The sequence below is a fragment of the Streptomyces resistomycificus genome (assembly GCF_001514265.1).
In the GTDB taxonomy this organism is placed as follows: domain Bacteria; phylum Actinomycetota; class Actinomycetes; order Streptomycetales; family Streptomycetaceae; genus Streptomyces; species Streptomyces resistomycificus.
In genome coordinates this window covers 83351-141021 of record NZ_KQ949007.1, presented here as the reverse complement: position 1 = coordinate 141021, position 57671 = coordinate 83351, and the positions used below count along the sequence as shown (strand labels likewise).

General features: G+C 71.1%; 48 protein-coding genes, 1 pseudogene and 1 riboswitch (2 of these 50 running past the window's edge). Of the genes and pseudogenes, 17 read left to right on the top strand and 32 right to left on the bottom strand.

Annotated features, from left to right (window positions below; all coding sequences use genetic code 11):
* A protein-coding gene (gene dut, locus AQJ84_RS38750; protein ID WP_030038986.1) for a dUTP diphosphatase crosses the window boundary here: on the bottom strand, positions 1 to 183 show its 5' portion. Its footprint begins 378 nt before the window's first position; the window shows 183 of its 561 coding nt (coding positions 1–183); the start codon lies at positions 181 to 183; the stop codon falls past the left edge of the window.
* The gene (locus tag AQJ84_RS38745) at positions 180 to 764 is read right to left on the bottom strand and encodes a PaaI family thioesterase (protein ID WP_051869660.1); all 585 of its coding nucleotides are present in this window, start codon (positions 762 to 764) and stop codon (positions 180 to 182) included. The genes dut and AQJ84_RS38745 overlap by 4 nt, the downstream gene beginning before the upstream one ends.
* 58 nt (positions 765 to 822) lie before the next feature.
* Between AQJ84_RS38745 and AQJ84_RS38740 the strand changes: the two genes are divergently transcribed.
* Positions 823 to 1284 carry a DUF3093 domain-containing protein gene (locus AQJ84_RS38740; protein WP_030038984.1) on the top strand — a complete coding sequence of 154 codons (462 nt, stop codon included), beginning with the start codon at positions 823 to 825 and terminating at the stop codon, positions 1282 to 1284.
* 88 nt (positions 1285 to 1372) lie between these two features.
* Here AQJ84_RS38740 and AQJ84_RS38735 read toward each other — a convergent pair whose 3' ends face one another.
* From AQJ84_RS38735 to AQJ84_RS38720, 4 genes are all read right to left on the bottom strand, one after another.
* Positions 1373 to 2305 (bottom strand): hypothetical protein, encoded by a 933-nt coding sequence (locus tag AQJ84_RS38735; RefSeq protein WP_030038983.1) that lies wholly within the window; start codon positions 2303 to 2305, stop codon positions 1373 to 1375.
* Positions 2306 to 2318: 13 nt separating this feature from the next.
* Entirely contained in the window at positions 2319 to 2615 is a 297-nt protein-coding gene (locus AQJ84_RS38730) for a DUF4193 domain-containing protein (RefSeq protein ID WP_005481602.1), read from the bottom strand.
* Between the two features lie 405 nt (positions 2616 to 3020).
* Positions 3021 to 4256, bottom strand: a complete 1236-nt coding sequence (locus AQJ84_RS38725) for a sensor histidine kinase (protein ID WP_030038982.1) — start codon at positions 4254 to 4256, stop codon at positions 3021 to 3023.
* 6 nt (positions 4257 to 4262) lie between these two features.
* Positions 4263 to 4916 carry a response regulator transcription factor gene (locus AQJ84_RS38720; RefSeq protein ID WP_007385219.1) on the bottom strand — a complete coding sequence of 218 codons (654 nt, stop codon included), beginning with the start codon at positions 4914 to 4916 and terminating at the stop codon, positions 4263 to 4265.
* 416 nt (positions 4917 to 5332) lie between these two features.
* Here AQJ84_RS38720 and AQJ84_RS43680 point away from each other — a divergent pair, with 416 nt between their 5' ends.
* On the top strand, positions 5333 to 5506 hold the full coding sequence (locus AQJ84_RS43680) for a hypothetical protein (RefSeq protein WP_164873016.1): 174 nt from the start codon (positions 5333 to 5335) through the stop codon (positions 5504 to 5506).
* 148 nt (positions 5507 to 5654) lie between these two features.
* Here the strand turns inward: AQJ84_RS43680 and AQJ84_RS38715 are convergent, their stop codons facing one another.
* Together AQJ84_RS38715 and AQJ84_RS38710 are read right to left on the bottom strand one after the other, a co-directional pair.
* Complete coding sequence (locus AQJ84_RS38715; protein ID WP_053190941.1) at positions 5655 to 6470, bottom strand: inositol monophosphatase family protein; 816 nt, start codon at positions 6468 to 6470, stop codon at positions 5655 to 5657.
* Positions 6471 to 6478: 8 nt separating this feature from the next.
* Entirely contained in the window at positions 6479 to 7606 is a 1128-nt protein-coding gene (locus AQJ84_RS38710; RefSeq protein WP_030038981.1) for a ferrochelatase, read from the bottom strand.
* 165 nt (positions 7607 to 7771) lie between these two features.
* On the opposite strand from AQJ84_RS38710, the gene AQJ84_RS38705 reads away from it, so the two are divergent.
* From AQJ84_RS38705 to sepH, 3 genes are all read left to right on the top strand, one after another.
* Entirely contained in the window at positions 7772 to 9010 is a 1239-nt protein-coding gene (locus tag AQJ84_RS38705) for an MFS transporter (RefSeq protein WP_030038980.1), read from the top strand.
* Positions 8970 to 10289, top strand: a complete 1320-nt coding sequence (locus AQJ84_RS38700) for a D-arabinono-1,4-lactone oxidase (RefSeq protein ID WP_030038979.1) — start codon at positions 8970 to 8972, stop codon at positions 10287 to 10289. Before AQJ84_RS38705 ends, AQJ84_RS38700 begins: the two co-directional genes overlap by 41 nt.
* Before the next feature lie 438 nt (positions 10290 to 10727).
* Complete coding sequence (gene sepH / locus AQJ84_RS38695) at positions 10728 to 11780, top strand: septation protein SepH (RefSeq protein WP_030038978.1); 1053 nt, start codon at positions 10728 to 10730, stop codon at positions 11778 to 11780.
* Between the two features lie 132 nt (positions 11781 to 11912).
* Here sepH and AQJ84_RS38690 read toward each other — a convergent pair whose 3' ends face one another.
* Positions 11913 to 12764: a sulfurtransferase gene (locus tag AQJ84_RS38690; protein ID WP_030038977.1), complete on the bottom strand. Its 852-nt coding sequence runs from the start codon at positions 12762 to 12764 to the stop codon at positions 11913 to 11915.
* A gap of 293 nt (positions 12765 to 13057) precedes the next feature.
* On the opposite strand from AQJ84_RS38690, the gene AQJ84_RS38685 reads away from it, so the two are divergent.
* A complete protein-coding gene (locus AQJ84_RS38685) occupies positions 13058 to 13861 on the top strand; it encodes a VOC family protein (RefSeq protein ID WP_030038976.1) in 804 nt (267 codons plus the stop codon).
* 43 nt (positions 13862 to 13904) lie between these two features.
* On the opposite strand, the gene AQJ84_RS38680 is transcribed toward AQJ84_RS38685, so the two are convergent.
* From AQJ84_RS38680 to AQJ84_RS38665, 4 genes are all read right to left on the bottom strand, one after another.
* Positions 13905 to 14555 (bottom strand): thymidine kinase, encoded by a 651-nt coding sequence (locus tag AQJ84_RS38680; protein WP_053190939.1) that lies wholly within the window; start codon positions 14553 to 14555, stop codon positions 13905 to 13907.
* A 49-nt stretch (positions 14556 to 14604) separates the two neighbouring features.
* Positions 14605 to 15804: an alkaline phosphatase family protein gene (locus tag AQJ84_RS38675; RefSeq protein ID WP_053190936.1), complete on the bottom strand. Its 1200-nt coding sequence runs from the start codon at positions 15802 to 15804 to the stop codon at positions 14605 to 14607.
* Positions 15804 to 16400 (bottom strand): DUF5998 family protein, encoded by a 597-nt coding sequence (locus AQJ84_RS38670; protein ID WP_030038975.1) that lies wholly within the window; start codon positions 16398 to 16400, stop codon positions 15804 to 15806. Before AQJ84_RS38670 ends, AQJ84_RS38675 begins: the two co-directional genes overlap by 1 nt.
* Positions 16401 to 16501: 101 nt before the next feature.
* A complete protein-coding gene (locus AQJ84_RS38665) occupies positions 16502 to 19357 on the bottom strand; it encodes a bifunctional acetate--CoA ligase family protein/GNAT family N-acetyltransferase (RefSeq protein ID WP_030038974.1) in 2856 nt (951 codons plus the stop codon).
* 179 nt (positions 19358 to 19536) lie between these two features.
* Between AQJ84_RS38665 and AQJ84_RS38660 the strand changes: the two genes are divergently transcribed.
* Positions 19537 to 19818, top strand: coding sequence for an HPr family phosphocarrier protein (locus tag AQJ84_RS38660; RefSeq protein ID WP_030038973.1), 282 nt, complete (start codon positions 19537 to 19539; stop codon positions 19816 to 19818).
* A gap of 124 nt (positions 19819 to 19942) precedes the next feature.
* Here the strand turns inward: AQJ84_RS38660 and AQJ84_RS38655 are convergent, their stop codons facing one another.
* The 4 genes from AQJ84_RS38655 to AQJ84_RS38640 form a co-directional block, all read right to left on the bottom strand.
* A complete protein-coding gene (locus AQJ84_RS38655) occupies positions 19943 to 20635 on the bottom strand; it encodes a GntR family transcriptional regulator (protein ID WP_030038972.1) in 693 nt (230 codons plus the stop codon).
* Positions 20636 to 20860: 225 nt separating this feature from the next.
* Positions 20861 to 21628 carry a M23 family metallopeptidase gene (locus tag AQJ84_RS38650; RefSeq protein WP_030038971.1) on the bottom strand — a complete coding sequence of 256 codons (768 nt, stop codon included), beginning with the start codon at positions 21626 to 21628 and terminating at the stop codon, positions 20861 to 20863.
* A 13-nt stretch (positions 21629 to 21641) separates the two neighbouring features.
* Positions 21642 to 21808, bottom strand: a riboswitch (cyclic di-AMP (ydaO/yuaA leader).
* A gap of 190 nt (positions 21809 to 21998) precedes the next feature.
* Positions 21999 to 23387: a M16 family metallopeptidase gene (locus AQJ84_RS38645; protein WP_030038970.1), complete on the bottom strand. Its 1389-nt coding sequence runs from the start codon at positions 23385 to 23387 to the stop codon at positions 21999 to 22001.
* Complete coding sequence (locus AQJ84_RS38640) at positions 23384 to 24733, bottom strand: M16 family metallopeptidase (RefSeq protein ID WP_053190931.1); 1350 nt, start codon at positions 24731 to 24733, stop codon at positions 23384 to 23386. Before AQJ84_RS38640 ends, AQJ84_RS38645 begins: the two co-directional genes overlap by 4 nt.
* Positions 24734 to 25002: 269 nt before the next feature.
* On the opposite strand from AQJ84_RS38640, the gene AQJ84_RS38635 reads away from it, so the two are divergent.
* Positions 25003 to 27459: a DNA gyrase/topoisomerase IV subunit A gene (locus AQJ84_RS38635; RefSeq protein ID WP_053190928.1), complete on the top strand. Its 2457-nt coding sequence runs from the start codon at positions 25003 to 25005 to the stop codon at positions 27457 to 27459.
* Here AQJ84_RS38635 and AQJ84_RS38630 read toward each other — a convergent pair.
* Positions 27456 to 28529, bottom strand: a complete 1074-nt coding sequence (locus AQJ84_RS38630; protein ID WP_030038969.1) for a CobW family GTP-binding protein — start codon at positions 28527 to 28529, stop codon at positions 27456 to 27458. The genes AQJ84_RS38635 and AQJ84_RS38630 overlap by 4 nt on opposite strands.
* Before the next feature lie 318 nt (positions 28530 to 28847).
* Here AQJ84_RS38630 and AQJ84_RS38625 point away from each other — a divergent pair, with 318 nt between their 5' ends.
* Together AQJ84_RS38625 and AQJ84_RS38620 are read left to right on the top strand one after the other, a co-directional pair.
* A complete protein-coding gene (locus AQJ84_RS38625; RefSeq protein WP_030038968.1) occupies positions 28848 to 29408 on the top strand; it encodes a DUF6082 family protein in 561 nt (186 codons plus the stop codon).
* Positions 29409 to 29625: 217 nt separating this feature from the next.
* Entirely contained in the window at positions 29626 to 29865 is a 240-nt protein-coding gene (locus AQJ84_RS38620; protein ID WP_030038967.1) for a hypothetical protein, read from the top strand.
* Positions 29866 to 29983: 118 nt separating this feature from the next.
* Here AQJ84_RS38620 and AQJ84_RS38615 read toward each other — a convergent pair whose 3' ends face one another.
* Positions 29984 to 31150, bottom strand: a complete 1167-nt coding sequence (locus tag AQJ84_RS38615) for a citrate synthase/methylcitrate synthase (protein WP_053190924.1) — start codon at positions 31148 to 31150, stop codon at positions 29984 to 29986.
* Between the two features lie 122 nt (positions 31151 to 31272).
* On the opposite strand from AQJ84_RS38615, the gene AQJ84_RS38610 reads away from it, so the two are divergent.
* The 4 genes from AQJ84_RS38610 to AQJ84_RS38595 all read left to right on the top strand — a co-directional run bounded on the left by AQJ84_RS38610 (position 31273) and on the right by AQJ84_RS38595 (position 36038).
* Positions 31273 to 32532 (top strand): citrate synthase, encoded by a 1260-nt coding sequence (locus AQJ84_RS38610; protein WP_053190921.1) that lies wholly within the window; start codon positions 31273 to 31275, stop codon positions 32530 to 32532.
* A 53-nt stretch (positions 32533 to 32585) separates the two neighbouring features.
* Complete coding sequence (locus AQJ84_RS38605) at positions 32586 to 33530, top strand: sucrase ferredoxin (protein ID WP_053190918.1); 945 nt, start codon at positions 32586 to 32588, stop codon at positions 33528 to 33530.
* 154 nt (positions 33531 to 33684) lie between these two features.
* Entirely contained in the window at positions 33685 to 35361 is a 1677-nt protein-coding gene (locus AQJ84_RS38600) for an ATP-binding protein (RefSeq protein WP_030038962.1), read from the top strand.
* Positions 35358 to 36038 carry a response regulator gene (locus AQJ84_RS38595; protein ID WP_030038961.1) on the top strand — a complete coding sequence of 227 codons (681 nt, stop codon included), beginning with the start codon at positions 35358 to 35360 and terminating at the stop codon, positions 36036 to 36038. Before AQJ84_RS38600 ends, AQJ84_RS38595 begins: the two co-directional genes overlap by 4 nt.
* Before the next feature lie 138 nt (positions 36039 to 36176).
* On the opposite strand, the gene AQJ84_RS38590 is transcribed toward AQJ84_RS38595, so the two are convergent.
* The 4 genes and pseudogenes from AQJ84_RS38590 to AQJ84_RS38580 form a co-directional block, all read right to left on the bottom strand.
* Positions 36177 to 37769, bottom strand: coding sequence for a solute symporter family protein (locus tag AQJ84_RS38590; protein WP_030038960.1), 1593 nt, complete (start codon positions 37767 to 37769; stop codon positions 36177 to 36179).
* On the bottom strand, positions 37766 to 38326 hold the full coding sequence (locus AQJ84_RS38585; RefSeq protein WP_030038959.1) for a DUF485 domain-containing protein: 561 nt from the start codon (positions 38324 to 38326) through the stop codon (positions 37766 to 37768). The genes AQJ84_RS38590 and AQJ84_RS38585 overlap by 4 nt, the downstream gene beginning before the upstream one ends.
* Positions 38327 to 38386: 60 nt before the next feature.
* Positions 38387 to 38503 (bottom strand): annotated as a pseudogene (locus AQJ84_RS44560) (DNA-binding response regulator); the annotation flags it as partial.
* Between the two features lie 185 nt (positions 38504 to 38688).
* Positions 38689 to 40809: a DNA gyrase/topoisomerase IV subunit B gene (locus AQJ84_RS38580; RefSeq protein ID WP_030038958.1), complete on the bottom strand. Its 2121-nt coding sequence runs from the start codon at positions 40807 to 40809 to the stop codon at positions 38689 to 38691.
* A gap of 438 nt (positions 40810 to 41247) precedes the next feature.
* Here AQJ84_RS38580 and AQJ84_RS38575 point away from each other — a divergent pair, with 438 nt between their 5' ends.
* A complete protein-coding gene (locus tag AQJ84_RS38575; protein WP_030038957.1) occupies positions 41248 to 41478 on the top strand; it encodes a DUF7455 domain-containing protein in 231 nt (76 codons plus the stop codon).
* Between the two features lie 148 nt (positions 41479 to 41626).
* Here AQJ84_RS38575 and AQJ84_RS38570 read toward each other — a convergent pair whose 3' ends face one another.
* The 7 genes from AQJ84_RS38570 to AQJ84_RS38540 form a co-directional block, all read right to left on the bottom strand.
* Entirely contained in the window at positions 41627 to 42463 is an 837-nt protein-coding gene (locus tag AQJ84_RS38570) for a S1 family peptidase (RefSeq protein ID WP_053190916.1), read from the bottom strand.
* Between the two features lie 123 nt (positions 42464 to 42586).
* A complete protein-coding gene (locus tag AQJ84_RS38565; protein ID WP_030038956.1) occupies positions 42587 to 44122 on the bottom strand; it encodes an RNA polymerase sigma factor in 1536 nt (511 codons plus the stop codon).
* Between the two features lie 426 nt (positions 44123 to 44548).
* Positions 44549 to 45439: a FadR/GntR family transcriptional regulator gene (locus AQJ84_RS38560; RefSeq protein ID WP_078631680.1), complete on the bottom strand. Its 891-nt coding sequence runs from the start codon at positions 45437 to 45439 to the stop codon at positions 44549 to 44551.
* Positions 45440 to 45601: 162 nt separating this feature from the next.
* Positions 45602 to 47473 (bottom strand): ABC transporter ATP-binding protein, encoded by a 1872-nt coding sequence (locus AQJ84_RS38555; protein WP_053190913.1) that lies wholly within the window; start codon positions 47471 to 47473, stop codon positions 45602 to 45604.
* A gap of 98 nt (positions 47474 to 47571) precedes the next feature.
* Positions 47572 to 48330, bottom strand: coding sequence for an NUDIX hydrolase (locus AQJ84_RS38550; protein ID WP_030038954.1), 759 nt, complete (start codon positions 48328 to 48330; stop codon positions 47572 to 47574).
* Positions 48331 to 48458: 128 nt separating this feature from the next.
* Positions 48459 to 50375, bottom strand: coding sequence for a glycogen debranching N-terminal domain-containing protein (locus AQJ84_RS38545; protein ID WP_310591760.1), 1917 nt, complete (start codon positions 50373 to 50375; stop codon positions 48459 to 48461).
* A 1106-nt stretch (positions 50376 to 51481) separates the two neighbouring features.
* Entirely contained in the window at positions 51482 to 53269 is a 1788-nt protein-coding gene (locus AQJ84_RS38540; RefSeq protein WP_053190911.1) for a DUF4192 domain-containing protein, read from the bottom strand.
* A 164-nt stretch (positions 53270 to 53433) separates the two neighbouring features.
* Between AQJ84_RS38540 and AQJ84_RS38535 the strand changes: the two genes are divergently transcribed.
* On the top strand, positions 53434 to 55605 hold the full coding sequence (locus AQJ84_RS38535) for a RecQ family ATP-dependent DNA helicase (protein WP_030038951.1): 2172 nt from the start codon (positions 53434 to 53436) through the stop codon (positions 55603 to 55605).
* A 282-nt stretch (positions 55606 to 55887) separates the two neighbouring features.
* On the top strand, positions 55888 to 56523 hold the full coding sequence (locus tag AQJ84_RS38530) for a hypothetical protein (RefSeq protein ID WP_030038950.1): 636 nt from the start codon (positions 55888 to 55890) through the stop codon (positions 56521 to 56523).
* 368 nt (positions 56524 to 56891) lie between these two features.
* Here the strand turns inward: AQJ84_RS38530 and AQJ84_RS38525 are convergent, their stop codons facing one another.
* Together AQJ84_RS38525 and AQJ84_RS38520 are read right to left on the bottom strand one after the other, a co-directional pair.
* Positions 56892 to 57527 (bottom strand): hypothetical protein, encoded by a 636-nt coding sequence (locus tag AQJ84_RS38525; RefSeq protein ID WP_078631678.1) that lies wholly within the window; start codon positions 57525 to 57527, stop codon positions 56892 to 56894.
* 68 nt (positions 57528 to 57595) lie between these two features.
* A protein-coding gene (locus AQJ84_RS38520; protein ID WP_030038948.1) for a ribonuclease HII crosses the window boundary here: on the bottom strand, positions 57596 to 57671 show its final stretch. 626 nt of this gene lie beyond the right edge of the window; 76 of the gene's 702 nt are visible here — the last part of the coding sequence; the start codon falls outside the window, past its right edge — the gene reads right to left on this strand; its stop codon occupies positions 57596 to 57598.

The window sequence follows — 57671 nt, the reverse complement described above, 5'->3', positions numbered from 1 at the left end:
CGCGTACCCCTCAGGGAGCGCCACAGACACCCCCGTGGGCAGCACGGCCCGTTCGCCCGGCTTCAGTTCACGGCTCTCGGTGGTGCGCAGATCGGCTCCCGCGTCACCGGGCTGTGCGTACGTCGGAAGCGGTACGTCGGGGTCCACGCGCCGGATCAGCACGCTCAGGGGGTCACGGCTCACGGGTTCACCTCGAAGGCGCGGGCCCGCCGCACCTGGTCCGGGTCGTCCATGGCCGCCCGGATCTCCTCCTGGCGGCCGTTCTCGATGAAGTGGTCGACCTTCACCTCGATGAAGAGCGCGTCGGCGCGGACGGCAACCGGCCCCTCGGGGCCGCCGATGCGTCCGGTGGCGGTCGAGTAGATCTTCCGCCGGGCCACCGCCGTCACCTCGGCCTCCAGGTACAGCGTGGTGCCGACCGGCACGGGGCGTACGAAGTCGGTCTCCAGCCGCCCGGTCACCGCGATCGTCCGCAGCAGCCAGTTCAGCGAGCCGAGGGTCTCGTCCAGGGCGGAGGCGAGCACACCGCCGTGCGCGAGGCCCGGGGCGCCCTGGTGAGCGGCCTGCACGGTGAACTCGGCCGTGATCGTGACACCCTCGCCGGCCCGCGCCTGGAGGTGCAGCCCGTGCTGCTGCCCGTCCCCGCAGCCGAAACACTGCTCGTAGTGCGCGCCGAGGAGCTCGCCGGGCGCGGGAGCGTCAGGGTGACGCACCGGTTTCACGGCGTCGGCGGGGGGCTCAACAGCGGCGGAAGTACGACTCACAGCCGCAGACCTTACCCGCGCGTCGGGCGGTTCCGGACACCGTGCCAAGCTTGGCTTCATGCAGCTCTCCGCGACCCCGTACGAAGAACGTCTCACCGCCCCCCGCTCCTGGTGGCTGATCTCCTTCATGGTGGGCGTCTCGATGGCGTTGATCCTGCTGCCCTTCGGCACCCTGCCGCTGCTCGGCGGCCTGGTCGGCGGCACGGCTGTGGCGGCGGTGGTCGCCAGTTCCTACGGCTCGCCGCGGATCCGGGTCGTGGGCGGCTTCCTGATCGCGGGCGAGGCGAAGATCCCGGTGTCGGCACTGGGTGACGCGGAGATCCTGGACCCGGAGGAGGCCCGGGCCTGGCGCACCTACAAGGCCGACACCCGCGCCTTCCTGCTGCTGCGCGCCTACATCCCCACCGCGCTGCGCGTGGAGGTCACCGACCCGGCGGACCCGACGCCGTACCTGTACCTGTCGACGCGTGAACCGGAGCGGCTCGCGCAGGCGCTGGAGTCGGCCCGCACGGCGGCGTAGAGCCGGTCCACCTCCGGGCGTAGAACACTCGGACGGGGCTTCACCCGAGGTGGCCCAAAATATTTATCGCCGCCGCGCAAAAACTTCGTCAGGGCTCGATTTCCTTGTGTCCGCGCCCGAGCCCCTTCGGAATGTCCCCGATTTTGAGCGGATTCTCGGGGATCGCCAGCGGGGGCAGTTCGACCAGCGCGTCCCACGGCACCTGGACCTTGCGCAGATCCGTCCGGATCCGCTCCGCGAGTTTTCTCGTGTCCCGGCGGTTCATGACCGCTCCGACGGCAGCGCCGACCATGAACGGCATCAGGTTCGGCAGGTTACGCACCATGCGCTTCATGATCTGCTGGCGCATTTGCTGTTTCATTCGACTGTTGAGCGCGGAACTCATCGTCGACGGCTTGGTCACGACGATGCCGCGCTCTCCCGACCAGGAGTCGAGATACGCGGTGCTGCGCTGCTTGAGATTGCCCGGCGGCCGCACGCCGTAGACCTCGTGGAGCTCGGCGATCAGCTTCAGCTCGATCGCGGCGACTCCGGTGATCTCCGCGGCCAGCTCCGTCGGCATGGCGGGCGGCACGGGAAGCATCGCCGCCGCCCCGATGCCCGCTCCGACGGTGGCGGTGGCGCTGGAGGCGCCCACCACGAGCTTGTCCGCGAGCTCCTCGGGTCCGAGCCCGGGGAACTGCTTGCGAAGCGTCGCGAGGTCCCGTACGGGGATCCGCGGGGCGTTGTCGATGATCCGGTCGGCGAGATACGCCAGGCCCGCCCTGGCCCGGCTGCCGCCCCTGTGGACGCCTTCCACGGCCTTGTCCCGGATCACCGCCACCCGTCGCTTGGCGACGGGCGCGGGGCTCTCGGCCGGCGCCGGGAGATCAGCCCGGCCGGCCGCCGGTTCGAGCGAGGCCGATCCCTTGTCGGATGAGCCCCGCTCGTCGTCACGCGCGCCGAGCCGTCCTTCGGACGGCTCCTGGTCCGCTCCCGACAGGCGAAAGCGGCGCTTCCGGGGAGGGGTCGAGCCAGTCACGGCCGACCCGCCCTCAGTCGCAGTCGCGGCAGATCGGCTGACCGTTCTTCTCGCGGGCCAGCTGGCTGCGGTGGTGCACCAGGAAGCAGCTCATACACGTGAACTCGTCCTGCTGCTTGGGCAGGACCCGGACGGCCAGCTCCTCGTTGGACAGGTCGGCGCCGGGCAGTTCGAGGCCCTCGGCGGCCTCGAACTCGTCGACGTCCACTGCGGAGGTCGACTTGTCGTTCCGGCGGGCCTTCAGTTCTTCAAGGCTGTCCGAGTCGACGTCGTCGTCGGTCTTGCGTGGGGTGTCGTAGTCGGTTGCCATGTCGCTCTCCCCCTCTGGGTGTCTGCGGTGTCTCCAGCGCACGTAACGCGTGAGAGGCCGGACTTGTGCCCGACCCGAGGCGGAGATTTTGCCTCACATCAAGGTCTGTTACTCAATCGACACCCAACCGGACTCCTCTTGAGTGATCGGGTTGGATGGCGATCGGGACCGTACACGGTCCGAATCCCGCACTTCAAAGGCGTCTCACCGTGTACTTCCCGTGATCAAGACCTTCGAAAACCCGGATTTTCCCGGCTTTCCGACAGGGTGCATGATCACTGAGAGTAGATGGCCGGAAATTCGTCCTTGTGATCGATCACACACGGAGCTGCTCGGAAGTCGCCCAGAAAATTCCGCGCAAAGCGAACATCCCCGTGTGTCGGATCGTGTGCGGGGGCCATGATCTCAGACGGGAAGGGTCACCCGCATCACGAGCCCACCTCCTTCACGCGGCTGGGCCGAAATGTGGCCGCCGTGCGCCCGGGCCACGGACCGCACGATGGACAGCCCCAGGCCGACGCCCTTGTCGCTGCCCGTCCGCTCCGTGCGCAGCCGCCGGAACGGCTCGAAGAGGTTGTCGATCTCGTACGCCGGCACGACGGGGCCCGTGTTGGACACCAGGAGCACCGCCTGGCCGTGCTGGACCTCCGTCGTCACCTCGACCCAGCCGTCCTCGGGCACGTTGTACCGCACCGCGTTCTGTACGAGGTTCAGGGCGATCCGCTCCAGCAGCACGCCGTTGCCCTGGACCACCGCGGGCTTCTGCTCCCCGCGGATCACCACGCCCTTGGCCTCGGCCTCACCGTGCACCTGGTCGACGGCCTGCTCGGCCACCTCCGCCAGGTCCACCGGCTTGCGCTCGACGATCTGGTTGTCGCTGCGGGCGAGCAGCAGAAGCCCCTCGACGAGCTGCTCGCTGCGCTCGTTGGTAGCCAGCAGCGTCTTGCCGAGCTGCTGCAGTTCCACCGGCGCGCCCGGATCCGACAGATGCACCTCGAGGAGCGTGCGGTTGATCGCCAGCGGGGTTCTCAGCTCGTGCGAGGCGTTGCCGACGAACCGCTGCTGGGCCGTGAAGGCCCGCTGCAGCCGCTCCAGCATCTCGTCGAAGGTGTCCGCCAGCTCCTTGAGCTCGTCGTCCGGGCCGTCCAGCTCGATCCGGCGGGACAGGTCCGAGCCCGCCACCGCGCGCGCGGTGCGGGTGATCCGGCCCAGCGGCGACAGCACGCGGCCGGCCATCGCGTAACCGAAGGCGAAGGCGATGATGGCGAGGCCGAGCAGTGCCAGCAGGGAGCGGCTGAGCAGGTTGTCCAGGGCGTTCTGACGCTGTTCGTTCACGCACTCGTTGAGCACCTGGTTGAGCTCTGGCGCCGGCAGCGTGGTGGAACCGGTGTTGCAGGTCTTGCTGGACACCGAGCCGGTGACGACCTTGAAGGGCAGGTCGCTTCCGACGGTCAGCGCGTTGGCGGCCAGCAGGTAGATGATCGACAGCAGCAGGATGCCGGCGATCAGGAACATGCCGCCGTACAGCAGGGTGAGCCTTATCCGGATGGTCGGGCGCAGCCACGGAAAGGGCGGCTCCGGCCTCCGGGGGTCCCAGGTGGGCTTGGGGGGCGCCTGGGGCGGCGCCGGGGTGGCGGCCACGGCCGGTCAGATCCGGTAGCCGGAGCCGGGGACGGTCACGATGACGGGCGGCTCGCCGAGCTTGCGGCGCAGCGTCATGACGGTCACCCGCACGACGTTGGTGAACGGGTCCGTGTTCTCGTCCCACGCCTTCTCCAGGAGCTGCTCGGCCGAGACGACCGCGCCCTCGCTGCGCATCAGCACCTCCAGGACCGCGAACTCCTTTGGTGCCAGCTGGACTTCCTTGCCGTCGCGGAAGACCTCGCGGCGGTTGGGGTCGAGCTTGATCCCGGCGCGCTCCAGGACCGGCGGCAGCGGCACACTGGTGCGCCGGCCGAGGGCACGCACGCGTGCCGTCAGCTCGCTGAAGGCGAAGGGCTTGGGGAGATAGTCGTCGGCGCCGATCTCCAGGCCCTCGACACGGTCGCTGACGTCACCGGACGCCGTGAGCATCAGCACGCGGGTGGGCATGCCGAGTTCGACGATCTTGCGGCAGACGTCGTCGCCGTGCACGAGGGGCAGGTCGCGGTCGAGGACGACCACGTCGTAGTCGTTGACGCCGATGCGTTCCAGGGCGGCCGCACCGTCGTACACGACGTCGACGGCCATGGCCTCCCGGCGCAGTCCGGTGGCCACCGCATCGGCGAGCAGTTGCTCGTCCTCGACGACGAGTACGCGCACGTCGCTTGTCCTTCCATGTGTCCACCCGCGTAGCTCTTCTCGGGCACGCGGGCAGGGGTCCGGGTGGAGAGTGTGACCTCCATCCTGCCCTTTTCGGCCATAAGTCGGCTGTAAGGCGGGTGAGCGCGGGCTGAAGGACAGGTGTGAGGCGGGGGAATGCGGGATTTTCTCGTCGCGTTGAGGTTTCCACGGAAGAGAGCGGGGGGAGGACGGCTTTACACCCCGCGATCACGCTCTGCTTGTGCCGCACCACCATGTGGCACGTCGGTCCGCTTTCCGCAGAGCGGGCGTGGGTGTCCGGCACCGTCGCCGCCCAGCACCGGGCAGCGCTGGGCACCTGTCGCAGACGTGATCGCCCCTTCCGAACGGCACACCCCCGTGCCATCGACCCACGACCCAGGACGAGGGGGCGCAGCATGGACGCATTCACCGCAGGACTTCTGCAGCGCATAAGGGCGACCGAGACCGACCTGACGCGGGCTCGCGACGAGGGCGACGACTTCCTCGCCGAGGTGGAACAGGGCGAGCTCGACGACCTGCGCCGCCTCGCCGCCGAACACGGTGTGGAGGTCGGCGCGCTGAGCGTCTGATCAGCGCTTGCAGCACAAAGGCGGGCCCCGGCGAATCCAGCGCCGGGGCCCGTCGGTCGTCCGGGCCCGCGGTCGTCCGGGCCCGTCGCGTCCTCCGGGGCGCGGGGCCTCGTATCGCGTACGAGACTGCTGCCGCGTCCGGTGCGGATCAGTCGTGCCAGGCGCCGAAGTCCTCCAGGAGGCGCTGGAGGGGCTCGAAGACGCCCGGGGTGGCGGCAACCGTCAGATGGTGTGCGGGGCGCTCTCCGGGGCGGCCACCGGTCAGGGCGCCCGCCTCCCGGGCGATCAGGTCGCCCGCGGCGAGGTCCCAGGGGTGGAGGCCTCGCTCGAAGTAGCCGTCGAGGCGGCCGGCCGCGACGTCGCACAGGTCGACGGCCGCCGAGCCGCCGCGCCGGATGTCCCGCAGGAGCGGGATCAGCTTGCGGGCCACCTCGGCCTGGTGGACGCGGACCTCGGTGACGTAGTTGAAGCCCGTCGAGACCAGGGCCTGCTCCAGCGGCGGCGCGGGCCGGCAGACGAGCTTGCGTTCGCCGTCCCAGGCGCCCCTCGCCCAGGCTCCCTTGCCGCGCACCGCGTGGTACGTCTCGCCGCGCATCGGGGCCGCGACGACGCCGACCACGGTCTCGCCGTCCTGCTCCGCGGCGATGGAGACGGCCCAGGTGGGCAGTCCGTACAGGTAGTTGACCGTGCCGTCGAGCGGGTCGATCACCCATCGGACACCGCTCGTGCCCTCGGTGGAGGCGCCCTCCTCGCCGAGGAAGCCGTCGTCGGGGCGGTGTTCGGAGATCAGGTCGGTGATCAGCTTCTCCGCCGCGATGTCCATCTCGGTGACCACGTCGATGGGGCTGGACTTGGTGGCGGCGACCGCGAGGTCGGCCGGGCGACCGTCCCGCAGCAGCGCGCCGGCGCGGCGGGCGGCCTCCTGGGCCAGCTTCAGCAGTTCCGCGTGCAGGGGGTCGCTCACGGGGCTCCTCACGCGTGGGGGCTGTCGGCGCCCGCGGCGGCGGGGCGCGGGGCACGGGCCGGGCAGCAGCCCACCGGGCAGAGGTGGTGGCTCGCGCCCAGACCGCCCAGGAAGCAGGGCGTGACCTCTTCGGAGCGCTCGACGGCGGACCGCTCCAGGACGAGGTCGCGGATCGCGGCCGCGAACCGCGGGTCGGCGCCGACGGTCGCCGAGCGGCGCACCGGCAGGCCCAGCTCCTCTCCCCTGGCCTTGGCCTCCGTGTCGAGGTCGTACAGGACCTCCATGTGGTCGGAGACGAAGCCGATGGGGGCGATGACGACCGCCGGGACCCCGGCCGCGTGCCGCTCCTCGAGGTGGTCGCAGATGTCGGGCTCCAGCCAAGGGATGTGCGGGGCGCCGGAACGCGACTGGTAGACGAGCTGCCAGGGGTGGTCGACGCCGGTGCGCTCGCGGACCGCGTCGGCGATCAGCTGGGCCACGTCCAGGTGCTGCCTCACGTACGCGCCGCCGTCGCCCTGCTCCTCGACCGGGCCCGAGGTGTCGGCGGAGGCGGTCGGGATGGAGTGGGTCGAGAAGGCGAGGTGGGCGCCGTCCCGGACGTCCTCGGGGAGGTCGGCGAGGGACCGCAGCACACCGTCGATCATGGGCTCCAGGAAGCCCGGGTGGTTGAAGTAGTGCCGCAGCTTGTCGATCTTCGGAAGCTCCAGGCCCTCGGCCTGGAGGGCGGCGAGCGAGTCGGCGAGGTTCTCGCGGTACTGACGGCAGCCGGAGTAGGAGGCGTAGGCGCTGGTGGCGAGGACCAGGACGCGGCGGCGGCCGTCGGCCACGATCTCGCGCAGGGTGTCCGTCAGGTAGGGCGCCCAGTTGCGGTTGCCCCAGTAGACCGGCAGGTCCAGGCCGTGGTCCGCGAAGTCCTTGCGCAGAGCGTCCAGGAGTGCGCGGTTCTGGTCGTTGATGGGGCTGACCCCGCCGAACAGGAAGTAGTGCTGACCGACTTCCTTCAGGCGTTCCTTGGGGATGCCGCGGCCCCGCGTCACGTTCTCCAGGAACGGGACCACGTCGTCGGGTCCCTCGGGGCCGCCGAACGAGAGCAGGAGCAGGGCGTCGTAGGGGGTGGCATCGAGCGCGTCTGGCATGAGTAGATCCTGCCACCCGCCTCTGACAGCCGGGAAACGGCGGGTGACGTGCGCGGTCCTCCGTCCCGGCGCACCAGGTGCGTTAGGGTCACCTAACTCGTAAGCTGTATCAGCACTCTTCACGCCTTACTGAACAGCTTTTTCATCTGCTTGACCGGAGACCCCGTGCCCAGCCCCTACCGCGCCCTGTTCGCCGCCCCCGGCTCCAAGCGCTTCTCCGCCGCGGGATTCCTCGGCCGGATGCCGCTGTCGATGATGGGCATCGGCGTGGTGACGATGGTCTCGCAGCTGACCGGGCGCTACGGCCTGGCCGGCGCGCTGTCGGCCACCATCGCCCTCGCCGCCGCGGTGGCCGGCCCGCAGGTGTCGCGGCTGGTGGACCAGTACGGGCAGCGACGGGTGCTGCGTCCGGCGACGCTGATCTCGCTCGTCGCGGCGGCCGGTCTGCTGTTCGCCGCGCACTACCGGTGGCCGGACTGGACGCTGTACGTGTTCAGCGCGGGGGTCGGCTGCGTGCCGAGCATCGGGGCGATGATCCGGGCGCGGTGGGCGGCTCTCTACCGGGACACCCCGCAGCTGCACACCGCGTACTCCTTCGAGTCCGTGATCGACGAGGTGTGCTTCATCTTCGGGCCGATCATCTCCATCGGCCTGTCCACGGTCTGGTTCCCGGAGGCCGGGCCGCTGCTGGCCGCCTGCTTCCTGGCCGTCGGCGTGTTCTGGCTGACCGCGCAGCGCGCCACCGAGCCCGCTCCGCACCCGCGTGCGCACCACGGCGGCGGGACGGCCATGCGCGCCCCCGGCCTCCAGGTCCTGGTGGCCACCTTCGTGGCGACCGGCGCGATCTTCGGAGGGGTCGACGTGGTCACCGTGGCCTTCGCCGACGAGCGGGGCCACAAGGGCGCCGCCAGCGTCGTCCTCGCGCTGTACGCGGCGGGCTCCTGCGTCGCGGGACTCGTGTTCGGGCTGCTGCGCTTCAAAGGGGCGCCCGAACCTCGCTGGGTGCTGGGCGTATGTGCGATGGCCGTGAGTATGATCCCCCTCCTACTGGTCGGAAACTTGCCGCTTCTGGCCGTGGCGTTGTTCGTAGCGGGTCTGTCCATCGCTCCCACGATGATCACGACGATGTCCCTGATCGAGCAGCACGTACCACGCGCGCAACTGACCGAGGGCATGACCTGGGTGAGCACCGGGCTCGCGGTCGGGGTCGCGCTCGGCTCCTCCGCGGCCGGCTGGGTGATCGACGCCGCCGGCGCGGAGGCCGGGTACGGGGTTCCGGTGGTGTCCGGAGCCGTCGCGGTCGCGGTCGGTTTCCTCGGGTACCGCCGGCTCAGCAGGCCGGTTCCGCGTCGGGGAGGCACCGTTGAGCAGCACAGCGAGCGGGAAGAACGGCACGTGGCGTAACTGGGGCGGCAATGTCGCCGCCCGTCCCGCGCGGGAGGTCACTCCCGCCTCGGTGGACGAGCTGGCGGACGCGGTCCGGGAAGCCGCCGAGGACGGTCTGAAGGTGAAGGCCGTCGGCTCGGGGCACTCCTTCACGTCCATCGCCGCCACCGACGGTGTGCTGATCCGCCCTCAACTCCTGACGGGCATCCGCGACATCGACCGGAACGCCATGACGGTCACGGTCGAGGCCGGCACTCCGCTGAAGAGGCTCAACGTGGCCCTGGCACGCGAGGGCCTGTCGCTCACCAACATGGGCGACATCATGGAGCAGACGGTCTCCGGGGCCACCAGCACCGGCACCCACGGCACCGGCCGCGAGTCGGCCTCGATCGCCGCCCAGATCAGGGCACTTGAGCTGGTCACCGCGGACGGCTCGGTCCTCACCTGCTCCGAGAAGGAGAACCCCGAGGTCTTCGCCGCCGCCCGAATAGGGCTGGGCGCACTCGGCATCGTCACCGCCATCACCTTCGCCGTGGAGCCGATCTTCCTGCTGACGGCCCGCGAGGAACCGATGCCCTTCGACCGGGTCCTCGCCGAGTTCGACCAACTGTGGGCGGAGAACGAGCACTTCGAGTTCTACTGGTTCCCGCACACCCACAGCACCAACACCAAGCGCAACAACCGCAGCGCGGGCCCGGAGAAGCCGGTGGGGCAGCTGGCGGGCTGGTTCGAGGACGAGTTCCTCTCCAACGGCGTCTTCCAGGCCGCCCAGTGGGTGGGCCGCGCGGTGCCCGCCACCATCCCGGCGATCGCCCAGATCTCCAGCAAGGCCCTCTCCTCGCGGACCTACACCGACATCCCCTACAAGGTCTACACCTCGCCGCGCCGGGTGCGCTTCGTCGAGATGGAGTACGCCGTCCCGCGCGCGGCGGTGACCGAAGCGCTGCGCGAGCTGCGGACGATGGTCGCCCGCTCCGGCCTGCGGGTCAGCTTCCCGGTGGAGGTGCGCACCGCCCCGGCCGACGACATCACGCTCTCCACGGCGTCGGGCCGCGACAGCGCCTACATCGCCGTCCACATGGTCAAGGGGACGCCCTACCAGGCGTACTTCACCGCCGCGGAGCGGATCTTCACCGCGCACGAGGGCCGGCCGCACTGGGGCAAGGTGCACACCCGGGACGCCGAGTACTTCTCCGGGGTCTACCCCCGCTTCGGCGAGTTCACCGCGCTGCGGGACCGGCTCGATCCCGAGCGGCGGTTCCAGAACGCCTACCTGCGGCGGGTGTTGGGGGCGTAGCCGAGGGGTGGTTCTCCCTCCCGGCCGGCGCGACGAAACCAATAGTTCCGATTCTGGTGATTACGTGAGGTACGCCACGTTCAAGATCCGGAAACCGCGACGCGGCGGCCAAGTCCCGCTTGTCGGCAGAAGTTCGGCGGCGCGCCAATCCACGCACGTGGCCCGAATGGAGTACTGTTGCGAGCCCTGGGTTCGGTCTCCCGCCAGGGCGTCCGTGGCCTTCAAGGACCGCCGGGAGGGGGCTAGTTGCACAGGGTGACGGAGTTGGTCACTTAGCGTTGCGAATAGGTAACCGTGCCATAACGGCGGCTCAGGGCCCGTGCCCGACACGCCGGGCAACTCGGCAAGGTTGTGGCAGGCTGCACCCGGGCAGGCCACACTCGACTAGCGGAAGCAGCGACGCACGTGACGTCGGCAGGCACCACCCGGGAGGTCCCCATGCCCGAACTGCGTGTCGTGGCCGTCTCCAATGACGGCACACGGCTGGTGCTGAAGGCTGCGGACAGCACGGAGTACACGCTTCCGATTGACGAGCGTCTGCGTGCCGCTGTTCGCGGCGACCGTCCCCGCCTCGGCCAGATCGAGATCGAGGTGGAGAGCCATCTCCGCCCCCGCGACATCCAGGCACGTATACGCGCTGGTGCGACCGCGGAAGAGGTCGCACAGATGGCCGGCATCCCCGTCGACCGCGTACGGCGCTTCGAGGGACCCGTGCTGGCCGAGCGCGCGTTCATGGCCGAGCGCGCCCGGAAGACTCCGGTCCGCCGCCCCGGCGAGAACGCGGGCCCGCAGCTGGGCGAGGCCGTCCAGGAGCGGCTGACCCTGCGTGGCGCCGAGAAGGACACCGTCCAGTGGGACTCGTGGCGCCGCGACGACGGCACCTGGGAGGTCCTGCTCGTCTACCTGGTCGCGGGCGAACCGCACTCGGCGAGCTGGACGTACGACCCGCCCCGGCGGCTCGTCCAGGCGGTCGACGCGGAGGCACGCTCGCTGATCGGCGAGTCCGAGGACCTCGCCGGCGCGCCGGAGCCCAGCTTTCCCTTCGTACCGCGCATCGCGCGGCTGCCGCGCGACCGTCCGCTGGACCGAGCCCTCGACCGGCCGAGCCTGCCTGCTCCGTCATCCGACCCCGTGGACGAGACCGCGACAGCGAGCGCGAGCACCAGTGAGCGGGACTCGCTGACCAGTCTGCTGGAGGCCGTGCCGAGTTTCCGGGGCGACCTGGTGGTCCCGGAGCGCCCGTCGGAGAACCCCGAGGCGGAGGAGCCCGCCCCGGAACCCGAGGCGGAGGAGCCCCCGGCCCCCGCGGCCTCGGCCGGTTCCGCATACGCGGACGTCCTCATGCCCCGTTCCGTCACCAGCCACCGCGACCGGCTCATCGGCTCCACCGACCGCCAGGCCGAGGCGGACGGCGTCCGCCCCGGACGCCGGGCGGCGGTACCGAGCTGGGACGAGATCGTGTTCGGGACGCGGCGGAAGAAGCAGGAGTAACCCGGTCGTAGGCGTGGTTCACCGTACGACCTTGTGTACGAAGTTCCGCCCTACGGCGTTCAGTACGAGGCTCACGAGGGCCCGCGCCCACCGGACGCGGGCCCTCTCGCCGTGCGCCTGCCCCGGGGATGCCTACTGAGGGTCGGGCCCCACGGCGACCGGACGCGAGGGATCCGAGGACCACTCCGACCAGGAACCGACGTACAGCGCTGCCGGGATGCCCGCGACGGCCAGCGCGAGCACCTCGTGGGCACCCGAGACGCCCGAGCCGCAGTAGACGCCGACCTGCGAGCCGTCGGACGCGCCCAGTGCCTTGAAGCGGGCGCCCAGCTCCTGGGCGGGCAGGAAGCGGCCGCCCGGCGCCACGTTGTCCGTGGTGGGCGCCGAGACCGCGCCCGGGATGTGCCCGCCGACCCGGTCGATCGGCTCCACGTCACCTCGGTAGCGCTCCCCCGCCCGCGCGTCAAGGAGTACGCCGGAGCGCGCCAGCGCGGCCGCGCCGTCCGCGTCGAGCAGGCCGGCCGAAGTCGGCGTCGGCCGGAAGTCCCCGGCGGCCGGCTGCGGCGTGTCCACCGACAGTTCGCCCTCCCACGCCGGCAACCCGCCGTCGAGGACCCGCACGTCCGGGTGACCCGTCCAGCGCAGGAGCCACCAGGCCCGGGCGGCCGCCCAGCCCTGTCCACCGTCGTAGACGACCACCGGGGCGGCGGACGAGACGCCCGCCCGGCGCATGGCGGCGCCGAACTCCGCGACGTCCGGCAGCGGGTGCCGGCCGCCGGCCCCGGGCGGCCCGGCGAGCTCCCGGTCCAGGTCGACGTAGACGGCACCGGGGATGTGCCCCGCCGCGTACTCGGCGCGGCCGTCGAACGACGGCTCCCCGGCGGCCTTGGCCAGGCTCAGCTGCCAACGGACGTCGAGCAGGACCGGCGGGTTGTCCGACGCCAGGTCGCTCGTGAGTTCGGATGCGGAGATGATGGCGTTCATGGCCACCATCCTCGCGCACGGGGTGGCCGCATCGTTCATGTCCGGCTACTCTGCTCGGCCGGACAGGCTCGATCACGAGGCGTACTGGATCGGGCACATGCTGTACAGCCGATCGCCGCCCGGCGGTCATCGCCGGGACACGCCGACGAGGCCGCAGGGCGTGGTTCTCCGGTCACGGGCCGGTACACGGCGGCGCGCCCGTGGGGCATGGCACCACCACGGGTGCGAGCATCGGCAGGGGTCCGTCAGAGCGGAAGCGACACGGCACCGCGAGGCGCCGAGGAGAGGTGACGATGACCGAGGCAAGGGGGTCGGCCGGCCCGAACGGCGGGACACACGCCCGGCACGTGCCCGGCGCGCCCTGCTGGGTGAGTCTGATGGTGCACGGGATGGCCGCGACCCAGGAGTTCTACGGCTCGCTGTTCGGCTGGGAGTTCCAGCCCGGCCCGCAGCAGCTCGGCCCCTACGTCCGGGCCCTGCTCGACGGCCAGGAGGTGGCCGGGATCGGTCAGCTGCCGCCCGACCGCCACCTGCCCATCGCCTGGACGCCCTATCTCGCCTCGGACGACGTGGACCAGACGGCCGAAACGGTACGGCTGTGTGGTGGCACGATCGGAGTGGGGCCGCTGGAGGCGGGTGACGCCGGCCGGCTGCTGATCGGGTCCGACCCGGCGGGCGCGGTCTTCGGTGTGTGGCAGGCGGCGGCCCACCTCGGCACGTCCATCGCCGGCGTCCCGGGCACGCCGGCCTGGCACGAGCTGCTGACCTTCGAGTCAGTGAGCGTCGCCAAGTTCTACGAGACGGTGTTCGGACACGAGGGGGAGCCGGTGGTGTCCGCCGAACTCGACTACGCGACCCTGCACCTCGCGGGCCGCCCCGTCGCCGGCATCCACGGCGTGGGAAGCGCCCTGCCCCGGGACCGGGGGCCGCACTGGATGACGTACTTCGAGGTCGCCGACGCGGACGGCGCGGCCGCCCTCGTGGTGGACCTCGGCGGCCACGTCCTGCAGCCACCGCATGACAGCGCCCACGGCAGGGTGGCGACGGTTGCGGACCCGGAAGGTGCCCGGTTCGCACTGATCCAGGGCCCGCGTTGAGGGAAGCCCCGGCTGCGCACGACGGCCTGACGGCCGCCGACGCTCAGGCGGGGCCGACCGGCAGGACGTCCGGCGAGAGCGCGCCGGCGTGGGCGGAGGCGCTCGTCATACGGCGACGGTGGTGGCGCCGGCACAACACCTCGTAGCCGACCTCCGCGGCGAGGCCGCTGACGTCACCGACCACGACCTGCTCGCCCTCCACCACCATCTCGCCGCCCACCGTGCGGGCGTTGTGCGTGGCCCGCGCCCCACACCAGCACATCGCCTCCACCTGGAGCGTCTCTATCCGGTCCGCCAGCTCGATCAGCCGCCGCGAGCCCGGGAAGAGCTTCGTGCGGAAGTCGGTGGTGATGCCGAAGGCGTAGACATCGAGGTTCAGGTCGTCCACGACGCGTGCCAGCTGATCGATCTGCTCCTGCGCCAGGAACTGCGCCTCGTCCACGATCAGGTAGTCGACCCTGCCGCCGTGCGACACCCGGTCGACGACATAGGCGTACAGGTCCATGCCCGGCCCTGCCTCGACCGCGTCGGTCACCAGACCGAGCCGTGAGGAGAGCTTCCCCTCGCCCGCACGGTCGTCCCGGGTGAAGATCAGGCCCTGCAGTCCCCTCGCCGAACGGTTGTGCTCGATCTGGAGAGCCAGCGTGGACTTCCCGCAGTCCATCGTTCCGGAGAAGAACACCAGCTCGGACATGGTGAGTCGAGCACCTTTCGGATCGGGGGAAGGGAGTGGTCTGACGGCGTCAGGAGCGTACTTCGAGCAGCGGGACCAGTTGCTCGACAGGAGTCATCGAGCCGTGGTTGCCGACCATCGCCGACTCCTTGGGCTCCCGCTCCGACGCGATGATGAGGACGTCGTCGCGGGCGGCTGCGATCACGTCGCCGAGCCTGCCGTACACCCGCTCGTCGATCTGGTCGGGCCGGCCGAACCAGCCCGCCGCGATCGCCTCGTCCCTGGAGGCCACCCAGAACTGCTCGCCGAGGACCTCGCGCCAGCAGGTCAGCACGTCGTTCTCGGCGCCCGGCACCGCGTAGACGTGGCGGGCGCGGCCCTCGCCGCCCAGCAGGGCGACGCCGGCGCGCAACTCCCAGTCCTCGTCGAAGTCGATGCGGTGCTGCTCGTCGAAGGGGATGTCGATCATGCCGTGGTCGGCGGTGACGTAGAGCGCGGTGCGGGGCGGCAGCTGCTCGGCGAGCCGCTGGACCAGCCGGTCGACGTACATGAGCTGGCCGCGCCAGGAGTCCGAGTCGACGCCGAAGCGGTGCCCGGCGCCGTCGAGTTCGGCGTAGTAGGTGTAGATCAGGGAGCGGTCGGCGGCGCCCAGTTGCTCGGCCGCGAGATCCATCCGGTCCTCACCGGACAGCCGCCCGTGGAACGTTCCCCCGCTGAGCGCGACCTTGGTCAGCGGGGTGTTCGCGAAGGTCGGGGAGGACACCTGGGCGGCGTGCACCCCCGCCTCGTGTGCCAGCTGGAAGACCGTGGGGTACGGCTGCCAGACCGCCGGCGCCGTCCACGGCTGCCAGCGCAGCTGGTTCATCAGCTCGCCGGTGTCCGGATTGCGCACGGTGTAGCCGGGCAGGCCATGGGCGCCGGGCGGGCGGCCGGTGCCGACGGAGGCGAGGGAGGTCGCGGTGGTGGCCGGGAAGCCGGTGGTGAGGGGCCGGCCGGTGCCACCGCGCGAGCTGCCGAGGAGCGAGGTCATGAAGGGCGCCTCGTCCGGGTGCGCCCGCAGCTGTTCCCAGCCGAGGCCGTCGATCAGGAACACGCAGTTGCGGTCGGCGGGCGCGAGTTCGGGGATGGCGGCGCTGACTCCCGGCACGGCCATGCCCGCGGCGAGCGTGGGCAGCAGGTCGGCGAGGGAGCCACTGCCGTACTCGGGGGCGGGCGCGGAGGCGGGGGCGAGCGGCTGCGGGTGGTCCCAGTCCGAGGCGGGCTGTGCCATCAGCGGGTGACGTCCGCGGTCGCCTCGGAGATGGCCTGCGCGAAGGCGAGCGCCTGGCGCACCGTCTCGGGGCCGTCACCCGCCTCGCTCACGCGCAGGCTCAGGTCGTCCGCCGTGGAGCTGCCTGTGTAGCCGTGGTCGGCCTCGCAGTTAGGGTCGCCGCAGGCCGCGGGCTCCAGGTCGATGCGGGACACCGCGCCCCAGCCGATGGTCAGCACGACCTCCCGGGGGAGGGTGCCCGGCACGTACTGCTCGGGGTTGGCGACCACGCGGCTGACCACGACCGACGAGATCCGGCCGAGCTTCACGGACTCGGTGGAGGTGGTGGTGTACGGCGTCGGCGAGGTGGTGTCCGCCGCCTGCTCGTCGGTGTGGCTGACGATGAAGCGGTTGCCGGTGAGGACGAGGACGGTCACGTGCCGCCGCACCTCGTTCTGGTCGAACGTCGTCTCCTGGTGGACCAGGTACGACCGGATGGTGTCGCCGCCCACGGCGGCCTCCACCGCCTCGGCCACGAGGGCCGGGTAGTAGCCGCTGCGTTCGATCGCCGCTCGCAGCCCCTGGGTCGTCGTACTGGTCTTGGCCATGACGTCCATCCTACGGGGACCCACTGACTGCGAGGCACGCTCACGGCGGTCCTGGTCGGTCTCCGTCCCCCTCGGTACTCCGGATCAGTACTCCGGATCAGTACGTCGGATCAGTACGCCGGAAGTGTCCTCGGGCCGAGGTCGTCGCGGGCGGGCGGAGGCGCGAGCCGCACGGTGGCGCCCAGGACGCTCAGACCGCGCGGGGCGACGACCACCGGCTCCAGGGTGACCGCGACGACCTCCGGGTGGTCGTCGACCAGCCGGGACACGCGCTGCAGCAGTTCCTCCAGGGCCGGGGTGTCGACCGGCGTCGAGCCGCGCCAGCCGAACAGGAGGGGCGCGGTGCGGATCGACCGGATCAGGGAGGTCGCGTCCCGGTCGGTGACCGGGACCAGCCGGTGCGCCATGTCGTCGAGCAGTTGTGAGGCGGCACCGGCGAGTCCGAACGACACGACGGCCCCCGCCGCGGGGTCGATGACGGCCCTGATGACGGTGTCGACTCCGCGCGGCGCCATCGACTGGACCACCGGCCGCAGCTCTTCCGGCGTCCCGAACAGCTCGGTCAACTCGGCGTAGGCCCGGCGCAGTTGCTCCTCGTCCGCGAGATCCAGGCGTACGCCGCCCAGGTCGGCGCGGTGTCGCAGGTGCGGGGCGGTGGCCTTGAGGGCGACCGGGTAGCCGAGGGTGCCGGCGGCGGCGAGGGCGTCCTGCGGGGAGCGGGCCGGCAGGGCGCGGTGCACGTGCACGCCGTACGTGCCCAGGAGCTCGCAGGTCTCCTCGGTGCCGAGGGTGAGCCCCTGTCCTCGCGCCAGCAGTCCTTCGATCAGGCCGGCGGCCCGCTTCTCGTCGATGTCGTCGTATTCGGGGACCTTGCCGGGGTCGGCCGCGTCCCGCCGCCACTGGGCGTACTTCACGGCTTCGCCCAGGGCGCGGACGGCGCGTTCGGCAGCAGGGTAGGCGGGGATGAGGCGGGAGCAGCTCTCGGGGGCGGGCGGGTCGCCGACCGTCTCCGCCTTCGCGGCCAGCCGGTCCAGCGCGCGGAAGGGGTGGTCACGTCCGACCGCGGGCGCCGGCGCACTCGCCTGCGGTGCGGTGCTGGCCGCGGCCGACAACGCCTCTCCCAGTCCGCCCAGTTCCACGTGCACCACCAGGACCGGCTTTCCCGGGACTCGCTCCGCGGCCGACCTCAGCGCCTTGGCCAGGGCCGCGTCCGCGTCGTCGGCGGTCTCCTCCCCCACCGCCGGGATCGCCGTGACGACCACCGCGTCGCACGCGTCGTCCGCCAGGGCCCGGGACAACGCCCGGTGGAAGTCCTCCGGCGCCGCCGCCGTCGTCAGGTCCAGCGGCGGCAGCGGCCTGAGCCCCTCGGCGAGGCAGGCGTCGTACGTCAGCAGCCCCAGCGACTCGGAGTTCCCGAGGATCGCCACCCGGGCCCCGGCCGGCAGCGGCTGGCGCGCGAGCAGCAGCCCCACGTCGACCAGCTCGGTGATCGTGTCGACCCGGATCACCCCGGCCTGCCGCAGCAGCGCGCTCACGGTGGCGTGCGGCAGCCGCGTCGCCCGCACGGCGTGGCCCTGCGGTGCCGCTCCCCCGTGCCGTGCGCCCTGCACCACGACCAGCGGTTTCGCGGCCGCCGTGCGCCGCGCGAGCCGGGTGAACTTGCGCGGGTTGCCGATGGATTCCAGGTACATCAGCGCGACGTCGGTGTCGGGGTCGTCGTACCAGTACTGAAGGACGTCGTTGCCGGACACGTCGGCCCGGTTGCCGGACGAGACGAAGGTGGACACCCCCGTCACCCCTGTCACCCCGCCGCCGCGCCGGTGCAGCCGGGAGAGCAGGGCGATGCCGATCGCGCCGGACTGGGCGAACAGCCCGATCCGGCCCGGCCGGGGCATCTGTGGCGCCAGCGAGGCGTTCAGCCGGACGTCTGGCGAGGTGTTGATGATCCCGAACGCGTTCGGCCCGATGATCCGCATGCCGAACGCGCGCGCGTGCCGGACCAGTTCACGCTGGCGCTCCCGGCCCTCGGGCCCGCTCTCGGCGTACCCGGCGGAGAGCACGACCAGTCCCTGCACGCCGTGCGCGCCGCAGTCGGCGACGACTTCGGGGACGCGCTCCGCGGGCACGGCGACGACCGCGAGGTCGACGGGCCCGTCGATGTCCCGCACCGACCGGTACGCGGGCACGCCGTCCACTTCCTTCTGCCCGTCGGGAAGGGCCTTGTTCACGGCGTGGAGCCGGCCGGTGAACCCGGCGTCCCTGAGGTTGTCGAGGACGCTGCGGCCCACGCCGCCGGGCGTACGGCCGACTCCGACCACGGCGACGGACCCCGGCATGAGCAGCCGCTGCACGGACCGCCCCTCGGCGCGCTGTTCCCGCGCGTACTGCACGGCGAGCGAGCGGTCCGTTGGCTCCAGGTCGAACTCGAGGCGGACGACGCCGTCCTCGAAGCTGCGCTTCTGGGTGTAGCCGGCGTCCGTGAACACCTTGATCATCTTGCTGTTGGCGGGCAGCACCTCGGCGGCGAAGCGCCGGATGCCGCGCTCGCGCGCGACGGCCCCGATGTGTTCGAGGAGCGCGGAGGCGACGCCGCGCCCCTGGTGGGCGTCCTGGACGAGGAAGGCGACCTCGGCCTCGTCGGCGGGCGCCGAGGCGGGCATACCGTCGGCCCCGATGCGGTCGTAGCGTACGGTGGCGATGAACTCGCCGCCGATGGTGGCCGCGAGTCCCACCCGGTCCACAAAGTCGTGGTGCGTGAAGCGGTGGACGTCCTTGGCGGACAGACGAGGGTAGGGCGCGAAGAAGCGGTAGTACTTCGACTCGTCCGACACCTGCTCGTAGAAGCTGACGAGGCGATCGGCGTCATCAACGGTGATGGGCCGGATGCGCGCCGTGCCACCGTCGCGCAGCACCACGTCGGCCTCCCAGTGGGCGGGGTACTCGTGCCGGTCCGACGAGGTCTGCATGGGCCCCAGAGTACGGCTCGCGTACGACAACGGCGCGAGGCAGTCTGTGGAGGACGAGAAGCCGGACCGAGGCCGCGGTCCGGCGACACGCAGGGGCGGGACGAAGGACCGCTCCGGGCATGCTTCACGATATGGGAAACTGGTCTAGACAACCCTGATACCCCGAAGGGCAGCATCACATGGCTGAGCGCCGCGTCAACGTCGGCTGGGCCGAGGGCCTTCACGCCCGCCCCGCTTCCATCTTCGTCCGGGCCGCCACGGCCGCAGGTGTCCCGGTGACGATCTCCAAGGCCGACGGCAACCCCGTCAACGCGGCCTCCATGCTGGCCGTTCTCGGCCTGGGCGCCCAGGGCGGCGAGGAGATCGTCCTCGCCTCCGACGCCGAGGGCGCCGACGCCGCCCTCGACCGGCTGGCGAAGCTGGTCGCCGAGGGTCTCGAGGAACTCCCCGAGACCGTCTGAACACCGAATTAAGGTGACGACGAGGGGCTCGCCCGAATTATCGGGCGAGCCCCTCGCATTTCCCGTGTTCGGGCAGCAGAAATAATCCCCCGCGAATTACCCCTCTTTGTATACGGCGCCCGTGTTAATGCCGCAGGCTCGACATGTTTACGGGATGTTGCGAGTTCCTCACACGGTCCGGCCGCTCCCCGCCGCCGAAGCGGAGGCGGTGCGCGACCGTCGCGCGTTCCGTGTGCAGCGCCGTGAGTGCCCGCGCCCGCTCCCCGTCGCCGCGCGCCACGGCGTCCACGATCGCGCCGTGCTCCGCCCACGACTCCGCGGGATCGGCCGGCGCCTCCACCGTGTACATCCACGCGATCTTGTGCCGCAGCTGGGTCAGCACAGCCGTCATCGCGGGGCTGCCCGAGGCCTGCGCGAGGGTCTCGTGGAACCAGCTCCCCAGGGAGCGCAGATCCTCGCTGTTGCCCCGCCTGGCCCGCTCCTGGCCCAGCCGGACCAGACCGCGCAGCACCTTGAGATGGGCCTCGGTGCGCCGCTGGGCGGCCCGGGAGGCGCCGAGCGGCTCCAGGAGCATGCGCATCTCCAGCAGGTCGGCACCCTCCTGCTCGGTGGGTTCCGCGACGCACGCGCCCGCGTGCCGCCGGGTCACCACGAAGCCCTCCGCCTCCAGCGTGCGCAGCGCCTCCCGGACGGGGACGCGGGAGACGCCATAGCGGCGGGCGAGCAGTTCCTCGGTGAGCCGGCCCCCGCGCTCGTAGACACCCGCGACGATGTCGTCCCGGATCGCCGTGCATACCGAGTGCGCCGGAATACGCATGACCGACCTCCGCTTTAATCCCCGTGAAACGTCGACGATTGACGTGTGTTCAGTGACTCTATTGCAATCAGCGGGAATTTCCGACGGGGAACCGGAATCCATGGATATTTTTTGGACACCCGGCCCCCGGAAACGCCGAAAGCCCCGGCTCGGGAGCCAGGGCTTCGGGAGGCGGGACGTCGGAAGGCGGTTCCGCCGGACGTCCGCGGGACGCGCGCGTGAGCGTCAGACGCTCACACCGTGCGAGCGGAGATAGGAGACCGGGTCGATGTCGGAGCCGTACTCCGCGGTCATACGGGCCTCGAAGTGCAGGTGCGGGCCGGTGACGTTGCCGGTGGCGCCGGACAGGCCTATCTGCCGGCCCGGAGTGACCGTCTCGCCGACGGAGACACCGATGGACGACAGGTGACCGTACTGGGTGTACGTTCCGTCGTTCATCTTGATGACGACGTTGTTGCCGTACGAGCCGCCCCAGCCGGCCTCGACGACCGTGCCCGAGCCGACCGCGTGGACGGAGGTGCCGCTCGCCGCGTGGAAGTCGACGCCGGTGTGGCTGCCGGACGACCAGACGGCGCCGCCGGCCTTGTAGCCGGTCGAGACGTACGAGCCGGGGATCGGGGAGACGTACGCGTTGAGGCGCTTGCGCTCGGCCTCGCGGGCGGCGCGCTCCTTGGCCTCGCGCTCCTTCTTGGCCTCGGCGGCGGCCTTCTTGCGCGCGGCCTCCTCGGCCTTCTTCTTCGCCTCGGCCACCTCTGCCGCCTGCTTCTGCGCGGCGGCCTGGGCGTCGATCTGGTCGGCGACCGACTCGCCGATGGTGATGACGGGGGTGAGACCGGTCTGCTCGGCGGCGGCGGGTTCGGCGGCGAGCGCCGGAGCGGCCAGGGTGCCGACGACGCCGGTGGTGGCGAGCGCCGCGACGCCCGCGGCGCGGGCAGTGGTGCGCTTGATCCGGCTGGGACGACGGTGCTTCCCGGTGGCGCAGGTGAACGCCATGTGGTGGCTGGTCCTTTCCTTCCTTCTCGCCTACCGGGTTAGCTGACGGGTTCGGAGCAGGAAGGTCTCCTACGGACCCCCTCGCGGTGCGCGCGGGCGTCCGATTCACCCCAGGGACTCTTGGTTTGGGTCCCCGGCTCCCCTGGCTCGCGCCATGTGGGGACTCGGCGATGACTGTCCGGTGCCGCGGGTGCGGCGCACTGCCTGACGAACAGCCCGCATGACGCTAAACGGGGCCACTTTCAATCCTCAAACGGATCAAGGCTTTTGTAGCGCATGCCACAGGGCAGACAGGCAACCTCTCCCTCAATTCGGACATAAAGGGGCCCTGGTGACTCTTCAGTCGCCAGGGCCCCACGCGCGCGTGGCTCTACTCGGCCGTCACGACCGTGACTTCACCGACGCCGAGCGCCTCGACGGGCTCCCTGATCTGCGCCGCGTCACCCACGAGGACGGTCACCAGCCGGTCGATGGGGAAGGCACTCACCGCAGCCGCGGTGGCCTCGACGGTGCCGGTCGCCGCGAGCTGCCGGTACAGCGTGGCCTGGAAGTCGTCCGGCAGGTGCTGCTCGACCTGGTCGGCCAGGGTGCTCGCCACGGCCGCGGCGGTCTCGTACTTCAGCGGCGCCACCCCGACGAGGTTCTGCACGGCGACATCGCGTTCGGCGTCGGTGAGACCGCCCTCGGCGAGCGTGCGCAGCACCGTCCACAGGTCCTGCAGAGCGGGGCCCGTGTTCGGCGTGTCGACGGAGCCGCTGATGGCCAGCATCGCGGCACCGGTGCCGTCCGGGGCGGAGCGCATGACCTGCCCGAACGCCCGCACGCCGTAGGTGTAGCCCTTCTCCTCGCGCAGGACGCGGTCCAGGCGGGAGGTGAGGGTGCCACCCAGGCAGTACGTGCCGAGCACCTGCGCGGGCCAGACCCGGTCGTGCCGGTCGGGGCCGATACGGCCGATCAGCAGCTGCGTCTGGACGGCACCGGGGCGGTCCACGATGACGACCCTGCCGGTGTCGTCGGCGGTCACCGGAGGCACCGGACGGGACTCCGCCGAGGAGCCGGTCCAGGAGCCGAGGGTGTCGCCCAGCAGCGCGTCGAGGTCGATGCCGGTGAGGTCGCCGACGACCACGACGGTGGCGGTCGCGGGGCGGACGTGCTTCTCGTAGAAGCCGCGTACGGCCGCGGAGTCGATGCTCTCGACCGTCTCCTCGGTGCCCTGGCGCGGGCGCGACATGCGCGAGGTGGCCGGGAACAGCTCCTTGGAGAGCTCCTTGGCGGCCCGCCGGGAGGGGTTGGCCAGCTCGTGCGGGATCTCGTCCAGACGGTTGCGCACCAGGCGCTCGACCTCGCTGTCCGCGAACGCGGGCGCCCTGAGGGCATCGGCGAGCAGGCCGAGCGCCTTGGCCAGGCGCGAGACCGGGACTTCGAGGGAGAGCCGGACACCGGGGTGGTCCGCGTGTGCGTCGAGGGTGGCGCCGCAGCGCTCCAGCTCGGCGGCGAACTCCTCGGCGGAGTGCTTGTCCGTTCCCTCGGAGAAGGCCCGGGCCATGATCGTGGCGACGCCGTCCAGACCGGCCGGCTCTGCCTCCAGGGGCGCGTCGAGGCACACCTCGACGGCGACGACCTGCTGGCCGGGGCGGTGACAGCGCAGGACCGTCAGTCCGTTGTCGAGCGTGCCCCGCTGCGGCGCCGGGAACGCCCAGGGCTTGGCCTCGCCCGCCTGGGGCTGGGGGTGGAAGTCCATCGTGGCGAGCTCGGTCACCGGGCCGCCTCCTCGTTCTCGTCCTGGTCGGCGGTGGCTTCGGGGGTGATCGGCTCGTAGACGAGCACCGCGCGGTTGTCGGGGCGCAGACGGGCCTTGGCGACCTCCTGGACCTCCTCGGCGGTCACCTCCAGCACCCGCTGCACGGCGGTCAGGGCCAGCTGCGGGTCACCGAACAGGACGGCGTACCGGCACAGTTCGTCGGCGCGGCCCGCGACCGTGCCGAGCCGGTCCAGCCACTCGCGCTCCAACTGGGCCTGGGCGCGCTCCATCTCCTCGGCCGTGGGGCCCTCCGCGGCGAACCGGGCGAGCTCCTCGTCGATGGCGGCCTCGATGACCGGTACCTCGACGTCCCCGGAGGTCTTCACGTCCAGCCAGCCCAGGGAGGGCGCCCCGGCCAGTCGCAGCAGGCCGAAGCCGGCCGCCACCGCCGTGCGGTCGCGCCGCACCAGCCGGTTGTAGAGGCGGGACGACTCGCCACCACCGAGGACGGTGAGGGCCAGGTCGACGGCGTCGCACGCGCGCGTGCCGTCCTCCGGGAGCCGGTAGGCGGCCATCAACGCGCGCGCGGGGACCTCTTCCTCCACGATCTCGCGCAGTTGCTCGCCGATGACCTCCGGCAGCGAGCCGTCGCGGGGGGCGGGCTTGCCGTCGTGGCCGGCGATCGAGCCGAAGTACTTCTCGACCCAGGCGAGCGTCTGCTCCGGGTCGATGTCGCCGACGACCGACAGGACGGCGTTGTTGGGCGCGTAGTACGTGCGGAAGAACGCGCGCGCGTCCTCCAGGGTGGCCGCGTCCAGGTCGGCCATCGAGCCGATCGGGGTGTGGTGGTAAGGGTGGCCCTCCGGGTAGGCGAGGGCGGTGAGCTTCTCGAACGCCGTGCCGTAGGGCACGTTGTCGTAGCGCTGCCGGCGCTCGTTCTTGACGACGTCCCGCTGGTTCTCCATCGACTCGTCGTCCAGGGCGGCCAGCAGCGAGCCCATGCGGTCGGCCTCCAGCCAGAGGGCGAGCTCCAGCTGGTGGGCGGGCATGGTCTCGAAGTAGTTGGTGCGCTCGAAGCTGGTGGTGCCGTTGAGCGAGCCGCCGGCGCCCTGGACCAGTTCGAAGTGGCCGTTGCCCTTCACCTGGCCGGAGCCCTGGAACATGAGGTGCTCGAAAAGGTGAGCAAGGCCCGTACGGCCCTTGACTTCGTGGCGCGAGCCGACGTCGTACCAGAGGCACACCGCCGCGACCGGGGTCAGGTGGTCCTCCGAGAGCACCACGCGCAGACCGTTGGCCAGACGGTGCTCGGTCGCTGTCAGGCCCCCTGAGCCTGCCTGGGCTGTAGCCGTGTGACCCATGGGCATGTACGTCCCTTCGATCGCGGTCGCGGTCGCTGAAACCGCGGTTTTCCTGCCGGTCCTGCCACTGTATGCAAGCGCGTGGACGGTCGGCGAAGTTCCCGGACCGCGTACGCCGTCAGCGAGATCGCGTAGCCTGCGCACATCCGTGGAGGCGGTGCCTCTCCAGGCAGGCCCGACGGCCGACGCCGGGTCCCGGCCCACGCTGTCAGTGCCACGGTCCACAATGGTCCGCGTCAGATCCCGTCACACGCCCCAGCAAGGAGCCGGCAGCGATGGCCCGCCGCAGCACGAAGACCCCGCCGCCCGACGACTCGTACGAGGAGAAGATCCTCGACATCGACGTCGTCGACGAGATGCAGGGCTCCTTCCTCGAGTACGCGTACTCGGTCATCTACTCCCGCGCCCTGCCGGACGCCCGCGACGGCCTCAAGCCGGTGCATCGCCGCATCGTGTACCAGATGAACGAGATGGGCCTGCGTCCCGAGCGCGGCTACGTGAAGTGCGCCCGTGTCGTCGGCGAGGTCATGGGCAAGCTGCACCCGCACGGCGACGCGTCGATCTACGACGCCCTGGTGCGCATGGCCCAGCCCTTCTCGATGCGCGTCCCGCTGGTCGACGGCCACGGCAACTTCGGATCGTTGGGCAACGACGACCCGCCCGCCGCCATGCGGTACACCGAGTGCCGCGCGGCCGAGGCCGCGAGTCTGATGACGGAGTCCATCGACGAGGACACGGTCGACTTCGCGCCCAACTACGACGGCCAGGAGCAGGAGCCGGCGGCGCTGCCCGCGGCCTTCCCGAACCTCCTGGTGAACGGCGCCTCGGGCATCGCGGTCGGTATGGCCACGAACATGCCGCCGCACAACCTGGCCGAGGTCATCGCGGCCGCCCGCCACCTGATCCGCCACCCGAACGCGGACCTCGAGACCCTGATGCGGCACATCCCCGGTCCCGACCTGCCGACCGGCGGCCGTATCGTCGGCCTCTCCGGCATCCGGGACGCGTACGAGACGGGCCGCGGCACCTTCAAGATCCGCGCGACGGTCTCGGTGGAGAACGTGACGGCCCGCCGCAAGGGCCTGGTCGTCACCGAGCTGCCGTTCACCGTCGGCCCCGAGAAGGTCATCGCCAAGATCAAGGACCTGGTCGGCTCGAAGAAGCTCCAGGGCATCGCCGACGTCAAGGACCTCACCGACCGCGCGCACGGCCTGCGGCTGGTCATCGAGATCAAGAACGGCTTCGTGCCGGAGGCGGTCCTGGAGCAGCTGTACAAGCTGACGCCCATGGAGGAGTCCTTCGGCGTCAACAACGTGGCGCTGGTGGACGGCCAGCCCCTCACCCTCGGTCTCAAGGAGCTCCTGGAGGTCTACCTCGACCACCGCTTCGAGGTCGTGCGCCGCCGCAGCGAGTTCCGTCGCGGCAAGAAGCGCGACCGGCTGCACCTGGTCGAGGGCCTGCTCACCGCGCTGGTGGACATCGACGAGGTCATCCGCCTCATCCGCTCCAGTGACAACTCCGCCGAGGCCAAGCAGCGCCTGATGGAGCGGTTCTCGCTGTCGGAGATCCAGACCCAGTACATCCTCGACACCCCGCTGCGCCGCCTCACCAGGTTCGACCGCATCGAGCTGGAGTCCGAGAAGGAGCGGCTGAACGCGGAGATCGCGGAGCTGACCCGGATCCTGGACTCGGACGCCGAGCTGCGCAAGCTCGTCTCCGCCGAACTGGCCGCGGTGGCGAAGAAGTTCGGCACCGAGCGGCGTACGGTCCTGCTGGAGTCGGCCGGTACCACCGTGGCCACCGTGCCGCTCCAGGTGGCCGACGACCCCTGTCGCGTCCTGCTCTCCTCGACGGGCCTGCTGGCCCGCACCGCGAACGGCGAGCCGTTCCCACAGGACCCCGACGCCCGGCGCACCAAGCACGACGTGATCATTTCGGCGGTGCCCGCGACGGCGCGCGGCGAGGTGGGCGTGGTGACGTCCTCCGGCCGTCTGCTCAGGGTGAACGTGGTGGACCTGCCCCAGCTCCCGGACACCGTGACGGCTCCGAACCTCTCGGGCGGCGCCCCGCTGGCGGAGTTCGTCTCGCTGGAGGGCGACGAGACGGTGGTCTGCCTGACCACGCTCGACGAGTCCTCTCCCGGTCTGGCGATCGGCACCGCACAGGGTGTCGTCAAGCGGGTGGTCCCCGACTATCCGGCCAACAAGGGGGAGCTGGAGGTCATCACCCTCAAGGAGGGCGACCGGATCGTCGGCGCTGTGGAGCTGCGCACCGGCGAGGAGGATCTGATCTTCATCACGGACGACGCCCAACTGCTGCGCTACCAGGCCTCCCAGGTCCGTCCGCAGGGCCGTCCGGCCGGTGGCATGACGGGCATCAAGCTCACCGAGGGCGCGAAGGTGATCTCCTTCACCGCCGTCGACCCCGCCGCGGACGCGGTGGTGTTCACGGTGGCGGGCTCACGCGGCACGCTGGACGACTCCGTGCAGACGACGGCCAAGCTGACCCCGTTCGACCAGTACCCGCGCAAGGGCCGTGCCACCGGTGGCGTCCGCTGCCAGCGTTTCCTGAAGGGCGAGGACTGTCTGTCCCTGGCCTGGGCCGGGCCCGTCCCGGCGAAGGCGGCGCAGAAGAACGGCACCCCGGCGGACCTCCCGGAGATGGACCCGCGCCGCGACGGATCGGGCGTCTCGCTGGCGAAGACGGTCGCGGTGGTGGCCGGGCCGGTCTAGGCCTCCTCGAAGGCCTCTTCGGCCCCTTCCTCCGGTTCCCGCACGTAGCGCAGAACGCCCCACATGCCCCGCTCGTCGGCGTGTGGGGCGTCGCTCTTGCACGCCTCCAGCTCCTTGCCGAGGACCGGAACGTCGATGCCGGAGCCGATGAGCACCAGCTGCGTGCGGCGGTCGTCGGCCGGTGCCCAGGGTTCCGGGTAGAAGCGGAGGAACCGCCCGACGGCGTGCACGCAGTAGCGGTTCGCGGGGTCGTACGGCCCGAAGTCGACATACCCCTTGATCCGGTACAGCCCCTCGGGCCTGCTGTCGAGGAACCGCATCAACAGGCGAGGGTCGAGGGGGACTTCGGAGACGAAGGACAGGCTGTCGTAGCCGGTGTGCAGATGGTCGCGGTGTTCGTGCCCGGGGTGGTCGTGCTCCCCGTGGTGGTGCAGGTCGTCGAAGGACAGCTGTCCGAGGCGCTCCTCGCTCGGCCGGCAGTCGAAGAGGAACTCGGGATCGATGCGGCCGTAGCGCGCGGGCACCACGGCGGCCCGGTCGACGAGGGAGCGGACCAGCCCGATCACCCGCTCCCCGTCCTCGGCCCGGTCGAGCTTGTTGACGACGACGAGGTCGGCGAGGGCGAGGTGCCGGTCGATCTCGGGATGCCGCGCGCGGGTGTCGTCGAACTCGGCGGCGTCGACGACCTCGACCAGCCCGCCGTACACGATGCCGGGATGCTCGCTGGCGAGCACCATGCGCACGAGTTCCCGGGGTTCGGCGAGCCCGCTGGCCTCGATCACGATGACGTCGATGCCCAGAGAGGGCTGTGCGAGCCGCTCCAGGTACTCGTCCAGCTCACTGGTGTCGACGGCGCAGCACAGACATCCGTTCCCCAGGGAGACGGTGGAGTCGCCGAGGGCACCGGCGACGGCCATCGCGTCGATCTCGATGGCACCGAAGTCGTTGACGACGGCGCCGATGCGGCTCCCTCCGCTGCGGTGGAGGAGGTGGTTGAGCAGTGTGGTCTTGCCTGAGCCGAGGAATCCGGCCAGGACGACAACCGGGATCTGCTGCGGGCTACGGCTCAACGCGCTACCTCTCTCACGCCACCGCGTACGCCGGACTGTCCGCCTGCGCACGCACGAGGATTGAATGCCCACCCAGGATACGAGCCGGAAGAATCACCGCTGAGTGAACGATTGTTAGCAGCTCTTGCGGGGCAGACGTTGGGGAAGGCGCCGGTTCGTGCGACCCTCGCTTCCCTCCGTGCGCCTCCTCTCCGCCTCCCCCGCCGATCAGAGCCGCTCGGCACTCTGGGAGACAAGCGCCGCCCTCCGCTCGCCGGTCCCCTTCAGTCGACCCGCACCCCGACGACCGGCGGACGGCCGCCTGATTCGGGGGTTGACATGGCCACACGGAAGAGTGGAACACGGGGGTTCGCCACACCACTGGCAGCCGGCCTGGGCCTGGTGACCGGAGCTCTCACCGCCCTGTCCGCACAGCACCGCACGCTCCGCTCAATGCGCGAACGGCTGGACCACCTGGAGAAACAGGTGTCCCACAGCCAACGCCAAACCAACCTGGCCAACCAGCAACACCTGCACTGGGAACTGCTGAGCAAGGCCATCGACAGCCCGGAGCTGGCCGAGGTCCTGGACATCTTCGAGGTGCCCGCGTCGCAGCGCAAACGCCGCCAGTACCTGTTCGCCAACGCGCTGTACACGAATCTGCTCTTCTACTACCGGATCGGCAATCTCAGCCGCGACGAGGTCTTCGGCCGTATGCGAGGTCTCCTGCAGAACCCGGTGGTGAGGGAGTACTGGTTCGCCACGCGTGGGCAACGGGCCACCCTCCCCGAGGGCTCCGACGAGGCCGAACTGGGCCATATGGTCGACGACCTCCTGCGGCAGCTCGACGAGGCGGACATCGACGAGTGGTGGGTGGTGGGAGAGCCGCCGGGCGAGTAGGGCGCGCCGCCGAGGAAATCACACCCTCGGGCCATAACGAACAGGTCAAGTTCCCAGTTGACTCCTGTGCCACTGGGGTTGACTCACGCCTGATCGCGTAGAGCGACCCCACAAGGCGTCACTCACGCCGCCGGATGACGAGCGCACCCCACAAGGCTGCTTCGTACGCCGCAGCCGTCGTGTGCACTCGTCAGCCGTGGACCAGAGGGAAGCAACAGTGAGTCAGATCATCCGTCGGATCGGTGTACCTCCGTGCGACAGGGGGAGCACAGGGGGAGGCAACTGCCCGGACATCTTCGAATTGGCCGACGGAAGTTTCGCCGTCATCGGCAGGGACGCCACGGACTCCCTCGATCCCGACCTCCCCGCCGACGCCTCGCGCGCGGACTACGAGCGCATCGTGGTCATCACCCGAGACACGCTGATCCGCGCCAAGGCCGACATCCCCGACGCGTGAGACTTCGCGCGCGGCCTTCCTGACCATGGGCATTCCTGAAGTGTGAGTACCGCTCCCGGGTCCGGCACCGTTCGGTGCCGGGCCTCAGGTGATCTACGGTGCCGAGCATCCGGTGCCGTCAGGCCTCCACGGGCACAGCCACCGGCGCCCCCGGCCCCACATACCGCGCCACCGGCCTGATGATCTTCGAGTCCGCCGCCTGCTCCAGGAGGTTGGCGCTCCAGCCCACCATCCGTGCCGCCGCGAACGTCGGCGTGAACATCTCCCGGGGCAGGCCGCACAGCTCCATGACCACGCCCGCGTAGAACTCGACGTTGGTGTGCAGTTCCCGGCCCGGCTTCAGTTCCGCGAGGATCCGCTCGACGTGGCGCTCGACCTCTACCGCGAAGTGGACGCGGGGACCGCCGAACCCCTGGGCGATCTCGCGCAGCATCCGGGAACGGGGGTCCTCCGTGCGGTAGATCGCGTGGCCGAAGCCCATGATGCGTTCTCCGGCCAGGACCCGCTCGCGGATCCAGGAGTCGATGCGGTCGGGTGTCCCGATCTCGTCCAGGGTGTCCAGCGCACGACTGGGCGCGCCTCCGTGGAGCGGCCCGGACAGCGCCCCCACCGCTCCCACGAGACACGCCGCCACGTCGGCACCGGTCGACGCGATGACCCGCGCCGTGAAGGTTGATGCGTTGAACCCGTGATCAATGGTTGATATCAAGTACTGCTCGACCGCCCGGGCCCGCGCGGGCTCCGGCTCCGAACCGGTCAGCATGTAGAGGTAGTTCGCCGCGTACGACAGGTCCTCGCGCGGTTCCACCGGCTCGAGCCCGGCACCCAGCCGGTGCAGCGCGGTGAGCAGCGTGGGTACGGCCGCCGCCGCGACGACGGTGTCCGCGCGACGCCGGTCCGCGTCCAGGTCGTACACCGGACGGAAACCCTTTGCCGAGCCGAGCAGTGACAGCGCGGTGCGCATGCCGGCGAGCGGACCGGAGTCCGCGCCCGCGGCGGCGATGCCGGGCAGCGCGGCCCGTACCGCGCCGGGCAGCCGCCGCAGTCCGGCCGTCTCGGCGGCGAAGGCGGCGGAACGCTCGGCGTCCGGCAGTTCGCCGTGAACCAGGAGATGCCAGACGTCCTCGAAGTTGCGGGTCTTCGCGAGTTCGACGGCCGAGTACTGGCGGTAGTGATAGAAGCCCTCGCGTCCTCGCACGTCACCGATCTCGGTGTCGGTGACCACGACACCCGCGAGCCCCCGTGGCACGTCGATCAGTGTGGCTGTGGACCTGTTGTCGGACATGATTCCTCCCTCGACTTGATCCGACTGTCCATGGTTGACTGAATTCCTGTCAATATTGATTGAATCAATGTATTGGTTCAATGTCCGATCAATGAGCCAAGCTGCGGATACGGTGACGTCCTATGCGCGATCAAGAACCCCTCCCAGGCCCCGCCGGACAGCGGCTGAGCACGAAGGAGGCCGCCGAACTCCTGGGTGTGAAGCCCGAGACCGTCTACGCCTACGTGAGCCGCGGACAGCTCACCAGCCGTCGCGTGCCGGGCGGACGGGGCAGCACCTTCGACGCCAAGGAGGTGGAGGCGCTCGCCCGGCGAAACCGGCGGGACGGCGGCGGGAGTCCGGGGGCCGCCAGCGGCGAACTCTCCGTACGCACGCGCCTCACGTTGATCGACACGGACCGGTACTACTTCCGGGGCGTCGACGCGACCGAAATGGCCGCACGGCACACCTACGAGGAGGTCGCGGAATGGCTGTGGACCGGGCAGCTGCGCCCCGGCGTCACCTTCACGGCACCCGAGACAGCCGTGGCCACAGCCCGCCGCGCGGTGAACGCCCTCCCCGAGCACACCGCTCCCACCGACCGGTTGCGGGTCGCCGCGATCGCCGCGGCGGCTGCGGACCCGCTCCGCTTCGACCTCTCCGAGGAGGCCGTCCTCGGCACCGCTCGCGTCCTCATCCCCACGCTCGTCGCCGCCCTGCCCCGGGTCCGGCACGACCAGGACGACAGCGGCCCGCTCGCCCACCGGCTGTGGCCCCGGCTCAGCGGGTGGCCCGCCGACGAGGCGTCCCTGCGCGTCCTGGACACCGCACTCGCCCTGCTGGTCGATCACGATCTCGCCGCCTCCACGCTCGCCGTCCGCGTCGCGGCGTCGGCCCGCGCACACGCCTACGCGGCCGTCTCCGCGGGGCTCGGCGTGATCGAGGGGCCCCTGCACGGCGCGGCCGGAGGGCTCGCCCACCGGCTGCTGCTCGACGTGCTCGACCACGGCAGCGCGGCCCCGGTGATCGCGGACGAACTGCGGGCCGGCCGCCGGATCCCGGGGCTCGGCCATCGCCTCTACGCCGGTGAGGACCCACGCGCGCGTGCGCTGTTCGGTCTCCTGGAGCAGATCCCCAAGGCCGAACCCGCCCTCGCCGCGGCCCGGGACATCGTGGCCACCACCGCCCGCCACGCCCCGCTGCACGCCAACGTCGACCTGGCACTCGCCGTGCTCACCGCCTCGTCCGGCATGCCCGCCACCGCGAGCGAGACGATCTTCGCGGTGGCCCGTACGGCGGGCTGGATCGCCCACGCCCTGGAGGAGTACGGGGAACGCCCCCTGCGCATGCGCCCGAGCGGCCACTACGTCGGTCCGAGGCCTCCGCGCCCCCTCCCGGAGTAGGACACACCCCCGTCCGGACGTCACGCGCGGGAAGTCAGGTTAGGCTCACCTCTGTGAGTACGTGCTCAACCGTCTCCCGAGAGCTCGACGAGCCCATCTCCGGGACCGCGGCCACGGCGAGTACCTGGCTGCTGCTGGAACAGCCCGGCCCCTGGGGTGCCAAGGCGCTCACTTCGAGCCACCTGGACCCCGCGCTGGGCCGCGCGCTGGACGCGTCCGCCAAGGGCACGGGCGTACGCGTCGCGCTCATCCGCCGCCCCGGCCGGCACGCCGACAGCGGCAGCCCCACCACACGTCAGGTGTACGTCGCCCACACCCGGCCCGGGAACGCCTGGCTGCACGCCGCCACCACCTGCGATCCCCGCCGGCTGCTCGAGCTCGACCTCGACGCGCTCGGCAGGGGCGACCACAGCAGCTTCGACGCGGCGCTCGACGGGCGGCCCCACACCGGCGGGCCGCTCGCGCTCGTGTGCACCAACGGCAAGCGGGACCGCTGCTGCGCGCTCCTCGGCCGCCCACTCGCCGCCGAGCTGGCCGCCTCCGGTGTCGAGGGCGCCTGGGAGGTCACCCATCTGGGTGGTCATCGCTTCTCGCCGACGCTGCTCGTCCTGCCGTACGGCTACGCCTACGGCCGGGCCGAGGCCCATGCCGTCAAGGAGGTCCTGCACAGCGTCCAGGAAGGCCGGATCGTGGTGGAGGGGTGTCGTGGGAGCTCCGCCTGGGAACGGCCCGGCCAGGCGGCCGAGCTGGCCGTGCGCCAGGCGGTGCGCGAGTACGCGGCGGACGCCCTCGCCGTCATCCGTACGGAGGGGGCCGCCCCTCGCTGGGAGGTGACGGTCGCGCACGCGGACGGACGCCGCTGGCGTGTCGTCGTGGCCCAGAGCGCGTCTCTGCCGCCCCGCGAGGAGAGCTGCGGGGCATCCGTACTCGGCTCGCCCGCGCGCATGGACGTGGTGGCAGTGCGTGAACTGGGCGCCAGGACGGCACTGGCGAGCTGAGGTGATCGCCTCCGCCGATCGCATCGACCGCGCGTAGGGCGTGTACCGGCGCCGGTACGGAAGTGAACGCGCTTCACCTGCCACATGTGTTGATCAAGTAATCCACGCCACACCCCCTACGGCAGCCGGCGCGCACCCACGTACCTTCATGGGTATGAGCCGCACTCCCCCCTCCCGTCGCCTGCGTCTCGGCCTGCCGAGACGCGCGTTCTCGCAGGTGCTGCTGATGCAGCTGGCGATCGCCGCGGGAGTCGCGGTGCTCGTGACCGGTCTGTTCCTCGCCCCCCTCAGCGACCAGCTGGACGACCAGGCCATGCGCAGGGCGCTGGCGATCGCGCAGACCACGGCCGCCGAGCCGCGGATCGCCCAGGAGGTCAAGAACACGCCTCCGACGGCTGACGGCCCCGTCCAGGAGGCGGCGGAGCGGATCCGCAGGGCCACCAAGGCCGAGTACGTCGTGGTGATGGACTGGCGGGGCGTGCGCTGGTCGCACCCCACTCCGGACCAGGTCGGCCGAACCGTCTCGACCGACCCCGGCCCGGCCCTGGCGGGCAAGGAGGTCATGGAGATCGACAGCGGCACACTGGGCCGCTCCGCGCGTGGCAAGGTGCCCCTGCGCGACAGCGCCGGCAAGATCGTCGGCGCGGTCTCGGTCGGTATCCCGTACGACAGTGTGCGGGCGCGGCTGATCCACGCGATCCCGGGGCTGTTCGCGTACGCGGGCGGCGCCCTGGCCGTGGGCGCGCTGGCCGCCTGGCTGATCTCCCGCCGGGTCCACCGACAGACCCGGGATCTGGCGTTCTCGGACATCTCGGGTCTGCTCGCGGAACGAGAGGCGATGCTGCACGGCATCCGGGAGGGCGTCGTCGCCCTGGACCGCACCGGTCGCGTCCGCCTCCTCAACGACGAGGCGCAGCGCCTGCTGGGCATCGGTGACGAGGCGGTCGGTCGCTCTCCGGACGAGGCACTCGGCGAGGGACGGACGGCCGACGTTCTCGCCGGCCGGGTGACGGGCACCGACCTGCTCACCGTGCGCGGCCAGCGCGTACTGGTCACCAACCGCATGCCCACGGACGACGGCGGTGCCGTCGCCACCCTGCGCGACCGTACCGAGCTGGAGCAACTGGGCCGGGAACTCGACTCCACGCGCGGCCTGATCGACGCACTGCGCGCCCAGGACCACGAGCACGCCAACCGCATGCACACGCTGCTGGGGCTGCTCGAACTGGAGATGTACGACGACGCCGTGGAGTTCGTCGGAGAGGTCGTCGGCGACCACCGCGCCACCGCCGAACAGGTCACCGAGAAGATCCAGGACCCCCTGCTCGCCGCCCTGCTGGTCGGCAAGGCGACCGTCGCCGCCGAGCGCGGTGTCGCCCTGTGGGTCGCGGACCGCACCCGGCTGCCGGAGCGACTGGTCGACCCGGGCGGACTCGTCACGATCCTCGGCAACCTGGTGGACAACGCCCTGGACGCCGTCGCGGGCACACCGCACGCGCGCGTGGAGGTCGAGTTGCGCACCGAGGGACGTACCGCCGTCCTCAGAGTGCGGGACACGGGGCCCGGCATCCCGGTGGAGCACCGCGAGTTGGTCTTCACGGACGGCTGGTCCACGAAGGAGCCGCCGGCGCATCGCAATCGCGGTATCGGCCTCTCCCTGGTGCGCAGGCTCGCCGAGCGGCAAGGTGGCAGTGCCACGGTCGGGGAGGCGGGCGGCGGGGGCGCGGAGTTCACGGTCGTCCTGCCCGACGCCCTGACAGAGCCCGAACCGGAACCGGCTCTCACCGCCTGGCCGGCCCAGCTGTCCGCCCCCGAGGAGGAGTCCCGATGATCGAGGTCCTGGTCGTGGACGACGACCTCCGCGTCGCCCGGGTCAACGCCGCCTACGTCGAGAAGGTGCCGGGCTTCCACGTGGCCGGCGAGGCGCACAGCGCGGCGGAGGCGCTGGCGCAGCTGGCGGCGCTGGCCCACGTGGACCTCGTCCTGATGGACCACTACCTGCCCGACCAGACGGGTCTCACGGTCGTCCAGGAGATGCGCCGACGCGGCCACCAGACCGACGTGATCATGGTGACAGCGGCGCGGGACATCGAGACCGTGCAGGCCGCCATGCGGCAGGGCGCACTGCAGTACCTGGTCAAGCCGTTCGCCTTCGCGGGCCTGCGCGCCAAGCTGGAGGCGTACGCGCAGCTCCGCCGCACCCTCGACGGGGGTGGCGAGGCGGAGCAGGCCGAGGTGGACCGCATCTTCGGCGCCCTGTCCGCGCCGTCGGAACCCGAACTGCCCAAAGGCCACTCCCCCACCACGGCGGAGCTCGTACGCCGCTCCCTCATGAGCGCCGAGGGCCCCCTGTCCGCCCAGGAGATCGCCGAACGCACCGGGGTGAGCCGCCAGACCGCCCAGCGCTATCTGAAGCTCCTGGAGCGCACAGGGCGGGCCCGACTCACCCTCAAGTACGGCGACGCGGGCCGCCCGGAACACCGTTACGTGTGGGCGACCCGCGCCTGAGGGCACGGCCGTGGGGGCGGGGGAAGGGACCGTGCCCGCCCCTACATACGGATGCGGCCCCCCAGGACGTCAGCTGCGGCGGCCGAGTATCCGTACGACGGTCGGACTCCGAGCCGTACGACGATGAAGGCGCCGGCCCTACGCGGCCCCCGCCCCCGTGAGGGACCGCACCTCCGTCTCCGCGTGCTTGGCCTCGTCGGGCTGTTCCGCCGAGGTGACGGTGCCGAGCCAGCCCGCGACGAAGCCCAGGGGGATCGAGACGAGGCCGGGGTTCTGCAGCGGGAAGTACTGGAAGTCGACGCCCGGGAACAGTGATTCGGGACTGCCCGACACCACCGGCGACAGCAGCACCAGCATCACGGCCGGGATCAGCCCGCCGTAGACGGCCCAGACGGCGCCGCGGGTGGTGAAGCCTCGCCAGAACAGCGAGTAGAGCAACACCGGCAGATTGGCGGAGGCGGCGACGGCGAAGGCGAGGCCCACGAGGAACGCCACATTGAGGTCGCGCGCCAGCAGACCGAGCCCGATCGCCACCACCCCGATGCCGACGGCGGCGGTGCGGGCCACGGCCACTTCGCTGCGCGGCCTGCCACGCGGGCGCCGCAGCGAGGCGTACAGGTCGTGGGCGACGGACGCGGAGGAGGCGAGCGTGATCCCGGCGACCACGGCGAGGATGGTGGCGAAGGCGACGGCGGCGACGATCGCGAAAAGAACCGTTCCTCCCGTGGAGTCCGCCCCGCCGCCCACGTCGAGGGCCAGGAGCGGTACGGCTGTGTTCCCGGCCGCGTTCGATCCGCGTACCGCTTCGGGTCCCACGATCGCGGCCGCGCCGAACCCGAGGACGATCGTCATCAGGTAGAAGCCGCCGATGAGTCCGATCGACCACACCACCGAGCGCCGGGCGGCCCGCGCGGTGGGCACGGTGTAGAAGCGGGACAGGATGTGCGGCAGCCCGGCCGTGCCGAGCACGAGGGCCAGTCCCAGGCTGATGAAGTCGAAGCGGGCCGTCCAGTCCCCGCCGTATTTCAGACCCGGGGCCAGGAACGCTTCGCCGTGACCGCTGCGCTCCGCAGCCGTGCGCAGCAGCTGGTCGAAGTCGCCGTGGAACCGCATGAGGACGAGCACGGTCAGCACGATGGTGCCTCCGAGCAGCAGGACCGCCTTGACGATCTGAATCCAGGTGGTGGCCCGCATCCCTCCGAACGACACATAGATCACCATGAGCGCGCCGACCCCGATGACGGTCCAGGTCTGCGCCGCCGCGCTGGTGCGCCCGAGCAGCAACGCGACCAGGCTGCCCGCTCCGACCATCTGCGCCACCAGGTACAGAACGGACACGGTGACCGAGGAGGTTCCCGCCGCGATCCGTACCGGCCGCTCGTTCATCCGTGCCGCGACGACGTCGGCGAGGGTGAACCGCCCGCAGTTGCGCACCAGTTCGGCGACGAGGAACAGCACGACGAGCCAGGCGACGAGGAAGCCCACCGAGTACAGCAGCCCGTCGTAGCCGTAGAGGGCGATGAGTCCGGAGATGCCGAGGAAGGACGCGGCCGACATGTAGTCGCCCGCGATGGCAAAACCATTCTCCATGGGTGAGAAGAGCCGGCCGCCCGCGTAGAACTCCTCCGCCGAACCGTGCCGGTGCCGGCTCACCCACGTCGTGATCCCCAGCGTGACGGCGATGAACATGCTGAACAGGAACAACGCCAGCGTCTGGTGGTCCCCCGTCACGACACACCACCCCGGATCCCGCGCGTCAGCTCCTGGGTGTCCCAGCGCAGTTCGAGCGCGGCGCGGTCCCGGCGCAGCCGCGCGTGCCGCGCGTACGCCCAGGTGAACAGGAAGGTCGTGAGGAACTGGCCCAGCCCCGCCACCATCGCCACGTTCACCGCGCCCGCCACGGGGCGCGCCATCAGCCCGGGTGCCGTGGTAGCGGTCACGACGTAGGCGAGGTACCAGACGAGGAACACGGCGACCGCCGGCACCACGAACCTCCGGTACCGACGGCGCACTTCCTGGAATGCCGCGCTGCGCTGCACCTCCAGATACACCTCGGCCGCGGCGAGAGCAGGTGCCGCGTGCTCCTGGCGGGCCGACGGCACCGCTGACGCGGGCGCGTCGGTGCCGGCCGACTCGCCCCAGCCGGATGCCAGCGCGTCGTACCAGGGGTCGTCGTACCTCACCCGTTCCGGCCCCTCGGCGGGCGCCGGACCATGACCGTCGTGACTGCCGACCGGACTCTCGGCACCACCCCCGCCTCCGCGAGGGCGAGCGTTGCTTGGCTGCATGCCCAAGGATGGACAGAACGGGAAGATCTCTGACTTCTCTTCCCCGCGCTCTTCACCCCATCAGGTGACTCCCCCTGCCGGTGGCCGTGCACGACCCTTGGCGTACGCGTAACGCACCGCCTGCGCCCGGCCCTTGAGTCCGGTCTCGGCCAAGAGGTTGTCGAGGTGCGTCCTCACCGCACGCGACTCCCGGAACAGCCACTCGTCGTCCGCGTGCAGCGGGCATCCGCAGCTGCGTCAGCACCACATCAGGTGTTCACGGACCACGGCCTGGCCCGGCCCGTCCGCGACCACCACCCGCGCCGCGCGCTCGGGCCCGCCTCCTGGGCCCGGGCCTCACCGGCCCGAGCCCAGCGCGGCGACTAGGCGTCGATGCGCGACCGGTCCAGCGTCGCGGCCGAGCTGGAGATGAACTCCTTGCGCGGTGCCACGTCGTTGCCCATCAGCAGGTCGAAGACCTGCTCGGCGGCGTCCAGGTCGGAGAGGTTGATGCGGCGCAGGGTGCGGTGGCGCGGGTCCATGGTGGTCTCGGCCAGCTGGTCGGCGTCCATCTCACCGAGGCCCTTGTACCGCTGGATGGAGTCCTTGTACCGGATCCCCTTGCTCTGGAACTCGAGGAGCTTGTCGCGCAGCTCGCGGTCCGAGTACGTGTAGACGTACTTGTCCTGGCCCTTCTTCGGCTGGATCAGCTCGATGCGGTGCAACGGAGGGACCGCCGCGAACACCCGTCCGGCCTCGACCATCGGCCGCATGTAGCGGTGGAACAGCGTCAGCAGCAGCGTCCGGATGTGAGAGCCGTCGACATCGGCGTCGGTCATCATGATGATCTTGCCGTAGCGGGCCGCGTCGATGTCGAAGGTGCGGCCCGAGCCCGCCCCTATGACCTGGATGATCGCCCCGCACTCGGCGTTCTTGAGCATGTCCGTCACGGACGACTTCTGAACGTTGAGGATCTTGCCGCGGATCGGCAGCAGCGCCTGGAACTCGGAGTTCCGGGCGAGCTTGGCCGTGCCGAGCGCGGAGTCTCCCTCGACGATGAAGAGCTCGCTGCGCTCGACGTCGTCACTGCGGCAGTCGGCGAGCTTGGCGGGCAGCGACGAGGACTCCAGGGCCGTCTTCCGGCGCTGGGCGTCCTTGTGCTGGCGTGCCGCGATCCTCGTACGGGCGGCGGCGACGGCCTTCTCCATGACGACCCGGGCCTGGGCCGCGGCATCCCGCTTCGTGGACGTGAGGAACGCCTTGAGCTCCTTGGTGATCACGGTGTTCACGATGCGACGGGCCGCGGAGGTGCCGAGCACCTCCTTGGTCTGGCCCTCGAACTGCGGCTCGGCGAGCCGGACCGTGACGACCGCGGTGAGGCCCTCCAGTGCGTCGTCCTTGACGATGTCGTCCTCGGCGACGCGCAGCAGCTTCTTGGCACGCAGCACCTCGTTCATCGTCTTGGCGACGGCCTGCTCGAAGCCCGCGACATGGGTGCCGCCCTTGGGGGTGGCGATGATGTTGACGAACGACCTCAGCGTCGTGTCGTAGCCGGTGCCCCAGCGCAGCGCGACATCGACACCGAGCTCCCGGGTGACCTCGGTGGGCGTCATCTGGCCGTGGTCGTCCAGGACCGGGACGGTCTCCTTGAAGGTGCCCTGGCCGGAGAAGCGGAGGACGTCACAGACGGGCTTGTCGGTGGCCAGGTACTCGCAGAACTCGCTGATGCCGCCGTCGAAGCGGAAGGACTCCTCACCCTTGCTGCCGCCCTCGCCGAGACCGTACTCGTCACGGACGACGATGGTCAGGCCGGGGACCAGGAAAGCGGTCTGGCGGGCGCGCTGGTGCAGGTTCTCCAGGGAGAGCTTGGCGTCCTTGAGGAAGATCTGGCGGTCGGCCCAGTAGCGCACGCGCGTACCGGTGCGGGTCCTCGGGATCTTCTTGACCTTGCGCAGCCCGCCCGCTTCGAACTTGGCGTCCGGGCCCACGGCGGCGAAGGCTCCGGGGACGCCCCGCCGGAAGCTGATGGCGTGGGTGTGTCCGCTGCGGTCCACCTCGACGTCGAGTCGCGCGGACAGGGCGTTCACCACGGAGGCACCGACACCGTGCAGACCACCGGAAGCGGCGTACGAGCCGCCGCCGAACTTGCCGCCGGCGTGCAGCTTGGTCATGACGACCTCGACACCGGAGAGGCCGGTCTTGGGCTCGACGTCGACCGGGATGCCACGACCGTTGTCGCGGACCTCCACCGAGCCGTCGTCGTGGAGGATCACATCGATGTGGTCGCAGTAGCCCCCGAGGGCTTCGTCGACGGCGTTGTCGATGATCTCCCACAGGCAGTGCATCAGACCACGACTGTCGGTCGAGCCGATATACATGCCCGGGCGCTTGCGCACGGCCTCGAGCCCTTCGAGGACGAGCAGGTGCCGCGCGGTGTAGTTGGACCCGTCCCGGTCTGCTCCTGCCAGCAGAGCTGTGGACGGCACGGACGTCTCGGCGGTCACGCGGTTCGCTCCTCGCTGAATTTCAGGTGGGGCCCTTCTGGGTAAGGGCGCGGCTTGGGTTGCCGCTCAGAGGGTACCGAGGCCTGGTAGAGCCGATGTAACGCCACCCTCGTCTGAGCTCACCCTAGTCCAGAGTCGTATGCATGTTCGATCCCTCGAAGGAGTGAAGTACATATCACGTTCCCTTCCAGGCATGAACCATTTAGGCTCCGGGCACGTCCTCATGAACAACCGGCAACCCAGCCGGAGGACCGACACCGACCGACAGCGCGAACCCGTAAGCATCGAAGACACGCAATACGGCACATTCGCCGCCAACCGGCAGCAGACAGCCGCCCCGGAGAAATTTTTCGAGGAAAAGCCCCGAGCGGGAACGTTTTCGGGCTGGTTGGATGTTGACCCTGGTACGACAGCTCGTCGAGCTAGAGAAGAGGCGACGTGACTACTGTTCTGACCCCCGCGAGCCAGCTGACGGCCGCTGACCGCTGCGACCGCTGCGGCGCCCAGGCGTACGTACGCGTCGTGCTGCTCAGCGGCGGCGAACTGCTCTTCTGCGCCCACCACGGCCGCAAGTTCGAGCCGGAACTCAAGAAGATCGCCGCTGAGATACAGGACGAGACGGAGCGACTCACGACCGTTCCGGCATCCGTCTCCGAAGAAGAGCGCTGATCACTCGCGTCCACGACGAGCCAGCACCGGCAAGGCCGGCGAAGGGCGGCCGCCCCTGACCCCAGGGGCGGCCGCCCTTGCTCATCCCTTCGGAAGCCCTCAGCGCCCCTCAGGCGCTCCTACGCGGCTTCCCGGCCTCGGCATCGTTTCAGCCCCCGCGGGCCTCGTTCAGGGCCCGCACGACGTCTGACACACGCGTGTAGACACCGGGGCTTCCCGCACGGCCGCAGCCGCTCCCCCAGGACACGAGGCCGATGAGCCTCCCGTGAGCGACCAGCGGGCCCCCGCTGTCCCCCTGGCAGGCGTCGCGGCCTCCCTCTTCCCGCCCGGCGCACAGCATGGTGTCCGCCTGGTAGGTGCCGTCGGCGCTGCCTGGATAGGCCTCCTCGCACCGCGCGTCGGCCAGCACGTTCACGCGCGCCCCGCGCAGACTGTGCGCGTAGTCACCGCCACCGGTCACATCCCCCCAGCCGTACACCGTGGCGGACGCTCCCGGCCGGTACGCCGGGTCGCCGGCGGCCGCCATCGCGATGACCGAGCCCTGCGGCAGGGGCGCGGCAAGACGGAGCACGGCGAAATCACCCGCGTTGCTGGACGGGTCGTAGTCCGGGTTCACCCAGGCGCCTCGCACCAACACCTCCTGGCCCCGGTCGGAGAGGAGGTCCGTGCGCCCCTCGATCACCTTGAGGTCGCGGGCACGGTTCGGTGGGGCGCCGAGAACCTCCTCACTCAGACAGTGGGCCGCGGTGAGGACGATGGTCGGGCTGACCGCCACACCGCCGCAGAACTGCCCCGCCCGCGTACCCCCGAACCGGTCACGGCTCGACAGCGCCACCGTCCACGGGCTCTCGGACACGTCGACGGGGAAACCGCCGACGACGATGCTGTCGGCGGCTACGGGGGCGGCGGACACCAGTGGTATGGCCGTCGCCACGGCTGCCAGAACCAGCGGCCGGGCCAGCGCCCGGGCAATGCGACACCGCATGCCTGCTCCTCACTCCGGGGTGATGATCGGAGACCCAGCGTCATGCAGAGCGCGGCGGGGCGCAGCACGAAGGCCCGGCTCCCCTCCAGGGGGTTCCGGGCCTCGGTGTCGTACGACAGCGACCTAGTCGAGGTAGTCGCGCAGCACCTGGGAGCGCGACGGGTGGCGCAGCTTCGACATGGTCTTGGACTCGATCTGGCGGATGCGCTCGCGCGTCACGCCGTACACCTTGCCGATCTCGTCGAGGGTCTTCGGCTGACCGTCGGTGAGACCGAAACGCATGGAGACGACGCCCGCCTCACGCTCGGAGAGGGTGTCCAGGACGGAGTGCAGCTGCTCCTGCAGGAGCGTGAAGCTGACCGCGTCGGCCGGGACGACGGCCTCGGAGTCCTCGATGAGGTCACCGAACTCGCTGTCGCCGTCCTCGCCCAGGGGGGTGTGCAGCGAGATGGGCTCGCGGCCGTACTTCTGGACCTCGATGACCTTCTCAGGGGTCATGTCGAGCTCCTTGGCCAGCTCCTCCGGGGTGGGCTCGCGGCCCAGGTCCTGGAGCATCTGGCGCTGCACGCGCGCGAGCTTGTTGATGACCTCGACCATGTGCACCGGGATACGGATGGTGCGGGCCTGGTCGGCCATCGCGCGGGTGATCGCCTGACGGATCCACCAGGTGGCGTACGTGGAGAACTTGTAGCCCTTGGTGTAGTCGAACTTCTCGACCGCGCGGATCAGACCGAGGTTGCCCTCCTGGATGAGGTCCAGGAACAGCATGCCGCGGCCGGTGTAACGCTTGGCCAGGGAGACCACCAGACGGAGGTTGGCCTCCAGGAGGTGGTTCTTGGCGCGGCGGCCGTCCTCGGCGATGATCTCCAGCTCGCGCTTGAGCTTCGGGGCGAGCTTGTCGGCGTTGGCGAGCTTGTCCTCGGCGAACAGGCCGGCCTCGATGCGCTTGGCGAGCTCGACCTCCTGCTCGGCGTTGAGCAGCGGGACCTTGCCGATCTGCTTGAGGTAGTCCTTGACGGGGTCGGCGGTGGCACCCGCCACGGCGACCTGCTGGGCGGGCGCGTCGTCCTCGTCGTCGTCGGAGAGGACGAAGCCCTTGTTCTCGGCTCCCTCCTCTTCCTCTTCGCCGGGCTTGACGTCCTCGAGGACCTCGTCCTCGGCGACCTCGGCGTCGTCCTTGCCGGCGGTCGTCTTCTTGGTCGCCGTCTTCTTGGCGACGGTCTTCTTCGCGACCGCCTTCTTGGCGGTCGTCGTCTTCTTGGCGGCGGCCTTCTTCGCAGGCGCCTCGTCCTCGACGGCGGGCTCGGCGGCGGGTGCCGCCGAGGTGGCGGTGGCGGTGGTCTTCTTGGCCGTCACCGTCTTCGCCGCGACCGTCTTGGTGGCGGTGCGCTTGGCCGGACTCTTCGCTGCGACGCTCTTTCGGGTGCGCTTGGGTTCCGCGGCACTGACCATCAGCGTCACACCCTCTTCCTCGAGGATCTGGTTGAGGCTGCGCAGTACGTTCTTCCACTGAGTGGCCGGAATCTGGTCAGCTTCGAAGGCCCGACGCACGTCATCGCCGGCGATCTGCCCCTCAGCCTTTCCCCGCTCAATGAGCGCCATGACAGAGACGGACTCGGCGATCTCCGGCGGGAGCGTACGGGATGTGCTGGCCGACACGAACAACCTCTCGGAACGTTGGAAAACGGCTTCCGGCCCCGTCCACGACGGACAGGAGCCGACCACCGGCCTGGAAACGGGCCGACGGCGCGGGCGGGGGCCGGGAAGATGCACAGCGCCTTGAACGGCGTCCGTATTCCCTCCGCGGCTGTCACCTCTTAGGTCATCGCGCTGCTCCCGCGAGCGTTACGCCCAATCTGCGTGGCCCGAGTCACACCCCGTAAGCGCTCAAAAACGGTCAGACACGGGCAGAGGAGGTCAGTCGTGGCCTCAAGCTGGGCGCCCCCTGGCAGGCGGCCACCTCCGCCACACGTCGGACCCCGCAGGATTCCCGAAGGATCCAGCGGGGTCCGACGGGAGGCGGTTGGCAGGCCGGGCGATGCCACAGAGGGAGGCACCGCCGGCTGCACCGCCCACGGTGCGCGGTCAGTGTTCGCGCGGGGCGGGCACCACACGCTCCACCTCGGGATGGACGGTGAGCAGTTGCCGCATCGCCGCCTCGGCCGCGACGGCGTCGCCGGTGGCGAGGGCGTCGACGATCCGGCCGTGGTGGGCCAGCGAGGCCTCGGTCGGTCGGTCACAGCCGGTGACCGGATTGCCGGAGACCTGGAGGGCGGCCGACACGATGCCGGAAAGGTGCTCCAGCATGCGGTTGCTCGCGACCTGGATGAGCAGGGAGTGGAACTCGGCGTCCGCGCGCGAGAAGGTGAGCGCGTCACCCTGCGCCAGGGCGTGGCCCATGATCTCGACCATGTCGCCCAGCCGCTGCTGGACGTCCTCGCGCCCGTGCCCGGCGGCGAGGCGGGCGGCGAGGGGCTCGATCGTCCACCGCAGTTCGCTCAGCTCGCGGCGCTGGTCGTCGCGCTGCGGCCCGTAGGCCCGCCACTCGATGATGTCCGGGTCGAGAAGGTTCCAGTCGCTGACGGGGCGCACGCGCGTGCCCACGTTCGGGCGGGCGCTGACCAGGCCCTTGGCCTCCAGGACGCGGAGCGACTCACGGACGACGGTGCGGGAGACCTCGAATCGCTGGCCGATCTCCTCGGGCACCAGCGGACGGTCGGCCCCCAGATCGCCGGAGACGATCATCTGGCCGAGCTGCTGGACGAGTTGACCGTGCAGCCCGCGCCCGCGGCTGCCTGCGGCTCGTCGGCCCACGCGGCCCAGCTCCGACGGGTCCACACCCTCCCAGGAAGGGGCGACGCCGACACGGTCGGCAGCCGCCTCCGCGTAGGGGTAGCGGTCTAGTTCGCCCGGGCCGGCGAGACCGGAGTCTGCGGAGCGGGCGGCGGTCATCATGGTGTGCGCAAGGGTACTCACGGATCCTTTGTCGGCTCCGTCTCCAACTCCCTTGAGGTCTTTGGTGAAAAGCACACGAAAGGGTGATCGCTCACCCCGTCGCAATTGACGCCTTATCGGAAAGAAATGTGCTTTCCGCGGGGAGTTGCGCGCATTGCACAACCCTAAGGGTGCGGACGGTCGTCATCGGACCCTGCCGCGCAGGGTCGTGAGCAGATATGCGCAGAGCAGAGCGGTCAGCGACAACGTCAGCGCCCCACCGACAGGTTGGACGAGCACGCGCACCGCCGCCGACAGATAGCGCTCTCCACCGAAGGGCCACTGCAGCAGGAACACCTCACGAAACCGCGCGGGAAAGCCGGCCGCCGACCGCACGGACGCCCCCTCCAAGGCCTTTTGTACGAGAGGTACGACGAGAACGGGTACGGCGACCACCGCCGCGAGTCCGGCCGTGGTGGACCGGAAGGTTCCTGCGGCCAGAACACCGGCCCAGGCGCACCCCACCACCAGCCCGATCCAACTGGCACCCAGCGACAACCACTCGGCCGGAACCTCCGCGAGCTCCCGGCCGTAGACGAGATAGAGCACTTCCGCGTCACAGCCCACCGTGAGGAAGGCCAGCAGCAGTGCGGTGGCCGCCGAGACCAGGAGTTTCGCGGCGAGCAGCCCCAGCCGGCGGGGCACCGTGCCGCGGTCCGCCGCCAGGGCGGGGTGACGGAACTCGTCGCCGAAGGCGAGCGCCCCGAGCAGTCCCGCGCCCAGCGCCGCGGGCGGGAGCGGCAGCTCCCGCGGCCAGGCCGCCAGCAGCCGCGACTGCGGGGTGTGTCCGATACGTGCCAGGGCTACGGCGGTGAGGGCGGAGGTGACCAGGACCGCGGCGCCGGTGAGGAACCCGGTCCCGATCCCGGCGGCGCGACGGAGCTCGTAGCGCAGCGGCCGCAGAGGACTGGGCGCCGGACGAACGGAGATGGGGGGCGGGAGGGGGGACAGGGGATCGAAGTTCTTGACGGCTTCGGCGGAACGCGTCGCTGCGGAAGGGCTTGCTTCTCTCTCGCTCGCATCGGTGACCGTTCCGGCTGGTCCGGGCAACTGGGACGGGCCGCTCCCCCGGTCCGCGCCACCCGGCTGCGCCCCGTCGTCGGGCGCATGCACCTCTTCCGAGGGGGCCTGCGTCGCACCCGGTCCCATGTCACCGATCTCGTCGGCGAGTTGGTGGACGAGGACGCCGTGGCGGAAGGCGGACTCACCGACCTCGGCACACGTACTGCCGTACACGGACAGACGATTGCCTCCCTCCCGAACGACCTCGACCGAGCGCTGGGCGGTACGGGCCTCCTTGGCGAGCAGAGCGGCGAGGCGGGCGGCATGGGGGCTGCGGACGGCGACGCGGGGGCGTAGCCGGGTGCGGGCGAACTCCGCCGATTCCTGGTCGGCGACGAGCCTTCCCCCGTCGAGCGTGACCACACGGTCGGCGGCGCGTGCCGCCTCCTTGGGTACGGCCGTGGTGAACAGAACCGTGCCGCCTTGAGCGGCGTGCGCCCGCAACATCCCGTACAGCCACTGGCTCTCGCGGGCGGAGAGACCGTGGGCGGGGTCGTCGAGCAGGAGGGTGTGCGGATCGGGGAGCAGCGCGCACGCCAGTCCGAGACGTCGGTCCATGCCGCGCGAGAGGGTGCCGAGCCTTTCGTCACGCAGGCTGACGAGACCGACCACCTCGAGGACCTCGTCCGCACGCCTGGCCGGGACGCCCGCCGCGGCGCACAGCATGCGCAGGTGCCCGCGCACGGTGCGGGCGGGATGGCCCGGCACATCACCCAGGAGCACGCCGACCTCGCGCGAAGGATGCGCGATGCGGTGCAGGGGACGGCCTCTGAAGTAGGTGATGCCACGGCCCTGTTCGAGTTCGAGCATCAGTCTGAGGGCTGTCGTCTTGCCCGAGCCCGCCGTTCCGAGGAGCGCGGTGACACGGCCTGCGCGCGCTTCGAACGAGACGTCGTCGATCGCGGGCGGAAGGTCCTTGCGGGAGTTGCTGGTCAGTCCGAAGGCCTGGATCACCCGTAGCAAGATAGCGCGCTATGTCCGTTTTTTCGGGCATCGCGAGGCCCGCTGCACGGTGAAAGCATGGGCGGCCCGGTGCCTCGATCGGGCCCCTGTCACACCTCGGGGCGCAGCATCGGCGGGTTGAGCAAGGTGGCACCGCCGGCACGGAAGAGCTGGGCGGGGCGGCCTCCCTGACGGGTGGTCGTACCGCCGGTGGGGACCAGGAAGCCGGGCGTGCCCGTGACCTTGCGGTGGAAGTTGCGCGGGTCGAGCGCGACACCCCACACCGCTTCGTAGACCCGCCGCAGCTCTCCCACAGTGAACTCGGGCGGGCAGAACGCGGTCGCCAGGGACGAGTACTCGATCTTGGAACGGGCTCGCTCCACCCCGTCGGCCAGGATCTGGGCGTGATCGAAGGCGAGTGGCGCCACCGGTTCGCCGTCGCGGCCGTAGCCGCCCTGCTGCAGCAGTTCCTCGACGGGCGCCCAGCGTGCGTTGCTGGCGTCGCCACCCGCGCGGGGCGCGGGCAGATCCGGGGCGAGGGCGAGGTGAGCGACGCTGACCACCCGCATCCGGGGGTCGCGCTTGGGGTCGCCGTAGGTCGCGAGCTGCTCCAGGTGTGCGCCGTTGTCCTGCACGGGGACGGCCGGGTCGTGCGCGCGCAGCCCTGTCTCCTCGGCCAACTCACGAGCCGCCGCCTGAGCCAGATCCTCGTCGGCCCGCACGAATCCGCCGGGAAGAGCCCAGCGCCCCTGGAACGGCGGCTCGCCCCTGCGTACCGCCAACGCGCACAGAGCATGGCGACGCACGGTCAGCACGACCAGGTCCACGGTGACGGCGAAGGGCGGGAAGGCTGACGGGTCGTAGGGCATGCGGCGATCATAGTCGTCTGCCTGACGATAAACACTCCCTTCGTCCGTATCCGCAGCTGGTCGAGGGCCCTTCGACCAGGGCTTCCCGGCTGACTGCCGTTCGTCGCCCCGCGCCGCGTCCTACGAGGTCACGCTCCCAGTTGCAGGCCGTGGGCCGCCTCCTCCACCATGGCGAGACCGAGCCGGCTGACCCGCACGGAGAACGGGGAGCCGGCGACCCTCAGACCGGTCAGGCTGATCTCTCCCAGGGGAGCGCTGCGCAGCGGACGCAGCGTGACCGCTCCGGCGGGTGCGTCCGGGCGGATCCCCACGAGAGTGGCCAGCAGCAGGACTCCGGCGCCCGCTGCCGTCGAAGCGGGGCGACAGGCCGCGGGGTGGGGCAGCGGCAGGCCGCCGTCGGTGCGCTGCTCCCCCGCGTACATTTCGGGGAGCCGATGGCCGAAGGCCTCCGCCGCCGCCAGGACGCCCCGCAGCAGCGAACCGGCCTCTCTCTCGTAACCGGCCGCAGCCAGGCCAGCGACGGCGATCGCCGTCTCCTGGACCCGTACGGCACCGGCACGATGGCCGAACGGGTTGTACCCCGCCTCCTTCGTCCCCAGTCCGCGCAGGCCCCAGCCGGAGTCCATGGCCGGGCTCCCGAACAGCCTCGCGAGCTGCTCGGTCTGCACCCGGTCGAGCAGGCCGGGTGCGTGTTCGCCCCCGCCCAGCAGTCCGGTGTCGAGCAGGTGGACAGCCGTGGCGCTGAGCTGCGCCACCAGACGCCCGTCCGGGGCACGGGCGCTCGCCGGCCGGCCACCGCCACGGTCCTCCACCCAGAAGTCCTCGCGGAACGCCGTCCGCAACTCGCGGGCCCACTGTCGCAGCTCGATGCCGCCGGATCTGCCGTAGGCGTCGAGCAACTCGGCGCCCAGCAGGGCCGCGCGGTGGGCGTGGGCCTGTGTCTCGCATCGGACGGGCCCGCCGGGCTGTGGGTCGCACAGATACGTACCCTCACCCGCGGTTCTCCGCAGCCAGGTCAGACACCGTTCGGCCGCGGGCAGAAGTTCCTCCGTCTCGTTCGCGGGAAGCCCCCATCGCCATGCCTCCGCCAGGAGGACAGGGAAGAGCAGGGTGGCTTCCGTGCCTGTGCAACTGGGCGGCAGGTACGCCCCCGCGTCCCGCCTCGGCCCCGGGATCATCCCGGACTGCGTTGCGGACCCCGGGAGTTGGGTGCGCGCGAGTGTCCTCAGGGTGCCCGCCGCGAGTCTGGTGCCGAGCGGCAGTGCCATCCTGGCCGCGGCGAGGGCCTCGGCCGGGGCCATCCCGCAGCGCCAGGGCGCTCCGGCCGCCAGGTGGGTGTCGGCGGGGTGCGCGGAGTCGCGCATGAGCAGGGCTTGGAGATCTTCGACGGAGGTGTGCAGAAGAGGGCGGACTCCGGGGTGATCGCCTGTCGCCCGTGCGGCGGCCAGAGGGCTCGTCGCCGCGCGGCCCACGGCTCTTACGGGTCCTGCCCCGTCCGACTTCACGCGCAGTTCCACACTCGCTGTCCCGCCCGGGGGCAGTTGGAACTCCCAGCGCAGGAGTCCTGCCGCGGCCAGGGCGTCGGCAGGCGGCGGATCGGCCGTGACCGATGCGCTCCCCTCAGCGCAGGACCAGCGCAGGCCCGAGTCGTGAACGCTGGCGGCCAGCTCGGGGCCGGCCCGTCCCGACGCGATGGCGCCCAGGTCCGCCAGATCGGTCCCGAGGGCCACCTCCACCGGCAGACGGAGCGGGCGGAGGGCCGCGCTGTGGAGTGTGATCCGTTCCGTGCCGTCCGCGTGCCTGATGCGTTCGACCACGACATCCGGATCCGGGCCGGCGCCTGGAGTGGCGCGCAGAGTTCCCACGAAACGTGTGTGGTCCGCCGCGCCCGTCCGGGCCTGGACCGCGGTCGGCTCGCGTCCGGCGACACGAACCTGGCAGCGCGAGAGCACACGCCGGCCCGCGCGGTAGAAGCCCTCCAACCCATGTCCGGTCAGCTGTCCGTGTTCCGAGGAAATGGCAAGCCCCGGGAGCGCGACGCAGATGAGGGCGGTGTGGACCGGAGGCAGGTCGGCGGGACGGCGAGGTGGCGGCGGTGCCGGCGGTGTGGCCGGAAGCGTGGCCGGGTTCGAACGCAGCGGCAGAGGGCTCTGCGGGCTGGGTGATGTCGAGCGGTGAGGACGATCAGCGGTCGGAGGCGATGACCGACGCTGGGCGGTCGGCTGAGCGGTCCGCTGAGCAGGGTGCTCAGGCTGGGCCTGGGGCAGGGGCGGGTTCTGCTCCGTGGGCGATGACGACCGCCGCGCGGGACCGGCGCCTGCTGAAGACCACGGGTCCCCCGACTGCGCCGATGCGCGCAGCGGACGCTCCGTGTTCTCCCCAACGGACGGTTGCCCATCTCGGGTCGTGGACGTGGACAGATGCCTCGACTCCGCCCGCTGCGCAGGCTCTCGCTCCACGCTCGTGGGGTGATGTTTCCGCCCCTCGGGGAAGAGCTCGGGCTCATCCGGATTCGGCCCTCCGTCCTCGCGCGCGGAGTACTCTCCCGGCTTCGCCCTCGAACCCGGCTCGACCGCGCTCGCGCGCCTCGGCTCGTACGCTGCCGTGCCCAGTACCGGCGGCGGGCCGGCACCTCCGTCCCTGGAGGGCGTGGGACTGCTGAGAACCGCGCCGGCGTCGGCGGCGGAGGGCGGAGTCGGCTGGTGCAAGGGGCTGCTTCCTCTGCGCTCTGTGCGCCTCGGTCGTGTTCGGCGCTGGGTATGGGCTCCGGGGGCACATGGGCTGTACGGCGGCATCCGTCCAGGCGTTCCGCCACTCAGGTGAACGGGTCGGACGTGTTCGGGGTCACGCCCGGCGCCACGGATGCCGACCGAATGGCGGTCGGTGCGGCCGGAGAGCCGCACCCCAACCGTGTAACGGCGGGCAGGCCCTGGCGCAGCCCCGCGTCCAGCGGTCGTCAGCCCGCTGCCCCCTTCGCAGCCCCGTCGGCCCCGCCTCGTCCTCGTCCTCGTCCGACGGCTCCCGCCCTCGCTGCCGCACCGGACGCCATGACCCGCCACCCGGCATCGGAGGGCATGCCATACGCGCGCACTGCTCTCACGCGCGCTGCCGACAAGGCCGCGGAGTCGGCGATGTCGCTTCCGGCGTTCGTTCATGCCTCCCCCTCGGGGGCGTCGCCTACCGGACGCGTCGCCCCCGGGCGGGGATCGTGTCGGCGCGTGCTGCCCTGACCCGTGCGGCGTGGGCGGGCGTTCTCCTTCCGCGAAGGCCGCGGTCGCGCACCGCCCGTCCCTGGGTCATGAGGGCGCGCGGCACCCGCAGGACGTGCGCGGACGTGGGATTCCTTAGTTGCCGGCGGGCGTACTCCCGTGCTCGCGGGCTGAGGGGCGCAGGCCGCTCCACCGCCCGCTCGGGTACGCCGCCGGCGCCGGGAGGCCGTCACGGGCGAGACCTCCGGATCTGTCGCAGCACCATTCGCCGGGGCGGCGTCCCCGGGCCGAGTCCCGGTCGTTCCGCGCATCGCCGGAGTCCGGGCAGCGCCACTCATGTCTTCCTGCGTCGATGCCAGGATCTTGTTGCGCGGCGAAGAGTCTGTTCCCCTCTCGCCGCCTCCTCCGGAGTCGGAGTCGGAGCCGGCGCCGGAGTCGGACGTGGCGCCGGAGTCGGAACGCCTACGCGCCGTGCGCGCGGCCCGCTCCGCGCGCAGACAGCGGCGGATCGACTCCGGGTCAAGGCCCTCGTTGCAGGCCTGGTGCAAGAGGCGGGCGAAGAGGTAACCGGAATCGGCACCCAATGCCATGGCCAAGGCCTCTCGAGCCTCGATGTCGTCCCCGGCCGACCAGGCGACCCAGCCGACGAGGGTGAGCGGGGCCGCCGCGTGCTCGCCGTACGGTCCGACGCAGCGGCGGGCCAAGGCTCGCCACAGGCGCAAGGCCGGGCCGGCCTCCTGGCCCTCCATCCACTCGGCCGCGCGATCCCGGGTCGAGCGGTCCTGCAGACCGAGGATCAACACGGCCGCTTCCTCGTGTCCGAGCAGTGCGTCGTCACGCAGGTCCGCCTGGAGGGTGCCGGCGACGGGTGGCGCCTCGGCGAACCGGGTCATCGCCCGCTCGGCGAGCGCCAGGGTCTCCTCCGCCACGTCAGCCCGGTTGACCTCGTCGAGCATCCTGGGGACCAGCGCCATGTTTGTGGTGTCGAGGACAACCTCCTGCTCCAGTGCGGCGGCCGTCTCCCAGGGCAGCAGCCTGGCTCGCAGTTCACGCAGCGTGCCGCGCACCTGCACTCCGGCGTAGGCCGCTGCGGCTGCCAGCACCGAGGTACCGGGCAGCCCCATCGGCAGCCCTTCGGAAGGACAGCACCCTTCACTCGGGCAGCAGTAGGACCAGAAGCGGCCGTCAGAGATGCAGAGGGCCTCGATCACGGGAACGTCGAGCCGGCCGCATTCCGTGCGCAGGAGCCCGGCGAGCCGGGTCAGCCGGGTCATGACCTGCTGCCCCGTCTCGCCCGTGGCGGGCTCCTGACACAGGTAAGCGACCATCTGCTCGGGTTCGGCGCCCCTGCGCCGGCTGCCCGTGATCAGGCCGTGGGCCAACTGCCGGGCCGCGGACTCCCAGTCGTCCTCGCTCGACGGAATACCGAGCCGTGCCCGTCCGCCGAACCTGCCACGGCCGCCTCGGTCGTGCAGGGCGACCAGGACGATGCTGTCCTCCGGGCGGTATCCCAGCAGATACGGCAGCGCGTCGGCCAGCTCACCCGGGGTACGCAGGGTGACCTGATGGTCGCCTCCGTGGGCGTCGTACGTCACGCACCCGACGTGCTCGCCGACGACGGCTTCGCGACGCCCGTCGCCTGCGCCGAGAAGTTCGCGCCCTTCGTGCCCGTCTCGCCCGCTGATGTCGCCGTTCTCGTCGGATCCGGTCGTTTCGCTGTGATTCGTCATGCGCAGACGATCTCGCGGATCACCAGCTTCCGCTTTGACCTGTGGATAAGTCCGATCAGGGACACGCCAACCTCGACTGCGGAGGTCGACGGCCCGGCGCGAACATACGCCGTCCCCTCCGGGCCGGGGCCCGGCTGTCAGTGCCGTCCTGTTGTATGGGACGTATGACGCACACGAGCAACGCGGAATTGCGCGCGGCAGCCGATGCGGTCCTCGCCCGACTCGTCGGCGACGGCACCGGGGCGGCCCGGCTGCGCGAGGACCAGTGGCGGGCGATCGAGGCGCTGGTGGCGGACAAGCGCCGGGCCCTGGTCGTGCAGCGCACGGGCTGGGGCAAGTCCGCGGTGTATTTCGTGGCCACCTCCCTGCTGCGCGAGCGCGGCGCGGGGCCGACGGTGATCGTCTCTCCCCTGCTCGCACTCATGCGCAACCAGGTCGGCGCGGCCGCGCGCGCCGGCATCCACGCCCGGACGATCAACTCCTCCAACACGGAGGAGTGGGAGACCATCCAGGCCGAGGTCACCGCGGGCACCGTCGACGTACTGCTCGTGAGCCCGGAGCGGCTCAACAACCCCGACTTCCGTGACAACGTCCTGCCCGAACTGGCCGCGGCCACTGGGCTCCTGGTCGTCGACGAGGCCCACTGCATCTCCGACTGGGGGCATGACTTCCGCCCCGACTACCGGCGGCTGCGCACCATGCTCGCCGACCTCCCGCCCGGCGTCCCGGTGCTCGCCACGACCGCCACCGCCAACGCAAGGGTCACCGCGGACGTGGCGGAGCAGCTGGGCACCGGCAGCGGCTCCGACGCGCTGGTGCTGCGCGGGGCCCTGGACCGCGAGAGCCTCAGCCTGGCCGTCGTCCAGCTGCCCGACGCGGCCCACCGGCTGGCATGGCTCGCCGATCACCTGCACGACCTGCCGGGCTCCGGGATCATCTACACCCTCACGGTCGCCGCGGCCGAGGAAATCACCGCCTTTCTTCGACAGTGCGGTCACACCGTCGCCTCCTACACGGGGAAGACGGAGAACGCCGAACGGCAGCAGGCCGAGGAGGCCCTCCTCGCGAACCAGGTCAAGGCGCTCGTGGCCACGTCCGCACTCGGCATGGGGTTCGACAAACCCGACCTCGGCTTCGTGGTCCACGTCGGTTCGCCCTCCTCCCCTATCGCGTACTACCAACAGGTCGGCCGTGCCGGTCGCGGCGTGGAACACGCCGAAGTACTCCTCCTCCCGGGCCGCGAGGACGAGGCGATCTGGGCCTACTTCGCCTCCGTCGCGTTTCCGCCCGAGGAAGCTGTCCGCCGCACCCTCGACGTCCTCGCGCAGGCGGAGCGTCCGCTGTCGCTGCCCGCGCTCGAACCGCTGGTGGAGCTGAACCGCACCCGCCTGGAGACCATGCTCAAGGTCCTCGACGTGGACGGCGCCGTCCACCGCGTCAAGGGCGGCTGGGTCGCCACCGGCACCCCTTGGTCGTACGACACGGAGCGGTACGCCTGGGTGGCAAAACAGCGCGCCACCGAGCAGCAGGCCATGCGCGACTACGCCACGACGACCGGCTGCCGCATGGAGTTCCTACGGCGCCAACTGGACGACGAGGAAGCGGCTCCCTGCGGACGCTGCGACAACTGTGCCGGTCCTCGGTTCACGGTCGAGGTCTCGCCGGCCGCCCTGGAATCCGCGGGAGGGTCACTCACGCGCGCGGGCGTCGTGGTGGACCCCCGCAAGATGTGGCCGACCGGGCTCCCGGCCATCGGTGTCAACCTCAAGGGCCGCATCCCGCCCGGGGAACAAGCCGCCCCGGGCCGCGCACTGGGCCGGCTCTCCGACATCGGCTGGGGCAACCGGCTCCGCCCCCTGCTCGCGCCCCACGCCCCGGACGCGCCCGCGCCCGACGACGTGATGAACGCCGTCGTGACCGTGCTGGCCGACTGGGCCAAGGCACCGGACGGATGGGCAGCGGACGCACCTGACGCGTCCCCCCGACCCGTGGGTGTCGTCACCATGCCGTCGCGCACCCGGCCGCAGCTGATCCACTCGCTCGGCGAGAGGATCTCCGCGGTCGGCCGCCTCCCTCTCCTCGGATCCCTGGCGTACACGGATCACCTGGCCGACCTGTCCCTGCCACGCTCCAACAGTGCCCAGCGTCTACGAGCCCTCGAGGGAGCCCTCGTGGTCCCTGCGCCGCTGCGTGAGGCGCTGGGTGCCGCACAAGGTCCCGTGCTGCTCGTGGACGACATGACGGAGACGGGCTGGACCCTCGCGGTCGCCGCCCGTCTGCTCCTGCGGTCCGGCGCGCAGGGGGTGTTGCCACTGGTCCTGGCGGTACGCGGATGAGTGTGCGCGGGACGCCGGACACCTCCGCGACGGCATGTGCACGTGTCCTGCTCGATCGTCCCGTGCGTCGTCTCCCGGATCACCGGGTAGGGATATATGACGCTAACCGCCCGGAAAGGGTCGGTCAGCCCAATTGCTCGTTGCCGCAACCAAGTTCGACAGGAAGAATTGAAGTCCGCTCCCCGCACGGCTCGTTCGCGATCAGGTAGGGCTCTGCTGCGGTGCGCGCTCCCCCGAATCCGACCCCGCCCGCAGTGTGGGCGCGTAGCCGAAGGGAGGACCGTGACCTTCGGATTCGCTCCGTCCTCCGCGGCGTCGACGTCGTCGCCTGCCGACCTGTCCGCCGCATCCGCCAACCCTCTCGCCCGCATGCTCGAACCAGCAGAGTGGGCCGCCGCGGGCATCCCCCTGCTGCGCAATCCCCGCGAGGTCGTCAGCGGACTGCACACACGGCACCACCCCAAACCGGCGACCGCGATCGTGGCGGTCCTCGATGCCGACGAGCGGCTACGGGCGAGCGCCTCGTTCACCCGCCGCCCGACACCCGCGGACGGCTGGCTGTCCCGGAACGTGCTGCTGGCCCAGCTGCGCCGGGTGATCCCGCACGACCTGCGTCGTCGGACGCCGGTGCGCACCGCCGTACTGCTCTACTGCCGTGAGGGCGACGCGCGTTGGACCGAGGAGGACGGCGCTTGGATGTGGGGGCTGCGTGACGCCTGCACCCTGCACGGGCTGCGCTGCGGGGCGTACATCACGCTGACCCGGGACGGCTGGCAGGTTCTCGGCGAGGGGCGAGGCGGGCGCCGGCCCAACGCCGACTCGAGCCCGGAACCCTTCGCGATGACCGAGGCGCCGCCCCCGCTACCGCGCACGGGCGGTGCCGCCTCGGAGGTCCTGCGCCGCGCAGCGGCCCGCTGACGCCGCAGGGCATCCGCACGCGGGCCGACGGCCCGCACGCCCATGCGTGCTCGCTACACCGGCGTGCGCCACACAAGGCGAAGTCCGCGCGACAGCCCCAGCCACGCGCACGGTGAGCAGCCCGACCGCACGGCGGGCGGCCACCACGCACCGGCCCTGCCCAGCCCCGCGACGAGCAGCCAGCGGAATGCCGCGGTCGGCCCGAGGCATTCCGGACGCGGACGCGGACCCATGTCTGCCATGCATGAGGGGGCGAGAGGTGCCGTCGCGCGGATTGCGGGAACGACGAAGAAACCTCGGAGCAGGTGCCGCCTGAGCGGCACCCTTACGTCACCCCCCGGTGTCCCCCCGGACGATCCGGATGCGGCTCAGGCGCCCGTGCCCAGCACCGAGTTGATCTGCTGCGGGTTGCCACAGACGATCAACAGCGCACCAGCCCGGGCATGGGCGAGCGGCAGGGCGTCGGCGACCGCCGACTCGGGGCCACCGTTGACCGCGACGACGACCACCGGACGTGAGGCAGCGCGTGAAGCCACGGCGGCGTCTGCGTAGAAGACATCGTCGGCGGCTTCGTGCTGCGCCCAGTAGGAGGTTTCGCCGAAGGACAGTTCGTGGACGGCCCACGGGTGCGGTTCGCCGGTGGTGAGCACCAGCACCTCGCCGGGGGCGCGACCCGAGTCCAACAACAGGTCGACGGCTTCTTCGGCAGCATCGAGCGCACCCTCGGCGGAGGCCGGGATCAGCTGGATCTGCGGGGTCACCGGGGCGGCGGCGACAGCGGTGGCCGGGCCCGACGGTCCGGGCTTGGCCACGGCCACTTCGCGCGGCGTACGTTGCACCGGTGGCGTGGGCCGCAGCGGGCCAGGGCGACCGGGACGCGGGTGAGCCGCGGGGCGGGGGCCGGGTACAGGACGAGGGGTCGGCGCGGTACGGCCGCTGGCCGGAGTGGCGCGGGGACCCTGGGCACTCTCGTGAATCTGAGGCTCCTCGGGAATGAGAGGCATGGGCTGATATTTATCAAACGTTGGTGCGACGCGCGACGGCGGGTGGCACATGAGTGCGAGTGGAATCGTCAGAAATCGAAGCCGAGCTGACCCTCGATCTCCGGAACGCTTCCATCCGCCCAGCTGCGGACCTTCTTGAGGTGC

Coding starts and splice junctions, on each gene's coding strand:
- AQJ84_RS38535 (WP_030038951.1), top strand. CDS start 53,434: ATGACGCACACGAGCAACGCGGAATTGCGCGCGGCAGCCGATGCGGTC.
- AQJ84_RS43680 (WP_164873016.1), top strand. CDS start 5,333: ATGGACGCATTCACCGCAGGACTTCTGCAGCGCATAAGGGCGACCGAG.
- AQJ84_RS38540 (WP_053190911.1), bottom strand. CDS start 53,269: ATGACGAATCACAGCGAAACGACCGGATCCGACGAGAACGGCGACATC.
- AQJ84_RS38570 (WP_053190916.1), bottom strand. CDS start 42,463: ATGCGGTGTCGCATTGCCCGGGCGCTGGCCCGGCCGCTGGTTCTGGCA.
- AQJ84_RS38585 (WP_030038959.1), bottom strand. CDS start 38,326: ATGCAGCCAAGCAACGCTCGCCCTCGCGGAGGCGGGGGTGGTGCCGAG.
- AQJ84_RS38625 (WP_030038968.1), top strand. CDS start 28,848: ATGGCCACACGGAAGAGTGGAACACGGGGGTTCGCCACACCACTGGCA.
- AQJ84_RS38655 (WP_030038972.1), bottom strand. CDS start 20,635: ATGCGTATTCCGGCGCACTCGGTATGCACGGCGATCCGGGACGACATC.
- AQJ84_RS38550 (WP_030038954.1), bottom strand. CDS start 48,330: ATGCCCTACGACCCGTCAGCCTTCCCGCCCTTCGCCGTCACCGTGGAC.
- AQJ84_RS38525 (WP_078631678.1), bottom strand. CDS start 57,527: ATGCCTCTCATTCCCGAGGAGCCTCAGATTCACGAGAGTGCCCAGGGT.
- AQJ84_RS38740 (WP_030038984.1), top strand. CDS start 823: ATGCAGCTCTCCGCGACCCCGTACGAAGAACGTCTCACCGCCCCCCGC.
- AQJ84_RS38690 (WP_030038977.1), bottom strand. CDS start 12,764: ATGAACGCCATCATCTCCGCATCCGAACTCACGAGCGACCTGGCGTCG.
- AQJ84_RS38635 (WP_053190928.1), top strand. CDS start 25,003: ATGGCCCGCCGCAGCACGAAGACCCCGCCGCCCGACGACTCGTACGAG.
- AQJ84_RS38665 (WP_030038974.1), bottom strand. CDS start 19,357: ATGCAGACCTCGTCGGACCGGCACGAGTACCCCGCCCACTGGGAGGCC.
- AQJ84_RS38675 (WP_053190936.1), bottom strand. CDS start 15,804: ATGGCACAGCCCGCCTCGGACTGGGACCACCCGCAGCCGCTCGCCCCC.
- AQJ84_RS38680 (WP_053190939.1), bottom strand. CDS start 14,555: ATGTCCGAGCTGGTGTTCTTCTCCGGAACGATGGACTGCGGGAAGTCC.
- AQJ84_RS38615 (WP_053190924.1), bottom strand. CDS start 31,150: ATGTCCGACAACAGGTCCACAGCCACACTGATCGACGTGCCACGGGGG.
- sepH (WP_030038978.1), top strand. CDS start 10,728: ATGCCCGAACTGCGTGTCGTGGCCGTCTCCAATGACGGCACACGGCTG.
- AQJ84_RS38685 (WP_030038976.1), top strand. CDS start 13,058: ATGACCGAGGCAAGGGGGTCGGCCGGCCCGAACGGCGGGACACACGCC.
- AQJ84_RS38730 (WP_005481602.1), bottom strand. CDS start 2,615: ATGGCAACCGACTACGACACCCCACGCAAGACCGACGACGACGTCGAC.
- AQJ84_RS38600 (WP_030038962.1), top strand. CDS start 33,685: ATGAGCCGCACTCCCCCCTCCCGTCGCCTGCGTCTCGGCCTGCCGAGA.
- AQJ84_RS38610 (WP_053190921.1), top strand. CDS start 31,273: ATGCGCGATCAAGAACCCCTCCCAGGCCCCGCCGGACAGCGGCTGAGC.
- AQJ84_RS38650 (WP_030038971.1), bottom strand. CDS start 21,628: ATGGCGTTCACCTGCGCCACCGGGAAGCACCGTCGTCCCAGCCGGATC.
- AQJ84_RS38595 (WP_030038961.1), top strand. CDS start 35,358: ATGATCGAGGTCCTGGTCGTGGACGACGACCTCCGCGTCGCCCGGGTC.
- AQJ84_RS38670 (WP_030038975.1), bottom strand. CDS start 16,400: ATGGACGTCATGGCCAAGACCAGTACGACGACCCAGGGGCTGCGAGCG.
- AQJ84_RS38640 (WP_053190931.1), bottom strand. CDS start 24,733: ATGCCCATGGGTCACACGGCTACAGCCCAGGCAGGCTCAGGGGGCCTG.
- AQJ84_RS38710 (WP_030038981.1), bottom strand. CDS start 7,606: ATGCCAGACGCGCTCGATGCCACCCCCTACGACGCCCTGCTCCTGCTC.
- AQJ84_RS38660 (WP_030038973.1), top strand. CDS start 19,537: ATGGCTGAGCGCCGCGTCAACGTCGGCTGGGCCGAGGGCCTTCACGCC.